This is a genomic window from Allobosea sp. (genome assembly GCF_051860145.1).
In the GTDB taxonomy this organism is placed as follows: domain Bacteria; phylum Pseudomonadota; class Alphaproteobacteria; order Rhizobiales; family Beijerinckiaceae; genus Allobosea.
In genome coordinates this window covers 80267-135520 of the sequence record NZ_JBHYEM010000012.1, presented here as the reverse complement: position 1 = coordinate 135520, position 55254 = coordinate 80267, and the positions used below count along the sequence as shown (strand labels likewise).

Below are 55254 nucleotides of genomic sequence, written 5' to 3'. Positions count from 1 at the left end.
AGCCGGTCGGCAATACGCCGGCGGAACTGGGCGCCTTCCTGCAGGCCGAGATGAAGAAATGGGGCGACCTGATCAAGGAGGTCGGCGTCAAGGTGGAGTAGGCCGCCCCGGAATTGGCGCCGCCGCCTCAGGGGAACCGCCTGCACCGCCGCGACGTTCTCTCCCCACATCCGGCCGCTCGCGGCAGCGCGATGCGGATCAGAAAAAGGGGCGTCCCATGTCCACACTTGTGATTGTGCTGCTGGTGATCCTGCTGCTCGGCGGCGGCGGGTATTACGGCCATCGCAGCTATGGCAATGCCGGGCTCGGCGGCGCGGTCGGCGTGGTGCTGGTGGTCGTGCTCATACTCTGGCTGCTGGGCGCAATCGGTGGCGCACCGGTGAGGGTCTGATCCCTCACGCAGGCAAGCTGTTCTCCCAGACCGCGGTCGCGGCGGCAAGGTCCTCGATCGAGACGCCGACCGACTTGAACAGGGTGATCCCGCCATCCTCGGCGGGGCCGGGAATGGCGCCACGGCAAAGATCGCTCAGGGTGCCGGCGATCCTGTCGGCGCTGTAGTCGCCGTCCCGGATCGCGACGGCGACATCGCCGCCCTCCTCGATCGCCTTTTCGCTGTCGATCACGACGCGGGCCCGGTTCAGGGCATCGGCATCGGCCTCGCGCATCTCCATGGTGAAGGCGCCGATGAGGTCGAGATGGGCGCTGCGCTTAAGCCAGTGCCCGTGGATCAGCGGCTCGGTGGCGTTGGTGGCGCAGGAGATGATGTCGGCCGTGCGCGCCTCGCCCTCGAGATCGGTCGCGGCGCGCGCTTCGATCCCCTCGCGGGCCAATGCTTCGACGACCGCCTCGGCGGCCTCGGGACGGCGCGCCCAGATCGCGATATCGGTCAATGGCCTGACGCTGCGATGCGCCTTGACCAGGAAGGGCGCGAGCGCGCCGGCGCCGACCATCAGCATTTTCGAGGCCGTCTCGCTCGCCATGTAGCGGGCGGCGAGCGCCGAGGCGGCCGCCGTGCGCCAGACCGTGAGGCGATTGCCGTCGAAGACGGCCAGCGGCTCGCCGGTATCGCCGTCCATCAGCAGATAGGCGCCCATGACGCCGGGCAGGTTGCGCTTGCCGTTGCCGAAGAAGACCGAGACGACCTTGGTGCCGATATAGCCCTTCTCGACCGAGGGCGCGCTCCAGGCCGGCATCACCAGCAGGACCCCCTTATCGCCGGGACGCTCGATCGCGTAGTGGTTGCGCGGTGGCATCACGCCGTCGCTGCGGAAGGCCTCGGCCAGGGTATCGATGAGAGCCGGAAAACTGAGAGCCGCGTCGATCTCGTCGGCGCTGAACAACCGCATCAATTATTCCCGCGCGTCAAAGCCGGGAGGGCCGAATCCGGCACAGCGGCGCGCAGCGATTGCGCTTCGCCGCGCAGCACCTCAGCCTCGCGGCGGTTGCGCCGCGCCGCCTTGCGATGCTTGCCCTGCGCCAGCCAGGACGCGAGGCCGCCGATCAGGACGCCGACGGCAATCGCCGCCAGGACGACGGCGAAGAGCGGCAAGTCGAAGGCCAGCACCGGCGCGTCGCGGCTGATCGGATCGAAGGAGACACGCACGGGCGCGCGGTTCGCGACCGAGAAGAGCACGATCACGAGCGCGACCGGCACGAGAATCAGCGCCTTGAAGAAGGCTTTCATCGGTTTCTCCCTGCCGGCCGGGTCAAACGTCCATCACGGTGAACGTCAGTGCTTCCCGTTCAGCCGCATGCGCAGCTCCTTGCCGGTCTTGAAGACTGGAACGAATTTCTCTTCGACCTCGACCGCGTCGCCGGTGCGCGGGTTGCGGCCGACGCGTGCCGCGCGGGCCTTTCGAGAGAAAGCGCCGAAACCGCGCAGCTCGACCCGGTCCCCGCGCCCCAACGCCTTGACGACCTCGTCGAGGATCGCCGTGACGATGTTCTCAATATCGCGCTGGTAAAGATGAGTGTTACGCTCGGCGATGCGTTGAACGAGTTCGGATTTTATCATTTTTCCAGTATAACCGCTTGTATCAAAATCACTTTTCGCCGACAGGCTGCCAGAGCGCCAGAGGCGCGTCAAGCCGCAAACCGACGGGCTGATCAGCCGCGCGGGCGATAAGGACCGCAACCGTTTCCAGACCGGCCGCGCGCGCCAGCGCTTCGCCTGCGCTCCACAGACCGTAAGCGGAGGATTCGTTGCGGCGGCGCCAGTCGCGCACCGGCAAGTCCTTGGCGACATTCTTCTCGCGTTCGAGCCAGGCGATCGCCTCCGGCTCGCCGCCGATCTCGTCGATCAGCTTGAGGCTCACCGCCTGCCGGCCCGAATGGACGCGGCCATCGGAAACCACGGCGATCTCGGCGTCGCCCAGCTTGCGACGGTCGCCGACGAGGCGTTTGAACCAGTCGTAATTGTCGTCGACGACCCGCTGCAAAGCGGCGCGCGCCTCCGGAGAGGTCGGCTCGAAGCCGTTCGGCGCGGCCTTCAGCGGGCTCGACTTGATCTCCTCGACCTTGACGCCGACGGTGTCGAGCAGATGGGCGACATTCGGAATCTGGAAGAGCACGCCGATCGAGCCGACGAGCGAGGTCTGGCGCGCCACGATCCGGTCCGAGCCCATCGCGGCGATATAGCCGCCCGAGGCCGCCAGACCGTCGACGACGGCGACCATCGGCTTCTTCGCCGCGAGCTGGCGCAGCGCCACGTGAAGGGCCTCCGAGCCCGTGGTGGTGCCGCCAGGGCTGTCGATCTTGATCAGGACCGCGGCGGCCCGGCTGTCCTCGAGCGACTTGATCAGGTCGAGCGTGCGGCGGTCACCCGAAATGAAGCCCGAGATGGTCACCCGCGCGATATGCGAGCGCGCGGTCGAGCCCGGCCCACGACCGCTCCAGGCCAGGCCGGCGACGCCAATGGCGGCGATGACGCCGACAACGGCGAGCAGCCGCCAAAGCGTGAGTTTGCGCCTCAGGCTGCGGCGGTCGGCAAGCAGGTCGGCATCGGACGACATGGGGTAAGGCTCCTGAGGTCATGGACGCTGGCTGCGCCCGTGATGTAGACCCGCCGCCGCGACGGGGCAAGGCGGCAGCGTGGCTCAGGCATCCAGAGCGGCGCGCTGGCGGTCGAGCGCCAGCAGGGCAAGCCCGCTCGCGACCGAGCGGAACGCGTCGCCGACATGAACGCGGTCGGCGCCGAAGCGGCGGTCGAACAGGGCGCGGACTGCCGGCACATGCGAGGTGCCGCCGGTCATGAAGACGGCTTCGATCGCCCCCGCGCCGACACCGGCGTCAGCGAGCGCACGGTCGAGCGCGGCTTCGATGGAGGCGATATCGTGGGCGATCCAGCGCTCGAATTCGGAGCGACGGATCGTCGCTTCCAGCACGATGTCGAGCTGGCGGAAGCTCAGCACCGTCTCGTCCTGCGCGGACAGCGCGACCTTGGCGGCCGAGACGGCGCGATAAAGCTCGTAGCCGAGATCATACTCGATCACGGTGAGCAGGTTCTCGAGCTTGCCCGGCTCGACCGCGTCGCGGATCAGCGCCCTGAGCTCGGCCGTGGTCTCGCGGCTCTTCATCAGCGAGAGCCGGTGCCATTGCGCGAAGGCGGCATGATAATGCGCCGGGATCGGCAGCAGCTTCTCGAAGGAGCGGTATTGCGTGCCCTTGCCGAGCCTGGGCGAGACGGCGTGCTCGATGATGCGGTAGTCGAAGGTGTCGCCGGCGACGCCGACGCCGGCATGGGAGAGCGGGATCGCCTCCAGCCGCCCTGCCCCGCCGGGCTCGAAGCGCATCACCGAGAAGTCGCTGGTGCCGCCGCCGAAATCGGCGACGAGCATGGTCTGCGGCGTCTTCAGATCGCGCGCATACCAATAGGCGGCGCCGAGCGGCTCATAGGCGAAATCGACCTTCGGCATGCCGGCTTTGGCATAGGAGGCGGTAAGCCGCTTGACCGCCAGCTCCTCGTCCGGCCGCTCGCCGGCGAAAACGACGGGCCGGCCCGAGACCAGCGGCATATCCGACAGGTCGTCGAGCCCGGTGGTCAGGTCTGTCAGGAAGACGCCGATCAGGTCTTCCAAGTGAAAGAGCTTGCCGAAGAGCCGGGTCTCCTGGAAGGCGCGACTGGACAGATGCGTCTTCAGCGATTGCAGGAAGCGGTGCTCGGTCGTCATGCCGAGGGCCATATCGAGCGCGTCAGGGCCGCTGACATGGACGATCCGGGCCTGCGGCGGCCGACCCTCGCGCCAGAACATCAGGGCCGAGCGATAGGCGTCGACCGCACCCTGCTTCGTCGCGAAGCTGCGGGTCGTGACCGAGCCGTCGGCGCGCGCCAACGCCACCACGCTGTTGGTGGTGCCGAAATCGATGCCGATCGCCGCGGTGGACATGGTCGATGCTCCTGGACTTCGTCGTCATGGTCGGGCTTGACCCGACCATCTCGGAAACCAGCGCCCTCTGGTCCTGAGATTCTCGGGTCTGCGCCAAGTCTATTCTTTGGGCCGGCCAAAGGCCGGACCCGGGGGCTCCGCCCGAGAATGACGGGAGGAGCCGAAACAAAAGCCCGCGCGGATTTCTCCGCGCGGGCTGATGGTCTTGCCGGGCCGCAGGACGCGGCCCGGGGGATCACTTCTTCTCGGTGTTGGCCTTCTTGAGGGCCGCGCCGAGGATGTCGCCGAGCGAGGCGCCGGAATCGGCGGAGCCGTACTGGGCCATCGCTTCCTTCTCCTCGGCCATCTCGAGCGCCTTGATCGACACCTGGATCTTGCGAGCCTTCTTGTCGAACAGGATGACGCGGGCATCGACCTTCTCGCCGGCCGCGAAGCGCTCGGGGCGCTGCTCGGAGCGTTCGCGCGCGATCTCGGCGCGCTTGATGAAGGTGGTCATGTCGGTGCCGGCGATCTTGACGTCGAGACCGGCTTCCTTGACCTCGATCACCTCACAGGTGACGACCTGGCCCTTCTTGAACTCGCCGGCATCCACGAAGGGATCGCCGCCGAGCTGCTTCAGGCCGAGCGAGATACGCTCCTTCTCGACGTCCACATCGAGAACGACCGCCTGAAGCATGTCGCCCTTCTTGTATTCCTCGATGACCTGCTCGCCCGGACGGTTCCAGTCGAGATCGGAGAGATGGATCATGCCGTCGATATCGCCTTCGAGGCCCAGGAACAGGCCGAACTCGGTCTTGTTCTTGACCTCGCCCTCGACCACCGAACCGCTCGGATGGGTCTCGGCGAAGACTTCCCACGGATTGCGGAGCGTCTGCTTGAGGCCGAGCGAGATGCGGCGCTTGACCTGGTCGACCTCGAGGATCGCGACGTCGACTTCCTGCGAGGTCGAGACGATCTTGCCGGGGTGGACGTTTTTCTTGGTCCAGGACATCTCGGAGACGTGGATGAGGCCTTCGATGCCCGGCTCCACTTCGACGAACGCGCCGTAGTCCGTGATGTTGGTGACGCGGCCCTTGAGGCGCGCACCGACAGGATAACGGGCGGCGATGCCATCCCACGGATCGGCCAGCAGCTGCTTGATGCCAAGCGAGATGCGGTGCGTCTCCTGGTTGATCTTGATGATCTTGACCTTGACCGTCTGGCCGATGGTCACGACGCCGTCGATGACCTGACCCTCTTCGAGGCTGGCGACCAGCTCGGAACGGGCCTCGGCGCGGGTCTCTTCGAGAACCGTGCGGCGCGAGACGACGATGTTGCCACGACGGCGATCCATCTTGAGGATCTCGAAGGGCTGCGGCTGGCCCATCAGCGGGCCGACGTCGCGGATCGGACGGATATCGACCTGCGAACGCGGCAGGAAGGCGACGGCGCCGTCGAGGTCGACGGTGTAGCCGCCCTTGACGGTGTTGAAGATCATGCCGGAGACCTTCTCGCGGGCCTCGAACGCCTTCTCGAGCTTGACCCAGCTCTCCTCGCGGCGGGCCTTGTCGCGCGAGATGACGGCTTCGCCCAGCGCGTTCTCGATCCGGTCGAGATAGACTTCGACCTCGTCCCCGACCTTGATCTCCTGGTCGCGGCCGGGGCCGGTGAATTCCTTGAGGGCGACGCGGCCTTCGGTCTTCAGGCCGACATCGATGATCGCCATGTCTTTTTCGATGGCGACGACGATGCCCTTGATGACGGAACCTTCAAGCGCATCGTTGCTGGCGAAGGATTCCTCGAGCAGGGCGGCGAAATCCTCGCGACCCGCGTGATAGCTTTCTACGGCTGACATTCATGCTCCTGACGCCGGCCGCGTATCCCGCGAGAGCCGGCAAGCGCCGATTGGGTTGGTGTTGCGATCCGGACCGTTTCCGTCGGCGCCTCGTCAGAGGCTTGCCCGGTTTCGCGGCGCTTAAGCGCGGGCGAAACGGGCGGCGCTGGGCCGCCGGAGATGATCCGTATCCTGAGGTCCGCCCCAAACACCAAACGGGAGCCGGTCGAAAGGACCGCCCCCGGCTGTGATCGATCACGGCCCTTCGGACAGGGCGGATGTAGTCCACCATGGCCCGCGAGGCAAGGGTATTCGGACCGGTGCGGCTGCGGTCGCGTTCACTTCGGCGGGCCGGCTTCCCCAAGATCGACCTTCATGCAACTCTGCGGTGGTTTTCGTCCGGAGGAGCACGCTATGGGCTGGATCGTTTTCGGGCTGCTCGCAGCCGCCGCCATCTACCTGGTCATGACCTATAACGGCCTGGTCTCGATGCGGCAGCGCGTCAACCAGGCCTTCGCCGATATCGACGTCCAGCTCAAGCAGCGCCACGACCTGATCCCGAACCTGGTCGAGACGGTCAAGGGCTACGCCTCGCATGAGCGCGAGACCTTCGACGCCGTGGTCCAGGCCCGCAACCAGGCGCTGGCAGCGCAGGGCCCGCAGGCACAGGCCGCGGCCGAGCAACAGCTCTCCGGCGCGCTCGGGCGGCTGCTCGCGCTCTCGGAGGCCTATCCCGACCTCAAGGCCAGCGCCAATTTCCAGCAGCTCCAGAGCGAGCTCAGCAACGTCGAGGACAAGCTCGCGGCCGCGCGGCGCTTCTTCAACAATGCGGTCAGCGAGTTCAACGCCGCGATCCAGGCCTTCCCGGCCGTGTTCTTCGCGCCGCAAATGGGTTTCACGCCGCGCGAGTTCTTCGATGTCGGCGAAGAGAAGCGCGCCCAGCTCGACGTCGCGCCGAACGTGAAATTCTGATCGGCCGCGGCAGAGCAGGATGCGAAAAAGTGGGAACCGGTTTTTCGCATTGATCCTGCTCTAACTCTTTGATGAGAGACGGATTCAGATTTCAGGGGAATCACGAGTGATGCCACCTGAAATCATCCGGCTCTAGCGGTAGCGGAGCGGCGGCGATGCCGGGGCAGGCCTTCGGGCTCTACAGCCATATGCGCAACAACCGGATCAGGTCGGGCTTCCTGATCGCCGGCCTGTTCCTGCTGGTCTATCTCACCAGCTATGGCCTGATCCTGATGGGCTACGGCTTTGCCGGAGTGTCGCGCGGCTCCAGCGTCTATTCCGAGACCGGCCGGCTGTTCTGGTCCTGGTTCCCGTTCACGACGCTGATCGCCGCCGCCTGGGTCTTCATCGGCTTCCGCGTCAATGTCGGGCTGATCGGCTCCGTCACGGGCGCCAAAGGCGTGACGCGCGAGGACAATCCCAAGCTCTACCGGATGCTGGAGAATCTCTGCATCTCGCGCGGGCTGAGCGTGCCGAAGCTCGCCATCGTCGAGAGCGACGCGCTCAACGCCTTCGCCAGCGGCGTCAACGACAAGCAGTTCACGGTGACCGTGACGACCGGCCTGATCCAGCAGCTCAACGATGACGAGATCGAGGCCGTGCTCGCCCATGAGCTCACCCATATCCGCAATGGCGACGTCCGGCTGATGATCATCGCCGTGGTGATCGCCGGCGTGATCTCGCTGGCGGGCGAGATCATCTTCCGCAGCATCGGGCGCGTGCGCGTTTCCTCGGACGATTCCAAGAAAGGCAGCGGCGTCGCCATCCTGATCGGCTTCGCGATCGTCGCCCTGTCCTGGCTGCTCGCCGTGCTGATCCGGCTTTCGCTCTCGCGGTCGCGCGAATATCTCGCCGATGCCGGCGCGGTCGAGCTGACCAAGAACCCGGACGCGATGATCTCGGCGCTGCTCAAGATCGCCGGCCGCGCCGATATCGAGGGCGTGCCGTCCGGCGTGATGGACATGTGCTTCGAGAACGATCCCGACGATTTCGCCGACCTGTTCTCGACCCATCCCTCGATCACCAAGCGGGTGCAGGCGCTGGTCGAGACCGCCGGCGGGCGCATGCCGGCGATGCCGCCGCATCCGCCGAAAATGGCCGCGCGCCAGGATCTGCCCACAATGGTCGAGACGCGCGGGCCCTGGGGCACCAGGCCGCCGACGAGCTAGAGCATGCTGCGTTTAGACGGGATCGCGGTGTCTTTCCGTCGCAAAACAGCAAGCTCTAAAGGAACAACCGCAGGGCGCTAGACGCGAGCCCGGCAACCGACATACCTTACCTAAGGTTATTGGGGGACTGTCCATGCCGCGCGTGAGCCTTGCTGCCGTTCTGGCGGCGATCGTCCTTATGCCGATGTCCGCGCAAGCGCAGGAGGGCTGCCGGGCGTCGACGTCCTCGTGTTCGCAGATGAACCAGACATGCGAGCGCAATTGCACATCCAGCAGCAACAACCCATCCGCCTGCATCGCGCGCTCGTGCTCGACCGCTCTCTCTGCTTGCAAGACGACGGGCGTCTGGAAGGTCGCTCGAAGCCCCGCCTGCTGGCAGACGAACAACCGCTCCTGAGCGCGGCCGGGACGCCCGTCAGCGGCCGTCCCGCGCCCAGCCGAGCGCTTCCTCGAGCCTGTCATCGCCCCAGAACAGCTCGCCATCGTCGGTGACGAAGGTCGGCGCGCCGAAGATGCCGAGCGATTTCGCGAGCTCGGTCTCGGCCTTGAGCCGGCCCTTGACCTCCTCGCTGCGCGAGAGCGGGAAAGCCTGGCCCGGATCGGCGCGCGCCTCGCGCAGGGCGGCGCTCAGCACGGCCTCCTCCGCGATGTTGCGGCCCTCGCAGAATTCGGCCCTGAACAACGCCTTGGAGAAGCCCGGCAACCAGCCGGCCTCGCGCCCGGCAAGCGCGAGCCTGGCCGCGATCAGCGAATTCTGCGGAAAGGTCTCGGGCCTGACGATGGCGAGGCCGTTGCGGCCGGCGCGGCGCGCAAGGTCGCGCCACATGTAGCGGCCCTTGTTCGGATAGAGGTTGAAGGGCGAGGTGCTCCAGCCCTGGGCCGCGAAGATCGGTCCCAGCAGGAACGGCCGCCAGCGTATCGAGACGCCCGCCTCCTCGGCGAGGGCTTCGATGCGCAAGGCGCTGAGGCAGGAATAGGTTGAGGCGAACTCGTACCAGAAGTCGAGGACGGGACGATTCGGCATTCAGCCTCCAGGTCAGTCGTCGGGTTTGAGTCGCGCCCCGGAAGCTTCGGCCCGTCGAGGCGCGACCGCAAGCGCAGAGGATGCGCCCGCCCCTTCTCCGATCGACGCCAGCGGCGCCAATCCATCACGGGAAGACGCGAGATCGATCAGAAGGTTCCGATTGCGTCGCCCCAAGCGCTGCGATAGTGCGCCATTGAGCCCAAAAAACGGCCGTCCACAGCCGAAACGTCCCACGGCATGAATCATGCCGCCGCAGCAGGAAGATCCTCGATGTCCGACAAGCGCGTGAAGAAGGTCGTGCTCGCCTATTCCGGCGGCCTCGACACCTCGATCATCCTGAAATGGCTGCAGACGACCTATCAGTGCGAGGTCGTGACCTTCACCGCCGATCTCGGCCAGGGCGAGGAGCTCGAGCCCGCGCGCCAGAAGGCGCTGCTGCTCGGCATCAAGCCCGAGAACATCCATATCGAGGATCTGCGCGAGGAGTTCGTGCGCGACTACGTCTTCCCGATGTTCCGGGCCAATGCCGCCTATGAGGGCGTCTATCTGCTCGGCACCTCGATCGCCCGGCCGCTGATCGGCAAGAAGCTGATCGAGATCGCCGAGCGCGTCGGCGCCGACGCAATCTCCCATGGCGCGACCGGCAAGGGCAACGACCAGGTCCGTTTCGAGCTCACCGCCTATGCGCTCAAGCCCGACGTCGTCGTGATCGCGCCATGGCGCGAATGGGACCTGCGCTCGCGCGAGCAGCTCATCGCCTTCGCCGAGCAGCACCAGATCCCGATCGCCAAGGACAAGCGCGGCGAGGCGCCGTTCTCGGTCGACGCCAACCTGCTGCACGCCTCCTCGGAAGGGAAGGTGCTGGAGGACCCGGCGCAGGAAGTGCCGGACTATGTCTATTCACGCACGATCTCGCCCGAGGATGCGCCCGACAAGCCGACCTATATCACCATCGACTTCGCCAAGGGCGACGCGGTCGCGATCGACGGCCAGCAGCTCTCGCCTGCCACGCTTCTGGCGAAGCTGAACGACCTCGGCCGCGACAACGGCATCGGCCGGCTCGACCTCGTCGAGAACCGCTTCGTCGGCATGAAGTCGCGCGGCATGTACGAGACGCCCGGCGGCACGATCCTGCATGCGGCGCATCGCGCGATCGAATCGATCACGCTCGACCGCGGCGCGGCGCATCTCAAGGACCAGCTCATGCCGCAATATGCCGAGCTGATCTATAACGGCTTCTGGTTCTCGCCCGAGCGCGAGATGCTGCAGGCGCTGATCGACAAGAGCCAGGAATTCGTCGCCGGCCAGGTCCGGCTCAAGCTCTACAAGGGCGGCGTGCATGTGGTCGGCCGGTCGAGCCCCTATTCGCTCTACGACCAGGACCTGGTGACCTTCGAGGAAGGCGCCGTCGCCTATGACCATCGCGACGCGGCCGGCTTCATCCGCCTGAACGCGCTGCGGCTGCGCACGCTCGGCCAGCGCAAGAAGAAGCTCGGGCTCTAATCAGGAGAAGCCGCGCCGCGCCAGGAGCGCGGCGCGGCGAATTGAACCCCGGCGCAAGTCACGCGTTACCATCGACCTCAACAGAGTGCCGATGATGATCCGTACGACCCTTTCCGCGATCCTGTTCTCGAGCCTGCTGGCCGCATCCGCCGCCGCCCAGAGCGGCTCGGCTTCGACGACACCGGCCGAGAAGCCGTCATCGCCGGAGATCGCAGCCTGCAAGACGACCGCGCTGCACACGATCTCGGCCAAGGAGCCGGAGATCAAGGATATCTATATCGATGAGGACGGCGCGACGAACGCCGTCGCCGAGACCAAGGTCGAGGATATACCGGTCACGCGCATCATCATGGGCGAGGCCTATTTGCGCACCGACAGGTCCGACAAGCCGCGGCGCTTCCTCTGCCTGATCGGCGAGAAGGGCAAGGTGCTGCTGACCTTCTTCACCCAGCGCTGAAGCGGAAAGGCGGCTTACGGCTCGTCGACGATCCGGGTGCTCGGCCGGTCGCTGCCTTGCGCCAGTTCCTCATGCCACTGGCCTGCGGCGTCCTGATAGACGATGCCGTCGGTGACCCCCGGCCGCTTCTGGCGGGCTGCCGCCTTGTTGGCGGCCTTGAGCGCGGCATCATGCGAGGGGAAGGTTTCAGACAGGGCGCCGCCGGCCTTGTAGGCCCAGCCGCCATCATGCTCGACAATCTCGTATTTCACCGTGACCATGACCGTCCTCCGAGGCTCACAGGCGGAACCTCCGGATGGCGGGTCAGGTTCCATCTGCCGCGCCGCCATGGTCGGCCGCGAGTTTGGCGAAAGGCTGACGGCTGACGCCGGGCCTATTCGCCGTTGCCGGCATCGGCGGCGCGCAGGCCCTCGAGCACGGGCATCGAGGTGATGTGATAGCCGGCATCGACATGATGGATGTCGCCGGTGACGCCGCCCGAGAGGTCGGACAGGTAGTACAGCGCCGACCCGCCGATCTCCTCGAGGCTGACCGACTTGCGCAGCGGCGAGTTGGCGCGCTGCCAGGAATACATGGCGCGCGCGTCCGAGATGCCGGCGCCGGCAAGCGTGCGCACCGGCCCGGGCGAGAGCGCGTTGACGCGGATGCCGCGCGGACCGTAATCGGCGGCGAGATAGCGCATGCTCGCCTCCAGCGCCGCTTTGGCGACACCCATGACATTATAGTTCGGCATCACCCGAATGGAGCCGCCATAGGTCAGCGTGATCATGCTGCCGCCCTTGGGCATGCGATCGGCTGCCCGTTTGGCGGCCTCGGTGAAGGAAAAGCAGGAGATCACCATGGTTCGCGAAAAGTTCTCGCGGGTGGTGTCGGCATAGAGGCCCTTGAGCTCGTTCTTGTCCGAGAAGCCGATGGCGTGGACGATGAAGTCGAGCGTGTTGCGCTCCGGGTCGCCGCCCCAGGCCTCGTCGATCGCCGCGAAGGCGGCATCGACCGTGGCGATGTCCTCGACATCGCAGGGCAGGACCAGCTTCGAGCCGATGCTCTCGGCCAGCGGCTTGACCCGCTTGCCGAGCGCCTCGCCCTGATAGGTGAAGGCCATCTCGGCGCCATGGGCATGAAGCGTGCGCGCGATGCCCCAGGCGATCGAGTGCTGATTGGCGACACCCATCACGAGGCCGCGCTTGTTATGCATGAGGGGGGGCATGGGCTGACTCTGCGACGGGCTTTTTCGGGTGTTCGGGCGGGATTATTCGACGAGGCGGATCGGAGGCGGGCTTCCGGCTAGAGATGCTTTCCAACGGCGGCGGCGGTCGCCTTGGACGGCGCCAGCGGCACGATCTCGAAACGCGCGAGATCGCTCCATTCCAGCACCCATTCCTGAAGGACCGCGACGTCGTCGCATTCCATGACCTGGAAGCAGCGGGCCAGGTCGGCCTGGATCCAGCTGTCCACATAGCGCAGGCCCTCGGGCATCATGCGACCGCGCTCGTTGAAGCGACGGTAGATGTCCTTCACCCGCGCCTGGTCGAAATGCTCGATCACCATGAACAGCATGGCAGGCTCACGCCTCCAGCCGCTTCATCACGATGGTGGCGTTGGTGCCGCCGAAACCGAAGGAATTGGAGAGCACGCAGCCCAGGCCGGCATTGTCGATGCGCTTGCGCACGATCGGCATGTCGGCGAAAGCCGGATCGAGCTCCTCGATATGGGCGCTCTCGGCAATAAAGTCGTTGTTGAGCATGAGGAGCGAGTAGATCGCCTCCTGCACACCGGTGGCGCCGAGCGAATGGCCGGTCAGAGACTTGGTCGCCGAGATCGGCGGGCTCTTCTCGCCCGAGCCGAAGACCTCGCGGATCGCCTCGATCTCCTTGGCGTCTCCGACCGGGGTCGAGGTGCCGTGGGGATTGATGTAGTCGACCTTCGCCTTCACGGTCTCGAGCGCCATCTTCATGCAGCGCACCGCGCCCTCGCCCGAGGGCGCGACCATGTCGTAGCCGTCCGAGGTCGCACCGTAGCCGACGATCTCGCCATAGATGCGGGCGCCGCGGGCCTTGGCGTGCTCCAGCTCCTCCAGCACGACGACGCCGGCGCCGCCGGCGATGACGAAGCCGTCGCGCTTCACGTCATAGGCGCGCGAGGCCACGGCCGGCGTCTCGTTGAAATCGGTCGACATCGCGCCCATGGCGTCGAACAGGACGGAAAGCGTCCAGTCGAGCTCCTCGCAGCCGCCGGCGAAGATGATGTCCTGCTTGCCCCACTGGATCAGCTCGTAGGCGTTGCCGATGCAATGGTTCGAGGTCGCGCAGGCCGAGGAGATCGAATAGTTCACGCCCTTGATCTTGAACCAGGTCGCGAGCGTCGCCGAGGCGGTCGAGGACATGCCCTTGGGCACGGCGAAGGGACCGACCTTCTTCGACGAGCCGCTCTCGCGCGCCTTGTCATAGGCGTCGATCAGCGCCCGCGTCGACGGGCCGCCCGAGCCCATGACGATGCCGGTGCGCTCATGGCTGATCTCGCCGGCCTCGAGCCCGGAATCAGTGATGGCCTGCTCCATCGCGACATGGTTCCAGGCGGAGCCGCCGCCATGGAAGCGCATGGCGCGGCGGTCGACCACGCCGGCAGCGTCGAGCGTCGGCACGCCGCCAACGCGACTGCGGAAGCCGTGCTCCGCGAATTCGGGCACGAAGGAGATGCCGGATTTGGCCTCGTGCAGCGAGGACAGCACTTCCTGCGTATTGTTGCCGATGGACGAGACGATGCCCATCCCGGTGACCACAACGCGTCTCATGCTCGCTTCTCCGGCTCTCTCATCACGAACCGGGGCCACGCGGGGCCCGGCTTATCACTGGTCTCGCGCAGATGGACTGCGCAAACGGCGAGCGCAAGCCCGAAGCGCGGTTTTGCTCAGGCACCTTCCGGCTTGAACAGCCCGACCCGCATATCCGCGACGGTATAGATTCGCTTGCCGTCCGCTTCCAGCCAGCCATCGGCGATGCCGAGCACCAGCTTCGACTTGAAGACGCGCTTGAATTCGACGCCGTAGACGACCTGCTTGACGCTGGGCAGGACCTGGTCGGCGAACTTGACCTCGCCGACGCCGAGCGCCCTGCCCCGGCCGGGCAAGCCGAGCCAGCCGAGGAAGAAGCCGGTCAGCTGCCACAAGGCATCGAGCCCGAGGCAGCCCGGCATCACCGGATCGCCCTTGAAATGGCAATCGAAGAACCAGAGGTCCGGCCTGACGTCGAACTCGGCGCGGACGAAGCCCTTGCCGTTCGGCCCGCCCGTCTCGCTGATCTCGCTGATCCGGTCGAACATCAGCATCGGCGGCAACGGCAATTGCGCGTTGCCTGGCCCGAAAAGTTCCCCGCGACCGCAGCTGAGGATCTCCTCGTAGCTGAATGACGACTGACGCTCCATACCGCCCCGCTCCATATCGACCGTGCCGCCATTGCCTTACACGACGATGACGGCGGTCCTGTGCTCTTGGCGGCGTGCGTAACACGGGCTTACGCCGGAACGGAAGGGCGCAGGTCCGGTCTTCTGCCGCAAAGATCGACCGCTGGAGGCTGTGCCGGCCTTCTCGGGCGGTGATGGCGGCGCGCGAAAACAGAGCGCCCGAATTCTGCCAGGATTCCCGGCTTGCACCGGCCGAAGCTTGCGAGCAGGGGCCGGAAGCCTTACATCTCGAAGAGAGTTCGCGGCATCTTCTTGCGCCGCGACCATCGCCAACTCAAAAGGGACCGAGCCGACGCATGACCGATCTGATCTCCCAGGACGAGGGCTACGGATCGAGCGCGCGGCAGGGCTGCCCGTTCCACGACGTGCGCCAGCGGCTGCGGCGGGTCGGGCTGCGGCCGACGCGCCAGCGCGTCTCGCTCGGCTGGCTGCTCTTCGCCAAGGGCGACCGGCATATCAGCGCCGAGATGCTCTATGAGGAGGCGATGAAGGCGCGCGTGCCGGTCTCGCTCGCCACCGTCTACAACACGCTGCACCAGTTCACCCAGGCCGGCCTGCTGCGCGAACTCGCGATCGACGGCGCCAAGACCTATTTCGACACCGACAACAGCGAGCATCACCATTTCGTGGTCGATGGCGAGAACACGGTGATCGACATCCCGGCCTCGGCCGTCGATGTCGCGGAGCTGCCGGAGCCGCCGGCGGGCTACGAGATCGCCCGCGTCGATGTCGTCGTGCGCCTGCGCAAGATCGCCGGCTGAAGCCGCGCGCCTCGCTTTCGCCCATTTCCCTCCCGACGAACCGGTTCCTGCCGCGGCCGCGGCGCGCCGCGAGGAATGGCACCCGATGAGCGACGAGCGGAACAAATTTCTGATCTCCCGGCGCGGCGTCACCGTGCTCTTCGCCCTGATGCTACTGACGCCGGCCGGCAGCGCGCTGGCGGCGCCGATGACCTTGCGCGGCACGGTGCGCTATCGCGAGCGCATCGCGCTCCCGCGCGGGGCGATCCTCGAGGTCCGCCTGCTCGACGTCTCGCTGGCCGATGCGCCGGCCAGGACGATCGCCGAGACACGGGTTCCCGCCCGCCGCAACCCGATGCGCTACACGCTTCGGTTCGACAGCGCCGCGATCGAGCCGCGCCGGACCTACGCCCTGCAGGCGCGCATCACAGACGGCGAGCGGCTGCTCTTCATCAATACGACGCGCCACACGGTCTTCACCGGCGGCCGCAACGAAACCGATATCCGGGTCGAGCATGTCGCGCGCGACGAGGCCCGGCCGGCCTCATCGGCCGCGCTGGTCGGGCGCTGGCTCGCCGAGGATATTCGCGGTGGCGGCGTGATCGACCGGCTGCAATCGGTGCTCGAGCTCGCGGCCGACGGCAAGGTCAGCGGGTCTGGCGGCTGCAACCGCATGAGCGGCTCGGCGACGATCGCCGGTTCGCGCATTGCCTTCAGCCCGATCGCCTCGACGCGCATGGCCTGCGCGCCGGCCGCGATGAACCAGGAGAGCAAGTTCTTCGCGGCGCTGACGGCGGCGCGGAGCTGGCGCGTCGACCAGCGACAGGACAAGCTTTTCCTGCTGGATGCTGGCGGCCAGACGCTGATGCGCCTCGCCAGGATGTGACCGGCTAGGAGGCGGTCAGTCGACCTTCTCGTTGGGATAGACGCCCCAGAGCCGCTCCTGCTTGATATAGCCGTTCATCTTGGCGACCCCGACCCGGCACCAGGAATCGGAGCAGGATGCAACGTTGACGATGACGCCGGGCTCGAGCCGGGCCGTGACCGCCGAGCTTTCATCGGCGCTGGCGCGCAGCATGAAGGTCTCGTCCTTGGCCTTCGACCAGGGCGCGACGAGCGCGGTGCGCCTGCCGGAAAGCAGGCTGTGCAGCACCCATCCTTCCGAGCCGTCGGCATCGCGGACGCGGCGCCAGGTCTCGAACTCGGCCGTGATCTCGACGGGCAGGCCGGCACGCTGGAAGACCCAGCGCGTGCGATGCTCCTTCGAGGGCCCCTCGCGCAGGTTCACACGATCGGATTTCAGGCTGACATAGCGCGGGATCGGCAGGCCGGTGACGGAGCCGGTGCCCATGTCCTGCGCAGAAGCGACCGAGCCGGGGGCCAGGTTCGCGCACATCATCGCAGCCAGCAGCCATCCCCGCATCCCCAGACCGCTCATTGGCTCCATCTCCATCTCGGGCTTGGTTCACAAGCGGCCTTTGGACCCCGGCGAAGGGTCATGTTGTCATCCGCCGCGCCGCCACTTAGACACGAACCAGCGCGCGACGACGACGCCTTCATTCCTGATGCGCCACGGTTAATGGCGGGTTGAGGCGGAATGGCGACATTGTCGCGGAGCTGCGGGAGAGGGAGCCGCCGATGTCGAAGAAGAAGCCGCTGGTCGTGGTGACACGCAAGCTGCCGGCCGTGGTCGAAACGCGCATGCGCGAACTGTTCGACGCCAGGCTCAATATCGACGATACGCCAATGAGCCAGGCCGCGCTGGTCGAGGCGGTCAAGACCGCCGACGTGCTGGTGCCGACCGTGACCGACCGCATCGATGCCGGGATCATCGCGCAGGCCGGCGACCAGCTCCGCCTGATCGCCAATTTCGGCAATGGCGTCGACAATATCGACGTGGCGAGCGCCGTGCAGCGCGGCATCACCGTGACCAATACGCCGGGCGTGCTGACGGACGACACCGCCGACATGACGATCGCGCTGATCCTGGCGGTGGCGCGGCGCATCGCCGAGGGCACGCGCGTCATTCCGGACGACGAATGGGCGGGCTGGTCGCCGACCTGGATGCTCGGCCGGCGCATCACCGGCAAGCGGCTCGGCATCGTCGGCATGGGCCGCATCGGCCAGGCCGTGGCGCGCCGCGCGGCCGCCTTCGGCCTCTCGATCCACTACCATAACCGCCGCCGCGTCGACGCGCGCACCGAGGAGGCGCTGAACGCGACCTATTGGGATTCGCTCGACCAGATGCTGGCGCGGATGGACATCGTCTCGATCAACTGCCCGCACACGCCGGCGACCTATCACCTGCTCTCGGCGCGCCGGCTCAAGCTGATGAAGCCCGACGCCATCCTGGTGAACACGGCGCGCGGCGAGATCGTCGACGAGACGGCGCTGGCGCGGATGCTGGAGGCCGGCGAACTGGCCGGCGCCGGGCTCGACGTCTTCGAGCACGAGCCAGCCGTCAATCCCCGCCTGCTCAAGCTCGCCCGCAGCCACAAGGTGATGGTGCTGCCGCATATGGGCTCGGCCACGCATGAGGGCCGCGCCGACATGGGCGAGAAGGTCATCGTCAACATCAAGACCTTCATGGACGGCCACAAGCCGCCCGACCGCGTGCTGCCGAGCATGCTCTGAGCCCGGCCGGCGGCCGGGCGGCGACACGGCTCAGCCGGCGCGGGCGGTGTCGAACTGGCCGGTCTTGCGGAAACGCCAGAGATAGGACGGCACCACGGCCTCGATCGAGACCGGCGCGATGCCGATACCCTCGAAGCTGCGGCCTTCGCTCCTGGCCGCCTCGGAGACGACGTTGTCGGTCTGCAGCATCGCGACCTGGTCGCGGGTCAGCCGTAGCTCGGCCGGCAGCAGGCCAAGCGTCAGCGCATGGACGATCTCCATCACGCGCGCCTGCAACCGCGCCAGCGGGAAGGGCAGCGGCAGCAACACGCGCTTGCGGCCGGTGATCTCGCAGGTATAGGCCACAAGCTGCTCGAGGCTCTTCACCTCGGGGCCACCGAGCTCGTAGATGCGGCCGCCAGCGACAGAGCCGTCGACGGCACGCGCGATCGCCTCGGCGACATCGCCGACGAAGGCCGGCTGGAATTTCGTTTGGGCGCCGGCCAGCGGCAAGACCGGCAGCATGCGGGCGAGCGCGGCGAAGCGGTTGAAGAAGGTGTCCTCCGGCCCGAACATGATCGAGGGCCGCAGCACCACGGCCTGCGGAACCAGCCCCAGCGCCGCCTCCTCGCCCTCGAGCTTGGTGCGGCCATAGGCCGAGCGCGATTCGCGGGCGGCGCCGAGCGCCGAAATCTGGACGAGGCGCGAGATGCCGTGAGCGGCGCAGGCCTGGGCGACGGCGCGCGCGCCATTGGCCTGGACGCTCGTAAAGCTCTGCCGGCCTCTCTGCTCGAGAATGCCGACGAGGTTGACCACCGCGTCGGCGCCCCTGACCGCCGCCGCGACCGAATCGGGATAGCGCAGATTGGCCTGGACCATGTTGATCTGGCCGACGCTGCCGAGCGGCTGCAGGAAGCCGGCGAGATCGGGCCGGCGCACGGCGACGCGCACGCGATAGCCACGCTTGACCAGCGCCCGCACGACATGGCGGCCGACGAAACCGGAGCCGCCGAAGACGGTGACCAGCTGCGAGGACGGGGTCTGGGTGGCCATTTGCTCAAGCTCCGCCGAGGACCTGCTGCTGTCCTAGAGCATCAAGAAGTTAGAGCAGGATCGGTCCAAAAAAACCGGTTCCCACCGTTTCGCATCCTGCTCTAGTGGATCGCGGCGGCACTGTGAAGGCGGGTATTCGGCGCATGCGGCCATGCCGGCTCGACATCGCCGTTGACAGCGCCTGCCGGCCCCCGTAAACGAACCGCCGTTGCCCAGGTGGCGGAATTGGTAGACGCACCAGCTTCAGGTGCTGGCGCTCGCAAGGGCGTGGAGGTTCGAGTCCTCTCCTGGGCACCACTCATCTACCAGAGTGGTGGTTTGTCAGCGCCTTAGCTGATGTGCGGGCCCCGTCCCGGCCGCAGGCCGTGGTGGCGCGGCGGTTCCGCCGAAGCGGCAGCTCCACATCGGCGCAATCCCCGCCCGCCTCGGCGTCTCACCCCAGCACGCGCCGCAGCTTGGCGAGCGCCGCTGCCTCGTCCTCGTGATAATCGATCATCGTTCTGAAGCGGCCCTCAGCGTCTATGAGATAGACCGAGGCCGTGTGGTCCATGGTGTAGCCGTTCTCGGTCGGGATGCGCTTGGCATAGGCCTTGTACGCCGCGATGGCGGCGTTGATCTGCTCGCGCGTGCCGGAGAGGCCGACGATGCGCGGATCGAAGGATTGCAGGTAGAGCGCGAGCTGCGGCGGCGTGTCGCGCTCGGGATCGACCGTGATGAACAGCACCTGCAGCCTGTCGGCCTCCGGACCGAGCGTCTTCAGCCTCGTGGTGATGTCGAACAGCGTGGTCGGGCAGACCTCGGGGCAATGCGTGAAGCCGAAGAAGACCGCCATCGGCCTGCCCCGGTAATCGGCGTCGGTGACGGGCTTACCGGTATGGTCGACCAGCGCGAAGCTGCCGCCGATCGGCGATCCGCCCGCCTCCGTCGCAACCGTCCGGGTGCGGCCCGGCCCATCGGTTTGCCACCAGCCGAGCAGGATGGCGGCAACGACGAACAGGACGAGACAGACGGCCGCCCAGGCGCCGTAGCGGATCCATCTGAGAACCGGCACGATCTGCTTCACCTTTTCCCGACCCAGCGGCGAACCCTGCGCCGGTAATCGTCATAGGGCGCGCCCAGCGAGACGGCGAGCACGCGTTCCTCGATCCGGACCTGGAGCGCGATCGCGACGAAGAGCGCCAGTGTCAGCGCCGCCTGGATCAGGTTCGGCAGGACGATGAAGAGGCCGGTGAACAACAGCGCCTGACCGACGAAGACCGGGTTGCGCGAGATCGCGAAGGGGCCGCCATCGACGATCGGCCCCTGTTCGCCGACTGCCGCGCCGATACGCCAGGAGGCGCCCATGAAGCGCTGCGAGATGATCGCGATGCAGGCACCGATCACGACGAGCAGATGGCCGAACACATCGAACCAGGGACCGTCGAGCCAGGCCGTGAGCGGATCGGCCCGGGCCGGATTGCCGAAGGCGGCGAGCCCCAGCGGCCAGAGCACGCCACCGGCGAAGGCGAGCTTGAACAGCAGGGCGGGCAAGGCCTGGCGTTCCGCCCCCTTGCCGAAGAGCCAGACCGGCCGGCCAGCCTCCTTCGCCAGGATCGCCGACATGGCGAGGAAGCTGATGACGTAGACCACGACCATCAGATAGCTCGCGATCTCCATCGGCTGCATGCGTCGAACCTTCCTGCGCTCAGCCGGCGCGGCCGGCGTCGAAGCGCAGCAGGCGCAGGGCATTGGCCGTGACGATGACGGTCGCGCCGGTATCGGCCAGGATCGCGACCCAGAGGCCGGTATAGCCGAGCACGCTGGTGACGAGGAAGACCGCCTTCAGGCCGAGCGCGATCGCGATATTGACGCGGATATTGCCCATCGTGGCGCGCGCCAGCCGGATCATCGCCGCGACGTCGCGCACCCGGCTCTTCAGCACCGCGCCGTCGGCGGTCTCGAGCGCGACATCGGTGCCTGAGCCCATCGCGACGCCGATGCTGGCGGCGGCGAGCGCCGGCGCGTCGTTGATGCCGTCGCCGATCATCATGACGGGCGTCGTCGCGGCCAGCGACTTGATCGCCGTTACCTTGCCGTCCGGCATCAGCTCCGCCTGGTGCTCCATGCCGAGCGAGCCCGCGATCGCGGCGCCGGTGCGGGCATTGTCACCGGTCAGCATCAGCGAGCGCACGCCGAGCGCCTTCAACTCGGCGATGCCGGCGGCGGCATCCTCCCGAGGCTCGTCGCGCAGGGCGATCAGCCCGGCGAGCGCGCCATCGGCGATCACGGCAGCGACCGTCTTGCCGGAGGATTCGAGCCGTTCGACGGCGGCATTCGCAGCATCGTCGAAACGGGCACGCGCAACCGCGTGGCGCGGCGCTCCGACGAAGATCGCGACGCCACCGAGCGTGCCGACGACGCCCTGGCCGGCAATGGCCGATCCGTCATCGGCCGGCCGGACCGGAACAGCCTGTGTCCTGGCGCGGTCGAGGATCGCAAGCGCCAGCGGATGGCTCGAGCCCGTCTCGACGGCGGCGGCGAGCTCGACGACCTCGCGCTCCGGACGGCCGAGCGCCACGATTTCGGTGACGCGCGGGCGCCCTTCGGTCAGCGTCCCGGTCTTGTCGAAGGCGGCGACGCCGGTCTTTGCGGCGGCCTCGATCACGACACCGCCTTTCATCAGCAGGCCCTGGCGGGCGCCGGCCGAGAGCGAAGCCGCGATCGCGGCGGGAACGGAGATGACGAGCGCGCAGGGGCAGCCGATCAGCAGCAGCGCGAGGGCGCGATAGATCCAGACCGACCACTCGCCGCCGAAGAAGAGCGGGGGGGCGAGCGCGACCAGCAAAGCGAGCCCGACGATGGCCGGCATGTAGACGCGCGAGAAGCGGTCGATGAAGCGCTCGGTCGGCGCCCTCGCCTCCTGCGCCTCCTCGACCAGCCGAATGATGCGGGCAATGGTGTTGTCCTCGGCCGCCTTGGTGACGCGGATGCGCAAAGCCGCCTCGCTGTTCACCGAGCCGGCGAAGACCGGCTCGCCGACCCCCTTGGTCTTCGGCACGGATTCGCCCGTGACCGGGCTCTCGTCGATGCCGGAGACGCCGCTGGTGATCTCGCCATCGGCGGGGATGCGGTCGCCGGGGCGCACGAGCACGGTCTGGCCGATCATGAGCGCCGCCGCATCGACCTGCCGCGTCTGCCCGTTCTCCTCGACGAGGGCGGTCTTGGGCACGAGATCGCCAAGCGCGCGGATCGAGGCGCGCGCCCGGTCGGCGGCGACGCCTTCGAGCACCTCGCCCACGGCGAAGAGGAAGACGACGAGCGCCGCTTCCTCCGCTGCTCCGATCACCAGCGCGCCGGCGGCGGCGATGGTCATCAGCATCTCGATCGTGAAGGGCATGCCGGCGCGGGCGGCCGCGAAGGCGCGGCGCGCCACCGGCGCGACCCCGATCAGGCAGGCGGCGACGAAGGCCCAATAAGAGGCGGCAGGCCAGAGCAGGCTCGCCGACCAGGCCGCCGCAAGCAGCGCACCGGTCACCAGCACGAGCCGGCCCTTGTTCGTCTGGTACCAGGAGACGCCGTCGGGCGTCGCCTCGTGGACATGGCCGGGCAGGCCGTGACCGTGATCGGCTTTCGCCGCGGCTGCGGCGCTCGCCTTCACCGGCGCATGATCGTGGGAATGGTCATGACCGCCAGCAGCGTGATCGTGGTGACCATGGTCGCCATGTTCGTGGTCGCCATGGTCATGCCCGGCATGGGAATGGTCATGGCCGCAGCCGCACGCGGTCGGCTCGGGCTTCGCGGAAACCGCCTTGGAAGCAATCGGCGCGGTGGTGTAGCCGAGGCCGGCGACGCGCTTCTCGACCGCCTCGCGCCCGGTCCGCGCCTCGTCGAGCGAGAGGGTCAGCAGCTCGGACATCACGGAGACCTTGACGTCGCTGACGCCGGGCAGGCGCTCGACGGCGCCGCGGATCGTCGCGGCGCAGCTCGGGCAATCCATGCCGCCGACCTTCCAGCTCAGAATCTGCGGTTCGGCTCGGGCGTTGGACATCGGTCGTCTCCGCTTTGGGGCGTTGCGAGACCTCTCCTGTACAAGCTGGAGTCACTAGAGGTTCAAGCGGAAAATCACGAATTCAGCAAAAATCCGCGCAGCGGCGCCATGCGCTCCGTTCATGCCGCTGATTGCCCGGCCTCCTGTAGGAGTGCGTGAAAGGCCTGCGCAGCCTTGCCGACATAGCGCTCCTTGTGGCGCAGCGCGAGGAAGCCGCGCCGGGGCACCGCCGCATCGACCAGGACGAGCGTCCCGGCCTGCAGCGCGGCCGCGACGACCAGCCGCGAGATCACCGTGGCCCCTGCCCCGGCCTCGACCGCCGCCCTGACGGCCTCGTTGGAGGGAAGCTCCAGGGCGATATCGAGCGCATCGAGGCTCGATCCGGCGCCTGCCAGCATGTCCTCGAACAGCCGGCGCGTGCCCGAGCCCCGCTCGCGCAGGATCCAGGCTGTCTCGCCGAACCGCGCGGGCGAGATCGCAGCCGATCCCGCCCAGTCGTGTTCGGGCGAGACCACGAGAACCATTTCGTCGATCGCGACGGTTTCGATGGTCAGATGCGGATCGTCGACTTCTCCTTCGACGATGCCGATATCGGCGAGCCCGTCATGAACCGCGGCGGTGACGCTTTGCGTGTTGCCGATCATGAGCGTCGTCGCGATGCCGGGATGGCGCGCGCGATAGGCCTGCAGTAGCGGCGGCAGCCAGTAATTGCCGACCGTCTGGCTGGCGGCGAAGGAGAGCCGACCACGCTTCAGCCCCGCGAGATCCTCGAGCACCGCCTCGGCCGAGGCCGCCCGCGCGAGCACGGCGCGCGCCTCGCCCAGGAAAAGCCGGCCTGCATCGGTGAGCGCGATGCGCCGGCCGATCCGGTCGAACAGCTTCACCGCATGGCGGCTTTCCAGTGCCGCGATCGCCGCGCTCGTCGCCGATTGCGTCAGGTTGAGCTCGCTCGCGGCCCGGGTGACGTGCTCGCGCTCCGCCACCGCCACGAAGATCCTGAGCTGTTCGAGCGTCATCGCGATCCTTCAGGTCGTCAGCTTCACCAGCATCAGACTGAATAGCGCGATGAACAGGAAGGAAGCGAGGCCGAGCAGCAGCGGACGCAGGCCCTTGGCCCTGAGCCTGGCGATGTCGGTTTCCAGCCCCATGGCGGCGAGCGCCATCGAGAGCAGGAAGGTGGTCGCGAGCACGATTGCCGATTTCGCCTCCGCCGGCACCGTGACGAGGCTGTTGAGCCCGACCATGGCGACGAAGCCGAGCACGAACCAGGGCCTGGGCGGCCGGGGCCGCGCATCGTCACGACCCGCGAACCGCGCCCGGCGGGCCGCGACGAGCCCGAGGCCGATCACCATCGGCGCCAGCAGCATCACCCGCGACAGCTTGGCGATGGTGCCGAACTCGCCGGCCTGCTGCCCGCCCTGGAAGGCGGCCGCGACGACCTGCGCGATCTCGTGGATCGAGGCGCCGCTCCACAGGCCGAACGCGTGCGGATCGAGATTCAGCAGGCCGGGCAGCAGGGGATAGAGCACCATCGCGATCGAACCGAAGACCGTGACGCAGGCGACCGCATAGGCGACGTCCTCGTCAGGCGCGTTGGTGACGGTGTTGGTCGCGATCACCGCCGACGCTCCGCAAATCGAGGTTCCAGCCGCGATCAGTTCGGCGAGCTTGCGCTCGACGCCGAGGCGCCGGCCGAGCCAGGTCGTGAACAGGAAGGTCGCGATCAGGGTGAGCGCGATCACCGCGATGCCGTCGGCGCCGACCTGCATCACCTGCGCCACTGTCAGCTGCAGGCCGAGCAGGATGATGGCCAGGCGCAGCAACCGGCGCAGCGCGACCGCGACGCCGGGCCTGGCGCGGGCCGGCGTGCCGACGAGGTTGTGGAAAGCGATCCCGATGACGATCGCAAGGATCATCGGGCTGAACATGCCCGCGCCCGGCACCTGCCTGAGGGCGAAGGCTGCGCCGGCGATCGCGGCGGTCAGCAGGAGACCCGGCACAATGCCGGCCTCCTGCACGCTCCGCCCGTGCTGCGGGCGTGCATCGCGGCCTTTCGGAAGCGATGCCGGGTGCGATCGTTGTGCGGCGACGGACATGCGCTGGCTCCAGATATCCGTGTCCTGATCGCATCGGCTGACCATTCGATCAAACTCGTAATATCTGTAAAAACAATCGATTATATCGATAATTCAGACCACAATGGCTTGGAAATCCAGGTCAACCGCGGTGTTCAGCGCGTTGACAGGTCGCGGCCGAGGCGTATAGTTCCTGTTATCGCAACTTAAGTTCCATTTTATGGAACTAATTGAGCAAGCCCCGGATGTCGATCCTGCTGGCTGCGGCCGACGTGCTTCGCTGCTTCTCCAGCACCCGTCACGACGTGACGGTGACCGACCTCGTGACTCTGCTCGGCATGCCCAAGAGCAACGCCTCGCGCCTGCTGCGGGGGATGCGGGATGCCGGGCTGCTGGAGACCGTCGGAGACAGCAAGCGCTACCGCCCGGGCGTGCTCCTGCACCAGGCCGGACATGTGCACCGTTTCGCGGCCTCGCTGATCGACCGCGCCGACGCGATCGTGACCCGCGTCTCGGAAGAGGTCGGCCATACCGGCTATATCAGCGTCAGGCGCGGCATCGACATCGTCGGCGTCACAGCTCATCCCGGCCGGCATGCGCTACGCGTGGTCACCGCGATCGGCGACCGCCTGCCCGCCTTCGCCTCGAGCACGGGCCGGGCGCTGCTGGCGCGACTGCCCGACGAGGAGGTCAGCCGGCTCTACGTGGACGGCTTCGCGCCGCCCTCCAGCACCGCTCCCCAGCATCTCGACGAATTGCTGGCGCGCCTCGCCTTCACCCGCCGCGAGGGCTACGCCGAATCCCATGACGAGGCCGTGCGCGGCGTGCGCGCCATCTCGGTCGCGGTCGGCGATCCGGCGACCGGCGACGAGGCGGCCTTGTGCATCTCCTTTCCGGCGGCGACGGTCACGCCGGAGGAACGCCTCACCATCATCAGGTCGCTCGGAAAAGGCGCCGCGGAGATCGCGGCGCTGACCCGCGATCCCCTCTTCATCCCCACATCAGACATATTCGAGGAGACTGCTCCATGAGCAATCGCTGGCGCATCGGCTTCGACATCGGCGGCACTTTCACCGATTTCATCCTCTATGACGAAGAGCAACGCTCAGTCCGGCTGCACAAGCGCCTGACGACGCCGCATGACCCCTCCGAAGCCGCGCTGATCGGGCTCGAGGAGCTCGTCGCCATGGCCGGCATCACCTTGGCCGATATCGGCGACATCGTGCATGGCACGACGCTGGTGACCAATGCGGTGATCGAGCGCAAGGGCGCCAAACTCGGCCTGATCACCACGCGCGGCTTCCGCGACGTGCTCGAAATGGGGACCGAGCAGCGCTACGACATCTACGACCTGTTCCTGACCTTCCCCGAGCCCTTGGTCTCGCGCGAGCACCGCCTCGAAGTCGCCGAGCGCATCGACCGCGACGGCGAGGTGGTCCAGGCGCTCGATGCGGCCGCCGTCCGCAGCGCTGCCGGCGAGCTTGCCGCCGCGGGCTGCGAGGCCGTCGCGATCTGCTTCCTGAACAGCTACCGCAACCCGGCGCATGAGCGCGAAGCCGGCCGGATCGTGCGCGAGGCCTTCCCCGATCTCACCGTCTCGCTGTCGAGCGATGTCGTCGCCGAGATCTGGGAGTATCAGCGCTTCGTCACCACCGCCGCGAACGCCTATGTCCAGCCCTTGATGCGGCGCTATCTCGAGCGGCTGGAGCACGAGCTCTCGGCCCGCTCCTTCCATGGCGCGCTCAGGCTGATGCATTCGGCCGGTGGCCTGGTCTCGCCCGAAACGGCGCGCACCTTCCCGATCCGCCTGCTCGAAAGCGGCCCTGCCGGCGGCGGCCTGGCGACCGCCCTGTTCGGCGAGCTCGCCGGCCACAAGGACGTGATCTCCTTCGACATGGGCGGCACCACCGCCAAGGCCTGCATGATCGAGGACGGCCGCGCCGAGATCGCACCGATGCTGGAAGCCGGACGCGTCAACCGCTTCTCGAAGGGTTCGGGCCTGCCGATCAAGGCCCCGGTCATCGACATGATCGAGATCGGCGCCGGCGGCGGCTCGATCGCCGCGATCGACGAGGTCGGCCTGCTCAAGGTCGGCCCGCATTCGGCCGGCTCCGATCCCGGCCCGGCCTGCTACGCCATGGGCGGCACGAAGCCGACCGTCACCGACGCCAATCTCGTGCTCGGCTATTACGACCCGGGCTTCTTCCTCGGCGGGCGCATGGCGCTCGATGCCGACGCCGCCCGCAAGGCGGTCGCGACCATCGCCGAGCCGCTCGGCCTCTCGGTCGAAGAAGCTGCCTGGGGCATCCACAAGGTCGTGACCGAGAGCATGGGCGCGGCCGCCCGCGTCCATCTCGTCGAGAAGGGCAAGGATCCGCGGCACTACGCCATGGTCGGCTTCGGCGGTGCCGGCCCGGCCCATGCGGTCGACGTCGCGCGCGTGCTCGGCGTGACCCAGGTCATCATCCCGCCGGCGTCGGGCGCCGCCTCGGCGCTCGGTTTCCTGGCCGCGCCGCTCTCCTTCGACATGGTGCGCTCGCTGCCGGTCGAATTCTCGGAGGGCTTCGATGCCGCGGGCGTCAACGCCGTGCTCGGGGAGCTGGAGGCGGAAGGCCGCAAGCACCTCACCGAGGCCGGCGTGACGCCGGACGAGATCACGGTCGAGCGCTCGGCCGACATGCGCCTCGTCGGCCAGATGCACGACATCGCCGTGACGCTGCCCTCCGGCACGATCGACGCGTCGAGCCTGGAGGCGATCCGCGCCGCCTTCACCGCCGCCTATTCGGCCCGCTACACCTCGGTCTATGAGGGCGCGCGGCTGGAGGCGATCAATTTCCGGGTCCGCTGCGCCGGCCCGGCGCCGACCCTGTCGCTGTCCGGCGCCACCGGCGGCGGCGAGGCGAGCGACAAGATCAAGGGCACGCGCCGCGCCTGGTTCGAGGGAGGCTGGAGCGAGGCCACCGTCTATGACCGCTACGCGCTGCGGCCGGGCGACAGCATCAAGGGCCCGGCGATCATCGAGGAGCGCGAGGCGACCACCATCGTCCCGCCCGGCGACAGCGTGGCGATCGACGAGGTGCTGAACCTGCTCATCAGCGTCGGCCAGGCGAGCGCAGCCGAGACCACGATCAGCGCCGACATGCCGGTCACCGAGGCCGCGCGCCGCATCGAGGCCGATCCGATCTCGCTCGAGATCATGTGGAGCCGCATGATCAACGTCGTCGAGGAGATGTGGCTGACCGTCTGCCGCACCGCCTTCTCGCTGGTGATCTCGGAAGCGCAGGATTTCGCCTGCGAATTGCTCGACCCCGAAGGCGAGACGCTGGCGCATTCGCCGCGCGCCATGCCCGTCTTCAACCTGACGCTGCCGCGCGCCGTGAAGGCGCTGCTGGAGCGCTACCCGGCGCAGACGCTGAAGCCCGGCGACGTGCTGATCACCAACGATCCCTGGCTCTGCGCCGGCCATCTCTTCGACATCGCCATCGTCACCCCGGTCTTCCTCGGCGACCGGGTCGTCGGGCTGATGGGCACGGTCGGCCATGTCTCCGATATCGGCGGCACCAAGGACAGCCTGCGGGCGCGCGAGATCTACGAGGAAGGTTTCCAGATCCCGCCGATGAAGCTCTACGAGGACGGCCGGATCAACGAGACGCTGGTGCGCCTGCTGGCTGAGAACGTCCGCAATTCCGAGCAGGTGCTCGGCGACCTGCATTCCTTCGTCGCGGCCAATGCGATCGGCGCCGAGCGGCTGCAATCCTTCCTGGCCGATTACGGCATGCAGGACCTGCGCGCGCTCGCCACCGTGGTGCAGAACCGCTCCGAGAAGGCGATGCGCGAGGCTATTCGTGCGCTGCCCGACGGCACCTATCAGGGCACGGTCTCGAACAATCCGCTCGGCACGCCGATGACCTATCCGCTGGCGCTGACAGTGAAGGGCGACACGATCCATCTCGACTTCGCCGGCGCGCCGCCGCAGCTGGCGCAAGGCGGGCTGAACTGTACGCTGAACTACACCACGGCGCATGCGACCTATCCGCTGAAATGCATGCTGACGCCGAATGTCCGCGGCAATGCCGGCTGCTACCGCGCCTTCTCGATCGACGCGCCCGAAGGCTCGATCCTGAACTGCGACAAGCCGCTCGCGGTCAACCTGCGGACCCGGACGGGCTGGTACATCGCGCCGAACATCTTCCGCGCGCTGTCGCAGGCCGCCCCGAAGCAGGTGCAGGCCTTCACCGGGCTGCCCGTAGCGGCGAGCGTCTACGGCCGCGACCGTGCCGGCGACACCTATTCCGACATGCTCTTCACCGGCGGCGGCCAGGGCGGCTCGGCGCATGGCGACGGCAAGTCGGGCCTGCTCTATCCGACCTCGGCGGCCAACACCTCGATCGAGACTTTCGAGGCACGCGTTCCGGTCCTCGTGGTCGAGAAGGCCTATCTCAAGGATTCGGGCGGCGCCGGACAGTATCGCGGCGGCCTCGGCCAGCGCGTCAAGCTGCGCAAGCTCGCCGATGACGGGCTGCCGACGCTGGTCTCGCTCTATCCCGAGGGCGTCAACAACCCGATCCCCGGCCTGTTCGGCGGCAAGGCCGGCGGCAGCGCCTCGGGCCGCGTCCTCGACGACCAGGGCCATGTCATCAGGGATGTCGGCACCGGCGACCTCGTCCAGGTCACTCATCCCCATGAGATCGTCGAGCTCGTGCTGGCCGGCGGCGCCGGCTATGGCCCGGCGGCGGAACGCTCGCGCGAGGCCGTGGCCCGCGACGTCGCGCTCGGCCTCGTCTCGCCCGAGGCGGCCAGGCGCGACTACGGCATGCAGGGCAGCCAGGCCAAGCACGATGTCGGCGAGGCCAAGGCCGGCATTCTTGTTGCTTGAGGAATCCGCGTAGAGCACGCGCCGATCAGGTTGATCCAACCTGATCGGATCCGGCTCTAGCGCGGCAAACCGCCCAAGGGGCCATAAGAGGGGAAGTCAGATGAGCGAACCATCGGAGGCGGGGCCGCAGCGGCACCCGAGCCTGTTCGAGCCGGCGACATTGGCGCTGATCGCGCTGCTCTGCGTCTTCGGCTCGATCATCGGCATGCAACTGCTCGTCTCGCTCGGCGTGACGGCCAATACCTCGCTGATCGGCGCCATGGCGGCGATGGCGCTGGCCCGCGTGCCGATCGGGATCTTCCTCCGTTACCGCTCGATCCATGTGCAGAACCTGGCGCAGAGCGCGATCTCGTCCGCCACCTTCGGCGCGGCCAACAGCCTGCTCCTGCCGATCGGCATTCCCTTCCTGCTCGGGCGGCCCGACCTCGTGCTGCCGATGTTCGCCGGCGCCTTCATGGCGATGCTGCTCGACGCCTATCTGCTCTACCGGATGTTCGATTCGCGCGTCTTCCCGGCGACCGGGGCCTGGCCTCCGGGCGTCGCGGCGGCGGAGGCGATCAAGGCCGGCGACGAGGGCGGCCGCAAGGCCGTGCTGATGGGCATCGGCTTCGTCGCCGGCATCGTCGGCGCCTTCTTCAAGATCCCGATGTCGGCCTTCGGCGTCGCCTTCATCGGCAATATCTGGGCGCTGTCGATGTTCGGCGTCGGCCTGTTGCTGCGCGGCTATTCCGGGCCGATCTTCGACAACGCGACCTTCGCCACGATCATCCCCAAGGGCGACCTGATGGCCGCCTATATCCCGCACGGCTTCATGATCGGCGCCGGCCTCGTGGCGCTGTTCCAGGTGGCGCAGCTCCTGATGCAGCGCAATGAAGCTGCCAAGGAGGCGGAGAAGAGCGCCGGCACGTCGGACGCGGCGGTGAAGCGCGCGCTCGGGCTCGGCACGATCGGCTATCTCGCGATCGCGGTCTTCATCGCGCTGGTCGGCGGGCTGATGACGGACATGTCGATCGGCATGCTGATCCTGTTCGTGCTCTATGCCGCCTTCGCAGCCTATGTCCACGAGCTGATCGTCGGCCTCGCGGCGATGCATTCGGGCTGGTTCCCGGCCTTCGCGGTGGCGCTGATCACGCTGATCATCGGCATGCTGATCGGCTTCCCGATGCCGGCCCTGGCGCTGCTCGTCGGCTTCTCGGCGGCGACCGGACCCGCCTTCGCCGATATGGGCTACGACCTGAAGGCGGGCTATATCCTGCGCGGCAACGGCGTCGATCCCGCCTTCGAGCGCGAGGGGCGCAAGCAGCAGCTTTATGCCGCGATGTTCGCCTTCGTGATCGCCGGCCTCGTCGTGCTGGTCTCCTACCAGAGCTATTTCGCGCAGAATCTGGTGGCGCCGGTCGACAGGGTCTATGCCGCGACGATCCGCGCCGGCGTCGCGCCCGGCGTCGCCTGGTCGCTGTTCGTCTGGGCCATTCCCGGCGCGATCCTGCAGTTCGTCGGCGGGCCGAAGCGCCAGATCGGCGTGCTCTTCGCCACCGGCCTCCTGATCAACTTCCCGATGGCGGGCTGGGCCGTCCTGGCCGGCATCGCCTGCCGGCTGGTCTGGGAGCGGCTGCGCGGCAGTGAGGGCGAAGGCGACATGGAGGTCTTCGCCGCCGGCGCCATCGCCGGCGACGCGATCTTCAGCTTCTTCGATTCGGTGATCAAGGGTTTCAGGCGCTGAGCGCCTGCATCGCCGTGCCGGGGATGTTTCTCCGGCACAGCCAGTATTTCGACGGGAGATCGCGATGTCCAAGTTCGGGACGCTGACCATCGGCCAGGCGCCGCGCGCCGATATCACGCCGATCCTCGACGCCGTGATCGGCGCCGATCTGCCGCGCCGGCATGCCGGCGTGCTCGACGGCCTGACCCCGGACGAGATCGCCCGCGATTTCGCGCCCCGGCCGGGACAGGCGGTCCTGATCACCAAGCTGCTCGACGGAAGCTCGGTGATCATCGACCGCAGCCGCACGGAAGCCGCTGCGCGGAAAAAGCTCGCGATGCTCGAAGCCGAGGGCTGCAGCACGATCCTGATGCTCTGCACCGGGCATTTCGAGACGCTCGCCTGCGACAAGGCGCGGCTCGTCGAACCTGACCGCGTTCTCCCCGGAACGGTCGCCGCCCTGACGCAGGATGCTCGGCTCGGCATCGTCGTGCCGCTGCCCGAGCAGATCGACAGCGAAGCCGGAAAATGGGCCGCGCTGCGTCACGAACCGCTCTACGCCGCCGCCTCCCCCTATGGCGGGCCGGGCCCGACCCTGGCGGAAGCCGCGCGCGACCTCGCGCAACGCGGGGCGCAGATCCTGCTGCTGGACTGCATGGGCTTCGTCGAGAGCCATCGGCAGCAGGCCTCGAAGGCCGCGGGACTGCCGGTGATCCTGTCCAACAGCCTGATCGCCAAGCTGGTTTCCGAGATCGTCTAGACCCGCTTTCACAGCCGCCGAGTTAGTCGCCGAAAGATCGTGGGATTGTATCCCACGCCGATTGCGGCTAGATTGCGGCCATGACGGCGACCCCATCTCCCGGCCCCGACGCCGAGCAGCTCTCCCCGCCGCTCGCGCGCCTGCTGCGCCCGCTCGTGCGGCTGTGCATTCGCGGCGGAATGACCTTTCCGGCGCTCTGCCAGCTGTTGCGCGAGCTTTATGTGAACGTCGCCGAGCATGACTTCGCACTGGCCGGAAAGGAGCAGACGGACAGCCGCGTCAGCCTCCTGACCGGCATCCATCGCAAGGAGGTCAGCCGCCTGCGCGGCGCGGGCGCGCCAGTGAACGAGGTGCCGGCTTCGGTCTCGCGCACCAGCGCCATCATCGCGCGCTGGCTGGCCTCGCCGCAGTTCAGCGATGCGCAGGGCCAGCCCCTCGCCCTGCCGCGGGCCTCGGGCGGACCGGGCGCCTCCTTCGAGACGCTGGTCGCCTCGGTGACGCGGGACGTCAGGCCGCGCTCCGTGCTCGACGAATGGCTCGACCGCCATCTTGTCACAATTGACGAAGATGACAGGGTGGTGCTGGCGGAAGCCGCTTTCATTCCGCAGGGCGAGGACGACGGCAAGTTGTACTATTTCGGGCGCAACCTGCACGATCACATCGCCGCAGCGGTTTCCAACGTGCTGGCGCCGTCCCCCGCCTTCATCGAGCGGGCCGTGCATTATGACGGGCTCTCGGCGGATCTGGCGAAGCGGCTCGAGGCACGGGCGCGCGAACTCGCCCTGGCGGCACTGCAGCAGGCCAATCGCGAGGCTCACGCCGCCTGCGAGACCGACGAAGGCGGCGACCATCGCTGCAATTTCGGCGTCTATGTCTATCGCGAGACGATGGACCGGAGCGAGCGGGCGGAGGATACCGGCTCGTGACCCGTTCGCCATCCTTCACGCGCCGACGGCTGCTCGGCCTGCTCGGCGCGACCGCGGCTCTGCCGCTACCGGCGATCGCGGCGCCGTCGAGCCCGCGCGACCGCGGCATCGGCGGGACGGGCTATGCGCCTGAGACCGCCAGCGGCGATCGCGGCATCGGCGGCACCGGCTTCATCGGCACGATCCAGCGCTTCGGCAGCATCATCGTCAACGATGCCCGCATCGCCTATCCGGCCGGCGTGCCGGTCCGGATCGACGGCCAGGCCAGCAGCAGCCGGCATCTCAGGATCGGCCATGTCGTGCGCGTCGTCGCCCGGCCGGGAGCTACGTCGCTGACGACGACCTCGATCGAGGTCGAGAGCGAGGTCGTCGGCCCGATCCTCGCGATCGCGGACGATTCGCTGAATGTCATGGGGCAGACGGTCGCGATCGACGCGGTGAAGCGGGCCGGCTGGTGGCGCAAGGGCGTCCATGTCGCCGTCAGTGGCCTGCGCCGGACCGATGGCGTCATCGTCGCCAACCTGATCGAGCGCCGCTCCCGCGGTCCGGCGCGCATCGCCGGGCTGCTGGAGCGTGACGAGGACGGCTTCTGGATCAGCAATCTCAAAATGCTGAATGCGGAGGAGAGCCTGCTCGGGCAGCGGGTGATCGCCACTGGGCGCCTGGCGCGGGGCGGTTTCTCGACATCCCGAATGATCGTGGACGGGCCACCAGCCGACGCGGGCACGGTCGATCAACTGTCGCTCGAAACCTATGCCCGCTCCGAAGGCGCGGTCCTGCGCCTCGGCTCCGGCCTCACCGTCCGCAATACGGGTTTCGCCTCCCTCCTGGCCTTCGGGCAGGAGATCCGCGCCGTGCTCGATGCGCGGGTCGAGACCGATGGCCAGCTCACGCTCGAGTCGATCCGCCTCAGCAACGCGGGCGGCGAAGGCGGAGGCGGAGGGGGCTCAGGTGGCGGACCTGGCGGAGGCCCAGGCGGCGCGCCGGGCGGACCTGGCGGCGGGCTGGGCGGACCGGCCGGTGGCCCGGGAGGCCTGGGCGGCGGGCCAGCGGGCGGCCCCGGCGGGCCTGGCGGCGGTCCCGGTGGAGGCCCGGGCGGAGGGCCCGGCGGCGGAGGACCGGGTGGCGGAGGACCGGGCGGCGGAGGCGGTGGCGGCCCCGGTGGCGGTGGTGGCGGTGGTGGCGGACCCGGTCGCTGACGCGACCGGTTTCAACCCGGATTTCACCGCGCCTCGGCGGCGAGTGCCAGCAAGGAACGGCCATAGGCGGTTTTCGCCAGCTCCGCCCCGCGCTCGTGCAACTGGTCGCGCGAAATGAAGCCCTTGGCGAAGGCGATCTCCTCGGGGCTGGCGACGAGTTGCCCCTGACGCTTCTGGATGGTGCGGACGAATTCGCCCGCCTCCAGCAGGCTGTCATGGGTACCGGTGTCGAGCCAGGTATAGCCGCGCGACATGCATTCGACATGGAGTTCGCTGAGCGCGAGATAGGCGTTGTTGACGTCGGTGATCTCAAGCTCGCCCCGCGCCGAGGGCTTCACCGCCGCGGCGATGTCGAGAACCCGGTTGTCGTAGAAATAGAGCCCGGTCACGGCCCAGGGCGATTGCGGCGCCTGCGGCTTCTCGACGATGCGCAGCGGCTTGCCCTCCCCGGTCAGCGAGACGACGCCGTAGCGCTCCGCATCCTCGACGGCATAGGCGAAGATGGTGGCGCCCCGCCTGCGCGCGCTCGCCCTGTCCAGCAGGCTGACGAGGCCGGCGCCGAAGAAGATATTGTCGCCGAGGATGAGGGCGACGTCGTCGCTGCCGACGAAATCGCGGCCGATGACGAAGGCCTGCGCCAGCCCCTCCGGCCGCTCCTGGACGGCATAGCTGAAATCCACGCCGAACTGCGCGCCGGAACCGAGCAGCCGGACATAGTCGTCGAGATGATCCGGCGTCGAGATGATCAGGATGTCGCGTATCCCCGCCAGCATCAGGACCGAGACGGGGTAGTAGATCATCGGCTTGTCGTAGACCGGCAGAAGCTGCTTGTTCATGGCGAGCGTCGCGGGATGAAGCCGCGAGCCGGAGCCGCCGGCGAGGACGATGCCCTTCATGCGCTGTTCCTCAAAGGCAACGCCGCATCGGGCGCCGTCAGGCATGGGCCGATCAGCCGATCGAGCGTCGCCCCGATATCCCGATCGAACGAGCCGAGCGTGATGCCGTGCCGGGCGGCGGCAAGCGAGCAATCGAGCACGGCGTTGAGAGGCCGGCGCGCCTGGCCCGGCCGGTCGACGGTGGCGACCGGCGTGACCGATGCCCAGGCGCCGCCGCGCATGGCCGAAGCCTGGAGGACGGCCCGCGCCTGTTCGGCCCGCGTCAGCACGCTGGCGCCGGCGAGATGCAGCAGGCCCTGCGGAGCGTTCGGACCGCCCGCAGCCATGCGGCGGGCGAGCCCGAGCAGCGCGACGGCGAGGCCCGGCGCGTAGGTCGGCCGACCGCGCTGGTCGCCGGCAATAGTCAGAGCCGCTTGCCGGCTTGCCCAGCCCAGCAGCTTGGCGACGAAATGATTGCCCGTGGGTCCGAAGACCCAGGAGGTGCGCACGACGAGCGCGGAAGGCAGCGCCTCGAGCACGGCATATTCGCCGGCGAGCTTGGACGCGCCATAGACGCCAAGGGGCGCGGGCAGATCCGCCTCCGTGTAAGGCGTCGCCTTGCGTCCGTCGAACACCGCGTCCGTCGAGACGTGGATCAGCGGAACGGCGCAGCGGGCGCAAGCCGCGGCGAGCCGGGCGGGACCGTCCCGGTTGAGCGCGAAGGCGGGCTCCCGATCGCTTTCAGCCGCATCGACCGCCGTATAGGCGGCGGCGTTGATGACCGCGGCCGGCCGCAACTGATCGAGCAGCCATTGCGCCGCGTCGGGCTCGGTCAGATCGAACCCGGGGCGGCCGACGGTGACGACCGTGCCGCCACCCGCCGCAACCAGCGCGCTCGCGAGCTGGCCGGCTCGGCCGATGACGAGGATGCTTTGCGAGGCGTCCACCGCCGCGCCACCAGCCAGGACGCCGCTCATGGCCGGCCCCGCTCGTCGATGTCGCCCCAGGCGAGCGCCCGGCTGCTGTCGGCCATGGCGCGCCGCGGCGAGAAGGTGCGGAAGGGCGACACCAATGCCCGGTCCGGCGGTCCGAGCCGATTGCGCAGCCCGTCCAGCACGCCATTGACGAGGGCGGCCCGGCACTCGCGCGAGAACCGGTTCTGGGCAAGGTAGACGCCGAAACGCAGCGGCAGCGACAGCACGAGCTTGAGCTTGTGGCTGCGCGGCACATGAGCGAGCCGCAGCATCGAGAGCTGGTTGCGGATATAGGTGTAAAGCCGGCGCGGCGGCTGGTCCGTCAGGAGCAGGCCGAACGGCAAGCGGATGATTCCGCGCCCCAGGCAATGCGGCATCAGGACATCCGGCGCGACCCAGATCGAGAAGCCGCGCGCGATCGCCCGCATGCACCACTCGATGTCGATCGCGTCGATGAAGTAGTCCGCCCGGAAATCGCCGATCGCGCCGAGCGCATCGACCCGCAGCAGCGAGCCGGACGAGATCACGAAGCCGACCTGCTGGGCTGCCGCGGGAGCATGCGAGCCCACCTTGCCGCCATCGCTGGCGATCCTCATCGGCCGGCCGGTCAGGTCCACTGGCCTCGGACCGACGACGGCCGCGCGCTCTCCGGCCGCTGCCAGGCTCCGGTGGACGGCGACGAGCTGCGGAATCATGCCCTTGCCCGGCTCGCTGTCCTGGTCGAGCAGCAGCAGGAACTCGGCCTCATGATCGCGCGCCATGGCGTGCAGGGCGTTATAGGCCGCGCCGAGGCCGCGATTGAGACCCGGCCGCAGCACGACGAGCTCGGCCTCGCCAGCCGCGGCCTGCAGGCGCCGCTGCTGCTCCGGCGCGACCGGCGAATTGGCGAAAATTCCGATCACGAGACTATCGGGCGCGACCGAGGCTACGAGCCGGGCCAGCGCGTCGAAATCGGGCTGATAGATCACGATGCCCGCGGCCGAGCGGGCACGCGGGGGGGCAGCTGTCATGGGCATGAGAGGGTCTCTCTGTCGGTTAGTTGCTGGTAGCGGCGCAGCACCGCGTCGAGCGGCCCGTCATCGACGAGCCGTCCCTGGTCGAGGCGCAGCGCCCTGGTGCAGAGGCGGGAGAGGAGCCCGCCGCTATGGGAGGCGAGGACGAGAATGCCGGCGCGCGCGACGAAGCGGCTCAGCCGCGCGTCGGCCTTCGCCATGAAGGCCTCGTCGCCGGCGCCGATGCCCTCGTCGAGCAGCAGGATGTCGGGATCGACGCTGGTGCAGATCGCGAAGGACAGCCGCGCCTGCATGCCGGCCGAATAGGTGCGGATCGGCATGTCGAGAAAGCCGCCGAGCTCGGTGAAATCAGCGATCTCGTCGATGCGGCTCTCGACCTCGCGGCGCGACAGGCCGAGATAGAGGCCGCGCAGCCTGATATTCTCGTAGCCGGTGGCCTCGCCATCCATGCCGAGGCCGATGTCGAAGAGCGGCGCGAGCCTGCCCTGGACGACGACGCGGCCGGCTTGCGGGGTGTAGATGCCGGCGAGCACGCGCAGCAGCGTCGTCTTGCCCGCGCCATTATGGCCCACGAGCGCGACGCGTTCGCCATGCGCGATCGCGACGCTGAGCTGCGACAGGGCCTGCACGCAGGTCCGCGCCCTATCGTCGGAGCCGATGCGGCCGCCGGTGGCGCCGCTGACGAGGCGGTTGCGCAGGGAGCGCGCCGAGCCGCCATAGAGCGGAAACTGCACGCTGATGCGGTCGAGACGGATCGAGCTCACGGCCGCACCGCTCAAAGCCAGTAGGGCACGCGCCAGCGCAGACGTGCATAGAGTGCGAAGGCGAGCGCGAGGTTGAGCGCGGTGAAGCCCAGCGCCCAGCCCCATGTCGCGGCGCTGACCGGAAGCCCGAGCAGCGGCGCCCGGACGAGCTCGATCAGGTGGAAGAACGGGTTGAGCGTCGCGATGACGCCGCGCTCGCCGAGATCGCTCGCGCGCCAGAGCACCGGCGTCACGAAGAGCAGCATCTGCACGACATTGGCGATCAGCGGGATGACGTCGCGAAAGCGGGCGCTCAGCAGGCCGAGCGTGACGCAGAAGCCGACGCCGTTCAGCAGCACGACCGCCAGCCCGGGCAAAGCCAGCAGCCCGTGCAGGCCGGGATTGACGCCGAAGACGACGAGCACGACCGCGACGACGAGGGCGTTGTGCAGGAAGATGATCAGGCTGCGCCAGACGACGCGCATGACATGCACGCTGGCCGGGGCAGGCATCTGCTTGATCGCGGCGGTGGCGCCGGTGAAGGTCGCGCAGCCCTCGATCATCAGGCCGGACAGCATGGTCCAGACGACCATGCCGACCGTGACATAGGGCAGATAGGTCGCCACCGGCACGCGGAAGAGCGCGGCATAGGTGACACCGAGCCCGGCGACGAAGATGGCGAGGCTGAGCACCACCCAGAGCGGGCCCATCACCGAGCGGCTGTAGCGCTGCCGGATGTCGAACCAGCCCAGCGTGAGCCATAGCTCCGCGAGGCGGACGCCCTGAACAAAATCCCGCGCCGCGCTGCCATAGAGCGCGCGGCGGCGCTCACCTGCATCGTGAACGAGAAGGGGGAAGGCGGACACGTTCTTCTCCTTGCGAGGCCGAACCCCGCGCGGGCCGGCCCGTCGCCGACCAGCTCCGGTCAGCGCTTGACAGGGGCTATATGTGGGAATATTACCCACGTCAAGTTTGACGTGTGATTATTTCCCACTTGGCCGATGCGAGCGTCATCCGGCCGGGCAGCTCCCAAGCAGAGAGATCGATGGCAGACGTAAAGAAGGCGGTGATCCTGGCCGGCGGGCTCGGCACCCGGATCCTGGAAGAGTCGGAAAGCCGACCCAAGCCAATGATCGAGATCGGCGGCCGGCCGATCATCTGGCACATCATGAAGCTGTATTCGCGCTACGGCATCAACGACTTCATCATTTGCCTTGGCTACAAAGGCTATAGCGTCAAAGAGTACTTCAGCAACTATCGCCTGCACTCGTCCGACGTCACCTTCGACTTCGCCAGCGACGCGACGACGATCCATGCCGGCCGCGCCGAGCCTTGGAAGGTGACCCTGGTCGAGACCGGGTTGGAGACCATGACCGGCGGGCGCGTCAGGCGCGTGCGGTCCTATCTCGACGACGAGCCCTTCTGCCTGACCTATGGCGACGGCGTCGCGGATATCGCGATCGACCGCCTGATCGCCTTCCACGAAAGCCATGGCCGCGCCGCGACGGTGACGGCAGTCCGTCCGCCCGGGCGCTTTGGCGTCCTCGACCTCGACGGCAACGGCGTCGCCGGCTTCCGCGAGAAGGCGGCCAGCGATTCCGGCTTCATCAATGGCGGCTTCTTCGTGCTGTCGCCGAAAGCCCTCGACTATATCGAGGGCGACGAGAGCGTCTGGGAAGGCGAGCCGATGGAGGGCCTGGCCCGCGACGGCGAGCTGATGGCCTATCCCCATGCCGGCTTCTGGCAGCCGATGGACACGCTGCGCGACAAGCGCCAGCTCGAGGCCCTGTGGAGCGCGGGGAAGGCGCCGTGGCGGGTATGGTGAACCCCGATCGCACCTTCTGGCGGGGCAAGCGCGTCCTCGTCACCGGCCATACCGGCTTCAAGGGCGCCTGGCTCAGCCTCTGGCTCGCCCGCCTCGGCGCGGTGCCGCTCGGCCTGTCGCTCGCTGCGCATGACGAGCCGGCACCGGCCGGCCGGGGCTTCCTCGACGGGATCACGGAGAGCGTCGCCTGCGACATCCGCGACGCCAAGGCGACGGCGATCGCGATCCATGCGCTCGCTCCCGACATCGTCCTGCATCTGGCGGCGCAGGCCCTGGTGCGGCGCTCCTATCTGGAACCGCACGCGACCTTCGAGACGAATGTCATGGGGACGCTGAACGTCCTCGCAGCGATCCGGGCCCAGCCCTCGGTGCGCGCCGCCGTGATCGTCACCTCGGACAAATGCTACGAGAACAGGGAATGGAACTGGCCCTATCGCGAGATCGACACGCTCGGCGGCCACGACCCCTATAGCGCGAGCAAGGCCTGCGCCGAACTGCTGACCGCGTCATGGCGCCGGTCCTTCGCGCAGGACAACGGAACCGGTCCCGCTATCGCGACAGCGCGCGCCGGCAATGTCATCGGCGGCGGCGACTGGGCGCCCGGGCGCCTGATCCCCGACTGCATCCGGGCCTTCGGCAAGCGCGAGCCGGTCATCATCCGCAACCCCGCGGCGACGCGGCCCTGGCAGCACGTGCTCGAGGCGCTCTGCGGCTATCTCCTGCTGGCAGAGCGGCTCTGGACCGAAGGGGACGCTTTCGCGGAGGCCTGGAATTTCGGCCCCGATGCCGGCGACGACCAGCCCGTCTCGGCCGTGCTCGACCAGATCACCAAGCTGTGGGGCGACGGCGCGCATTGGCGCCGGGACGAAGCCAACCAGCCGCATGAGGCCGGGCGGCTCGCCGTCGATGCCTCCAAGGCACGCCACCACCTCGGCTGGCGCGCCCGCCTCGACCTGGACGCGGCCCTCACCCTGACGATCGACTGGTATCGCCGCCAGGCCGAGGGCGCGGACGAAGCGGCCCTGATCGCGGGAGATATCGCAAGCTACGAAGGAGTGCTGCGCCGATGAGCCTCTGCAAATGCCGTTTCTGCAGCGCGCCGCTGACGGTGACCTTCGCCGATCTCGGCATGTCGCCGCTGGCCAATTCCTTCGTCTCGCCCGACGACATGGCCGAACCGGAAGCCTTCTACCCGCTGCACGCCTATGTCTGCGAGACCTGCAAGCTGGTGCAGACCCGGGATGTCGAGACGGCCGAGCACATCTTCGGCGACTATCTCTATTTCTCCGGCTTCTCCGAAAGCTGGCTGAAGCACAGCGAAGCCTACGCGGCGGCGATGATCGGCCGCTTCGGCCTCACCGCCGACAGCAAGGTCGTCGAGGTCGCGAGCAATGACGGTTACCTGCTGCAATTCTTCAAGGCGCGTGGCGTGCCCGTGCTCGGCGTCGAGCCGGCGGCCAATGTCGCCGAGGCGGCGCTCCGCAAGGGCATCCCGACCGAGGTCCGCTTCTTCGGCCGCGCAACCGCGCGGCGCCTCGCCACGGCCGGGCATCAGGCGGACCTGATCGCCGCCAACAATGTCGTCGCACATGTCCCGGACCTCAACGATTTCGTCGCCGGGTTCGAGATCCTGCTGAAGCCGCAAGGCGTGCTGACGCTCGAGTTTCCGCATCTCGCGCGGATGATGGCGGAGAACCAGTTCGACACGATCTATCACGAGCACTTCTCTTATTTCTCGTTCCTCGCGATCGAACGTGTCCTCGCCGCGCATGGGCTGACCGTCTTCGACGTGGAGCATTTGCCGACCCATGGCGGCTCGCTTCGCGTCTTCGCGCGCCATGCCGAAAACGAGGCCCTGGCGGTGCTCGGCACGGTCGCCGCGCTGCGCGAGGACGAGATCGCGATAGGCCTCGACGACCTCGCGACCTACAGGCGCTTCGCGGCCGGGGTGGTGCGCACCAAACTGTCCCTGCTCGCCTTCCTGATCGAGGCGAAGCGGCAGGGCAGAACGGTCGCCGGCTATGGCGCGCCGGCCAAGGGCAACACGCTGCTCAACTACTGCGGCATCGGGCCGGAACTCATCGACTTCACGGTGGATCGCAGCCCGCACAAGCAGAACCGGCTGCTGCCCGGCACGCGCATTCTGGTGATGGCGCCCGAGGCCCTACTGCAGGCCAAGCCCGACTACGTCCTGATCCTACCCTGGAATCTCAAGGACGAGATCATGACGCAAATGGCCGCCATCCGAGACTGGGGCGGCCGGTTCGTGCTGCCGATCCCGAGCGTCGAGGTCGTGCCGTGATCGTGACCCCGACCCGGATCCCGGGTGTGCACGTCGTCGAGATGGCGGCGCATGCCGATACGCGCGGCCATTTCGCCCGGACCTATTGCCGGGAGGTCTTCGCGCAGCACGCCATCGCCTTCGAGCCGATGCAGTGCAATCTCTCGTTCAATCCGCAGCGCGGCACGCTGCGCGGCCTCCACTACCAGGACGCGCCTTATCCGGATGCGAAGCTCGTCCGCTGCACGCGCGGCGCGATCTTCGACGTCGTCCTCGATCTCCGCCACGGCTCGCCGAGCCATGGCGAATGGCTCGGCTTCGACTTGTCGGAGCAGAACGGGCGCGCGCTCTTCGTGCCGGAGGGCTGCGCCCACGGCTTCCAGACGCTCACGCCCGACACCGAGCTCTTCTACATGATGGGCGCCGCCTATCGGCCCGAGCTGGCGCGCGGCGTCCGCTGGGACGATCCGGCCTTCGCGATCGCCTGGCCGATCGCATCGCCCCTGCTGTCCGAGCGCGACGCGACCTATCCAGACCACCGGCCATGACCGGGCCGGATCGTCCCGCGCAGCGCGAGCCATGTCGCCGCGCAGCAATTCCCTTTGACGAGACCACGAGACGGAGCGCAGGCATGGCCGCGAGCAACCCCCTCCCCCCTGCCGCGCTTCAGCGCCTGCCCCGCCTGGCCGAGCAGATGCGGCGCGCGCTGCGGCCGATGCGCCTCGCGACGACGCTTTATCCCGCCGGCGACCTCACGCGGGATTCCGAAGCGGGCATCTGGAGCGCGAATGGGAGCGATCCGCATTTCTATGTGCCGGCGCGGTGCCGCTCGAGCCTCATCCGCGTGCGCTATCGCGCCACGCTTCTCGACGCCGGACAGGAGAACGAAGGGCTCTGGCGGCTCTATTACGACCTTGGCGAGGGCTTTCGCGAACAGGACAGTTTCAGCGTCGCGACATTCGGCCCGGAAATCGAGCTCGATCTCGTGATCGGGCTGCCGGGCCCGGTGAGCGCCTTCCGCCTCGACCCGGTGCCGAGGCAGGGGCGCTTCAGGCTGCACGCTTTCGAGATCGAGTCGCTCTCCGGGGTCAGGACCCGGCTCGGTCTCGCGACGGCGCGGGTCGTCGATCTGCACCGGCGCGGCCTGCTGCGCGCGAAGCTCACCGAGGCCGCAAAGCTTCTCGCGAAAGGAGATGGCCGCCATCTCGGCCGCCGCCTGTTCCGGCTGGATAGCAACGACCCGTGCCTCTACCAGCGCTGGGTCGAAGCGCGCGAGATCACGCCCGAACGGCACGCCCGCTTCGTCGAGAAGGGGCGCGCATTCGCCCTGCGCCCGCGCTTCTCGCTGATCATGCCGACCTATAACTCGCCGCCGGCCTTCCTCGACAAGGCGCTCGAATCGGTCCTGGCCCAGACCTATCCGGACTGGGAGCTGCTCGTCGTCGACAACGGCTCCGTCGGCGAAGAAACGAGATCCGTCCTCGAGCGCTTCGCGGCGCGCGACACGCGGATCAAGGTCCGCTACCTGCCCAGCAATACGGGGATCGCTGCGGCGAGCAACACCGCCCTCGCCGCTGCGAGTGGCGATTATATCGCGCTGATCGACCATGACGATGCGCTCGAGCCGCACGCGCTGCATGCCTTCACGGAAGCGATCAACCGCCGGCCCGCCGCCGACTGGCTCTATTCGGACGAGGACAAGATCGATGTCGACGAACAACGGTCCGGCCCGTTCTTCAAGCCGGACTGGTCGCCGGCCTATTTCCTGTCCTGCATGTATACCTGCCATCTCGGCGTCTACCGCACGAGCCTGGTGCGGCGGCTCGGCGGCTTCCGCACCGAGTTCGACTTCGCCCAGGACTACGATCTGGCGCTGCGCGTCGCGGCGGAGACGACGAACATCGTCCATGTTCCCGATGTGCTCTACCACTGGCGCACGCTGCGGCAGTCGACGGCATCCGGGCCCGGAGCCAAGCCGCAGGCAGAGGAAGCCGCCCGGCGCGCCCTGCAGGATTTCCTCGATCGTGGGCGCTACCCCGGCGAGGTCGAAGATGGGCCGGTTCGCGGAACGCATCGGGTGCGCTTCGACATCGCCGGCGCGCCGCTGGTCTCGATCGCGATTCCATCAGCCGGCTACAAGACCTGCGCGACCGGCGCGGAAAGCTGGTTCGTGCTCGATCTCGTCCGCTCGATCCGGGCCCGGACGAGCTATCCCAATATCGAGATCGTCATTGCCGATAACGGCGATTTCGATCCTCGCCTGACGCAGCAGCTCATCGAGCTCGGGGCCCGGATCGTCCATTATGCGGGCGCGCCGTTCAATCTGTCCGACAAGATGAACCTCGTCGTCGAGGCGACGCGGGGCGACTATGTCATCCTGCTCAACGACGACATGAGCGTCATCACCGGGGACTGGGTCGGCGAAATGCTGATGTGGTGCCAGCAGGACGGCGTGTCCGGCGTCGGCGCCAAGCTGATCTTCCCCGACCAGAGGCTCCAGCATGTCGGCGTGCTGCTGCTGGGGCAAGGCCCGTCGCATCCCTATTACCTGCATGACAGATCGGAGATCGGGCAGGTCTGTTCGGCGATCGTGCCGCGCGACTACAGCGCCGTGACGGGCGCCTGCATGATGGTGAGGCGCAGCGATTTCCTGGCCGTCGACGGCTTCGATCCCGCCTTCCGCATCAATTACAACGACATCGATTTCTGCCTGAAGCTGAACCGGCATACGGGCGGACATTTCGTCTTCACGCCCTATGCCTGCCTGCACCACTACGAATCCGTCAGCCGCCCCGAGGCCGCGGCGTCGGACCTGCAGCAGTTCAACGCCAAATGGGCAGCCGCGGTGGGGCACGACCCCTACTACAACCCTCACCTCTCGCAGCGATCCGCCCGCTTCGAGCTCAGCACGAACGTGACCTCGCTCGAAGAGAGCTATGGGCTCGGCGGCGGGCCGCTGGCCGAAGCTGCACCGCCGGCTCAGAAATAGCCGCCCTTCTCGGTGATCGACTGGACGCTTTCGCCATCGGCGACCCAGGTGAAGATCTGCTTCTCGTTGCGCAGGATCTCCTCGGCGCGCAGTAGCACCTCGACGGCGAGCTTGCGCGGCACGACGATGACGCCGTCGATATCGCCAATGACGACATCGCCCGGCCTGATCCAGGCCGTGCCGATGCGGATCGGCGTCTGGTAATGCGAGATCAGGCAGCGCCCGAGCGAGCCATTGGGGCTGCGATAGCGATAATAGAGCGGAAAATCCTTCTCCAGGATCTGGTGCGTGTCGCGAATGCCGCCATCGATGACGGCTGCGCGAATGCCCTTGGCCAGCGCGGTCGCGGTCATGACGCCGCCCCAGGCCGTCGCCTCCATGTCGCCGGAGGTGTCCCAGACGACGAAGCTGCCGGCATGCATCGCATCGAGCATTTCGGTGCGGAAGGTCAGTTCGCCGGTGACCTTGGTGTTGGGCGCGCTCTTCACCGTGAAGGCGAAGCCGGCCACGGTCTTTTGCGGGCGCAGCGGCGTCAGCGCATTGGGCAATGTCTGCTCGGTCAGGCAATGCTCGCGCAGCACGTCGCTGATCGCTCCGGTATAGAGCCGCTCATATCGCGCCAGCAGCTCATCGTCGGGGATCGACAGCGCGACCTGCTCCATCGTCTCGCGTTCGGCGATGAAGCGCTCGAGGTTCATCATCGCGGCTTCGCGCTGCAGCGCGCCGGTATCGGCCTTCGCCGTCTGGTTCGTCATGGCGGCACTCCCTTGCCTTGCGATCACTGGCCGCCCACGACCGGATACCAGTCCGGCCGATAGGGGTCCTGATGGAAGCGGGCGTAATAGTCGCCCTTCTCGTCGTAGAGCGCGCCGTAATGGCGCATCTTGTCCTCGTCGAGCGCGACGCCGAGGCCGGGCCCGGTCGGCACGCGGATGGCGCCACCCTCGTATTTCATCAGCCCGCCCTCGATGATGTCGTCGGTGAGGTAGTGGTAATGCGCGTCGCCGGCGAAGCTCATCTCGGGAATGGTCGCCGCGGTGTGCAGCATCGCCGCGAGCTCGATCCCGAACTCGGCGCCCGAATGCATCGCGACGCCGAGGCCGAAGGTGCGGCAGACGGCCGACAGGTCCTTCACGCCGCGCGGACCCTCCCAGTAATGGATGTCGGTCAGCACGATATCGACGGCACCCATCCTGATCGCCGGGCCGAGATCGTCGAACTTCGCCGGATACATGTTGGTGGCGATCGGGACGCGGACCGCCTTGCGCACGGCCGCGTTGCCCTCGAGCCCCCAGGCGGGATCCTCGAAATACTCCATGCCCACGGCTTCGAGCCGATGGCCGATGCGGATCGCGGTGGGCACCGACCAGACGCCGTTGGGGTCGATCCGCAGGCCGAAATCAGGGCCCATCCGGTCGCGGCAGAGCTCGACGGCGCGTGCCTCGATCTCGGGCGCGAAGACGCCGGCCTTGAGCTTCATCGCGGTGACGCCGAGCGTCTCATGCAATTCCTGGCAGAGATCGGCCATGTCCTGCGGATGCTCGTCATGGCCGCCGCCCGGCCGGTCATAGCGCCAGAACAGATAGGCGATCATCGGGATGCGATCGCGCACCGGCCCGCCGATCAGGTCGCAGAGCGGGCGGCCGAGCGCTTTGCCCTGGATGTCGAGGCAGGCCATCTCGATCGCCGCGTAAAGCCGCGCGTTCGAGAGGTAATAGATCGCCCGCAGCGTCTTCAGCTTGATCAGCTCGAGATGGAACGGGTCCATGCCGAGGATCCGGGGCTTCAGCTTCATCAAGGCGCCGCGCTGGTCGCCACCGCCGACCTCGCCCAGCCCGATAATGCCCTCGTCGGTGAGCAGCTCGAGAATGGTGCGCAGGAAATAGCCGGGATGGACGCCGGTATTGTGCCGAAGCTGCGCATTCAGCGGTATCGCCACGCAGCGCACCTTCATGTCGACGATCTTCATGCGCCTCGATCCTTCACAGATGGATTCCGCCACTGGGGGCGAGCATTGAGCCGGTGATCCGGACCAGGCCGGGCACGGCAGGCCCGGCTGCGGCGGGCTCACTCATCCCGCCCGCCCAGTCGCGTATCGAGCGCGTCGCGGACGGCATCACCGAGGAAGTTGAAGGCCAGCACCGTGAGGAAGATGGCGAGGCCCGGAAAGAAGCTCATCCACCAGGACTGGTAGAACTGGATGCCGGTGGCGACCATGTAGCCCCAGCTCGGCGTCGGCGGCTGGACGCCGAGGCCGAGGAAGGAGAGTGCGCTCTCGGTGATCAAGGCCTGCGAGGCGGAGAGCGAACCGTAGACGACGACATTGCCGGAGACATTGGGCCAGACATGGCGGGCCAGGATGCGCAGATCGCCGGCCCCGGCGGCGCGCGAGGCCTTGATGTAGTCGACCTGGCGCAGCGCCAGCACCTCGCTGCGCACCAGACGGGCGAAACCCGGCGTCTTGGTGATCGCGATCGCCAGCATCGCGTTCATCAGGTCGGGACCCAGTACCGCGACGATGGCGAGCGCCAGAACGAGCAGGGGGAACGCCAGGAAGGCATCCATCACGCGCATGATCAGCGCATCCCAGGCGCCGCCGAGCCAGCCCGAGATCAGCCCGAGCACGGAACCCGCGACCAAGGCGAGGCCGATCGCGAGGCCTACCACCTGCAGCGAGATGGTGGCGCCGTGGAGCACCCGGGACAGGACGTCCCGGCCGATCTCGTCGGTGCCGAACCAGTGTGCCTGGCTCGGCGGACCCATGAAATTGTCGGGATCGATATCGATCGGCGAATAGGGCGCGAGCAACGGCGCGAGCAAGCCGAGCGTGACGATCACCAGCAAGACCACGACCCCGAACAGGCCCTGCCAGGAGGTCAGGACGCGCCGGACGAAGATGGCGCCGGGCGAGCGTGGCGCAGGCTCGATGTCGCGGGCGATCTCGGCAGCGCTCATGGCGTCAGACCTTCACCCGCGGATCGAAGACCCGGTAGATGAAATCCGTCAGCAGGTTGACCGTGAAGACGGCGATGACGATGAACAGGATCGCCCCCTGGATCACCGGGAAATCGCGCTGGAAGATGCCGTCGACGAGCATCCGCCCGAGGCCGGGCAAGGCGAAGACCGTCTCCGTCACGACCGCCCCGCCAAGCAGCGCGCCGATCTGCAGGCCGATCACCGTCACGACCGGGATCAGCGCATTGCGCAAGGCGTGCTTCAGCACGACGACGATCTCGTTCAGGCCCTTGGCGCGCGCCGTGCGGATATAGTCGAGCGACAAAACCTGCAGCATGGAAGCCCTGGTCTGGCGCATCACCAGCGCGGCGAAGGCCGTGCCGATCGTGAGCGAGGGCAGAATCATCAGCCGCAGGTTCTGGGCCGGGTCATCGAAGAAGCGGACATGGCCGGAGGGCGGCAGCCAGCCGAGCTTCAGCGAGAACAGCATGATGAGCAGGATGCCCATCCAGAAATAGGGAACCGCGACGGAGGACATCGCGACGAAGCTCGCGACCACGTCGATCACCGTTCCGCGGAAACGCGCCGCCAGGATGCCGGCCGGGACGCCGATCGCCACCGCGATCAGGATCGACAGGAAGCTGAGTTGCAGCGTCACCGGCACGCGCGCGCTCAGCATCTCGGAGACATGCTCGCGCGTGCGCAGCGAACGACCGAAATCGCCCTGCGCGACGCGGCCGATCCAGGTGAGGTAGCGCAGCGGCGCCGGCTGATCGAGCCCGTACTCGACGCGCACCGCGGCGCGCTGCTCGGCGCTGGCCTGTTCGCCGAGGATGGTCACGGTGGGATCGCCCGGCAGGAGATTGGTCAGCGCGAAGACGATCACCGTGACGAAGAAGGCCACGGGCAGCATCTGGGCGAGCTTCCGAACGACATAGCGCAGCATCGCGTCAGAACCGCTCGAGACGGCGACGATCGCGCGCGATCTCGTTGATGACCGCGTCGGAGACGGCGAAATGCACCGTCATCGCGATGCGGGCGGCGGCCGGATCATGCGCCTTCAGCGCATCGACGATGGCCTGGTGGCGCGCCACCGTCGCCAGCGGGTCGCGCAGGTCGCGCTGCACGCCGAGCGCGCGCTGGGTGAACTTGATCGTGTCGGCGAGAGCGCTGACGAGATGCTCCAGCAGCGAATTGCCCGAGCAGCGCGCAAGCGCGACGTGGAAGGCAAAATCACCCTGGAGCCAGCGCTCGAAATTGCCGTCGACATTCTGCCGCATCTTCTCGACGGCAGCCTCGACCGGCTCGATCTGCAGGAGGCTGGCGCGCTCCGCCGCGAGGGCGGCGACCTCGACCTCGATGGCGCGGCGCAGCTCGACCGCCTCGCGCAGGCCGTTATCGGTCGCGCGTACCGCCAGGCGCAGGAACTGGTCGAGCGGCGCAACCGAAAGCCCCTGGATCGTCGTCGGCTTGCCCTGCTGGATCTGGACGATGCCGAGCGCCGCGAGCCGCCCGAGCGCCTCGCGGACCACCGGCTTGGATACATTCAGCTGACGCGCGAGGTCGGACTCGGACGGGAGCGAATCCCCGGGCCGGAACACCCGCTCACCGACCCGGTCGATGACGAATTGCGTCACCGTCTCGGTCAGCCGCTGCTTGTCGCTCGTTGTCTGTGATGCTTCAGCCATTCTCATCAGATATCTTATGAGTTTTGGGTCGTCAAGGATCGGTATCACGGCAGTGCGGCGGGTTGAGATCGTCAAAATTGACGCAAAAATTGGCCAATTTGCACCGGGATATTTCACGATTCTTCATGCTGCCCGCCCTGGCCGTTGAAAAAATCAGCAGCCAGAGGGGTTGCTCATCTGACAACTCATCTGATAGGTAAGCCGCCATAGGCGCCGAAAAGACAAATGAGCGCCCCATAGGAGGAGACGCTGTCATGACGATGTTCTCACGTCGCAACCTGTTGCTCGGCGCCTCGGGCCTGGGCATCGCGGCCGCCCTTCCCGGTGGCCCGGCCCTGGCGCAGGGCGCCCCGGTGCGCGGCGGCACCATCATCGCCTCGATGGACCTGCAGCCGAAGAGCCTCGACCCGATCATGGGCGACGCTCCGACCTCCGATCGATACGCCCTGATCCAGATGTTCGAGGGGCTGCTGAAATTCGACGTCCAGGGCAATCTGGAGCCGTCGCTCGCGACGAGCTGGGAATGGTCCGCCGACAAGAAGTCGATCCTGTTCAAGCTGCGCCCCGGCGTCGTGTTCCATGATGGCGAGCCCTTCGATGCGGCGGCCGTGGTCGCCAACATCTCCCGCGTGATCGCGCCGGGCTCGACCGCGCCGCGCACGCCCGACCTCGCCGATATCGCCGGCGCCGAGGCCGTCGATCCGATGACGGTGCGGATATCGCTGAAACAGCCTTCCGGCGCGGCGCTGGCCTCGCTCGCGGTCGAGGCCGGGATGATGTGCTCGCCGGCCGCCCTTAAGAAGCTGGGGCAGGATTTCGGCCGCCAGCCGGTCGGAACCGGACCCTACAAATTCGCCGAATGGGTCGGCGGCAGCCAGATCCGCATGGTCCGCAACGAGCGCTACTGGCGTGACGGCGCCGACGGCAAGAAGCTGCCCTATGCCGACAGCGTCGTCCTGCGCATCATTCCGACGACGGCGGTCAAGATGGTCGAGGTCAAGTCCGGCGGCGTGCACCTGGTCGACGGGGTGACGCCGCGCGACTTCGAGGAGGTGCAGGCCAATCCGGCGCTGAAGCTCGTCTCGGTGCCGCCCGGCATCGCGCAATGGATGACCTTCAACGTCACCAAGGGCGTCTTCACCAACCCGTCGCTGCGCGCCGCGGTGAACCATGGCATCGATCGCAACGTGCTGATGCGCGGCATCACGCGCGGCTTCGGTGCGGTGACGCCGACCTGGGTGCCGCCGACGGACTGGGCCTTCGACGCCGGCGTTGCCGCGCCGAAGCTCGATGCAGCGAAAGTCCAGGCACTGCTCAAGGAGGGCGGCCAGCCGAACGGCTTTTCCTGCAAGGTCTCGATCATCCAGCGCGATCCCGACACCCAGGTGGCGCAGATCGTCCAGGCCCAGCTCAAGCAGCACCGGATCAACCTCGAGATCGAGATCCTCGAGCGGCAGGCCTGGGTACCGAAGGTGCTCGGCCTCCAGCACGAGCTCGCCATCGGCCGCGTCAACGTCCCGCGAGCCGACCCGGACCATGTCTTCGGCCCGTTCTTCGGCCGCACCGCCTCCCAGAACTGGTCCGGCATCAAGGATGAAGAGGTTTTCCGCCTGGTCGACCAGGGCCGCGAGGAGACCGAGCAGGCCAAGCGCAAGGCGATCTACAAGGAGCTCCAGACCGCGCTCAACAAGAACGACTACTATTCCTGGCTGTTCTTCCGCGAGGCGCGGCATGTCGCGCGCAAGGAGCTGCAGAACATCGTGCTCGATTCCGGCGGCGCCTGGCAGCTCGCCGAATCCTGGCTGGCGAAAGCCTGACCCGCCCCGACGCGCCCTTTCACCCACGCCCAATCCCGAGAGATTTCATGACCTTCAACGTGCTGCCGGGCGAACCGGACATGCTCGACGTGATCGAGCGCTACAAGCGGCTCTATACCGGCCTCGTCTACGACATCATGGACGAGATGGGCCTGCCCTATCAGTCCCTGGCGACCGACCTGCGGCCACTGCGCGACGACATGGTCATCGCCGGCCCGGCCTTCACCGTGCAGGGCATTTCCGATCCCGTCGGCGATCCGGGGCTGCGCGAGCGGCGGATCAAGATGTTCGGCGACATGCGCCATCCCTGCATCGACGTGCGTGACTGCGCCTTCGACACGCGGGTCGCGCATTATGGCGAGATGAACGCGGTGCTCGGCGCCGCCAAGGGCGTGGTCGGCGCGGTCATCGACGGCGGCATCCGCGACAGCGGGTTGATCCTCAAGATGAACTTCCCGTGTTTCCGGCGCTATCATTCCCCGGTCGAGGCCGTGGCCCGCTGGAGCTATTTCCGCTGGCAGAGCCCGATCACATTGCGCGGCAGCATGAGCGCCACCGTGACCGTCCGGCCGGGCGACTTCATGTTCGGCGATATCGACGGTGTGCTGGTCATTCCGCAGGAGCGCGCCATCGAGGTGCTGCGGCTGGCCGAGGAACACGCCGCGACCGAAACCCGGGCGCGAGCCGAATTCGCCGACCCGGCGAACGATGCGGAGGAAGTCTATGGCCGGTACAAGAAACTCTGAGGCGTGATGCGGGCCGACGCGATCCTCGAAATCGACCGGCTTGCCGTCACCTTCAGCGGGCGCCGGCCGGTCCATGCGCTGTCCGAGGTCTCCCTGAGCGTCGGGCGCGGCGAGGTCGTGGCCATTGTCGGGGAGTCCGGTTCAGGCAAGTCGGTCACCAGCCTGAGCGTGCTCGGCCTGCTGCCCGGCAACGCCCGGATCGGCGGATCGATCGGCTTTCGCCGGCGCAACGGCGCGGTGATCGACCTGGCCGCGCCTGGCGCCACGCGCGGCGTGCGCGGCTCGGAGATCGCGATGATCTTCCAGGAGCCGATGACCTCGCTCAACCCGGTCCTACAGGTCGGCGAGCAGATCGCAGAAGGGCTGCGGCTGCATGAAGGCCTGAGCCGCGCGGCGGCCCGCGAGCGCGCGCGCGAACTGCTGCAGCTGGTCGGAATTTCAGATCCGGAACGGCGGCTCAGCGCCTATCCGCACGAGATGTCCGGCGGCATGCGCCAGCGCGTCATGATCGCGATCGCGCTTGCCTGCCGGCCGAGCCTGCTGATCGCCGACGAACCGACCACGGCGCTGGACGTCACCATCCAGGCGCAGATACTCGATCTGCTGCGCCGGCTGCAGCGGGAATTCGGGATGTCGGTGCTGTTCGTCACGCATGACCTCGGCGTCGTCGCCGAATTCGCGGCGCGCACGGTGGTGATGTATGCCGGGCGCGTGGTCGAGGAAGGCGCGACCGCGGACGTCCTCACCCATCCGCGCCATCCCTACACCGCCGGGCTCCTGGCCTCGCTGCCCCGCCTGACCGCGCCGGGCGAAGCCAGGCAGCGGGTGCGCCCGATCAACGGGCAGCCGCCCGATCTGCGCCGCCCGCCCGCCGGCTGCGCCTTCCACCCCCGCTGCCCCCACGCCGTACCCGGCCTTTGCGACGACGCTCCGCCACCACTCGACATCGAGCAGGGGCGCTCGGTCCGCTGCCTGCGCTGGCGCGAGCTGGCGCGGCTTCGCGAGCAGGTGCCGGCATGAGCGACACGGCATTGCTCTCCGTTTCGAAGCTGTCGAAGAGTTTTCCGCTCGAATCCGGCCTGTTCGGCAAGGCGAAGGCGGTCGTGCACGCGGTCGATCAGGTCTCGTTCGAGATCGCGCGCGGCGAGGTGCTCGGCCTCGTCGGCGAATCCGGGTCGGGCAAGACGACCATCGGCCAGGCCTTGCTGCGCCTGACCGAGCCGAGCGGCGGGCAGGTGCTGTTCGACGGCACCGACGTGACGGCGGCGAAGGGAGAGACGCTGCGCCGCCTGCGCCGGCGCATGCAGATCGTCTTCCAGGACCCTTTCGCCTCGCTCGATCCCCGCATGCGCGTGGGCGACGCCATCGCCGAGCCGCTGGAGGTGCACCGCATCGGCGCAAGCCGCACCGAGCGCGAGGAGCGGGTACGCGAGCTGCTCGAGCTGGTCGGCCTGCGCGCCGATTTCGCGCGGCGCTATCCGCACGAGTTCTCCGGCGGCCAGCGCCAGCGCATCGGCATTGCACGCGCGCTCGCCACCAATCCCGATTTCATTGTCGCCGACGAGCTGGTCTCGGCGCTGGACGTCTCGATCCAGGCGCAGGTGCTCAGCCTGATCGAGGACCTGCAGAGCCGGCTCGGCCTCGCCATGCTCCTGGTCGCCCATGATCTCGCCGTGGTGCAATATCTCGCGAGCCGCGTCGCCATCATGTATCTCGGGCGGATCGTCGAGATCGGACCGACTGCCGAGGTCTATGCCCGGCCGCGCCACCCCTATACGCGCGCGCTGCTCTCGGCGATCCCGTCGCCGCGGCCCGGCCACAGGCACGAGCGCATCATCCTGCAGGGCGAGATCCCGAGCCCGCTTGACCCGCCCTCGGGCTGTCGTTTCCGGACCCGCTGCCCGCATGCCCTGCCGGCCTGCGCCGAGAGCCTGCCGGAGCTGCGCAAGGTTTCGACCGATCATGCGAAGGCCTGCATCCGTGACGACATCTAGCGCCTCCGGAAGGAATGACATCTGCGTGCTGGTCCTCTCGCCTGGCGTGCCGGCCGCGACGGTCTCGGAACTGGCGCGGAGCTTCGATGTGGTGCGGCCGGAGATACCGGCCGACCTTCCCGATCTGCTGGCGAAGCATGGTCCGCGTATCCGCGGCATTGCCACCACCGGCAAGGCCGTCCTCGACCGCAATCTCCTGGCCAAACTGCCCGGGCTCGAGATCGTCGCCAGCTACAGCGCCGGGCTGGACAAGATCGACACCGCCGCCCTGGCCGAACGCGGCATCGCGCTGACCAACAGCTCGGCTGCCCTCGCCGACGAGGTCGCCGATCTCGCGATCGCCCTGATGATCATGGCGCGGCGCCGGCTGGTCGCGGCCGACCGGCATGTGCGCGACGGAGGTTGGCGGGACGGCGCCTTCCCGCTCGGCCAGGGCTGCGCCGGCAAGCGCATCGGCCTGCTCGGGCTCGGCCATATCGGCAGCGGCATCGCCCGCCGGGCGCTCGCGATGGGGATGAGCCCGCGCTACTGCACGCGCCGGCCGGTCGCCGCCAGCGACTAT

The 55254-nt window shown here is 67.8% G+C and carries 54 protein-coding genes and 1 tRNA gene (1 of these 55 running past the window's edge); 26 read left to right on the top strand and 29 right to left on the bottom strand.

The window, feature by feature from the left end:
• Both ACTIF2_RS19125 and ACTIF2_RS19120 read left to right on the top strand, forming a co-directional pair.
• Nucleotides 1-101, top strand: the 3' end of a protein-coding gene (locus ACTIF2_RS19125; RefSeq protein WP_439498692.1) for a Bug family tripartite tricarboxylate transporter substrate binding protein. Its footprint begins 979 nt before the window's first position; the window shows 101 of its 1080 coding nt (coding positions 980-1080); the start codon falls outside the window, past its left edge; its stop codon occupies nt 99-101.
• A gap of 116 nt (nt 102-217) precedes the next feature.
• Complete coding sequence (locus ACTIF2_RS19120) at nt 218-391, top strand: DUF3309 family protein (RefSeq protein ID WP_439498691.1); 174 nt, start codon at nt 218-220, stop codon at nt 389-391.
• Between the two features lie 4 nt (nt 392-395).
• Here the strand turns inward: ACTIF2_RS19120 and lhpI are convergent, their stop codons facing one another.
• The 6 genes from lhpI to ACTIF2_RS19090 form a co-directional block, all read right to left on the bottom strand.
• Nucleotides 396-1346 (bottom strand): bifunctional Delta(1)-pyrroline-2-carboxylate/Delta(1)-piperideine-2-carboxylate reductase, encoded by a 951-nt coding sequence (lhpI, locus tag ACTIF2_RS19115; RefSeq protein ID WP_439498690.1) that lies wholly within the window; start codon nt 1344-1346, stop codon nt 396-398.
• Nucleotides 1346-1684: a LapA family protein gene (locus tag ACTIF2_RS19110; RefSeq protein ID WP_439498689.1), complete on the bottom strand. Its 339-nt coding sequence runs from the start codon at nt 1682-1684 to the stop codon at nt 1346-1348. The genes lhpI and ACTIF2_RS19110 overlap by 1 nt, the downstream gene beginning before the upstream one ends.
• A 45-nt stretch (nt 1685-1729) precedes the next feature.
• Nucleotides 1730-2014 carry an integration host factor subunit beta gene (gene ihfB / locus ACTIF2_RS19105; protein ID WP_439498714.1) on the bottom strand — a complete coding sequence of 95 codons (285 nt, stop codon included), beginning with the start codon at nt 2012-2014 and terminating at the stop codon, nt 1730-1732.
• 28 nt (nt 2015-2042) lie between these two features.
• Nucleotides 2043-3011, bottom strand: a complete 969-nt coding sequence (gene sppA, locus ACTIF2_RS19100) for a signal peptide peptidase SppA (protein WP_439498688.1) — start codon at nt 3009-3011, stop codon at nt 2043-2045.
• 84 nt (nt 3012-3095) lie between these two features.
• The gene (locus tag ACTIF2_RS19095; protein WP_439498687.1) at nt 3096-4385 is read right to left on the bottom strand and encodes an Hsp70 family protein; all 1290 of its coding nucleotides are present in this window, start codon (nt 4383-4385) and stop codon (nt 3096-3098) included.
• 235 nt (nt 4386-4620) lie between these two features.
• On the bottom strand, nt 4621-6219 hold the full coding sequence (locus ACTIF2_RS19090) for a 30S ribosomal protein S1 (RefSeq protein ID WP_439498686.1): 1599 nt from the start codon (nt 6217-6219) through the stop codon (nt 4621-4623).
• A 393-nt stretch (nt 6220-6612) separates the two neighbouring features.
• Here ACTIF2_RS19090 and ACTIF2_RS19085 point away from each other — a divergent pair, with 393 nt between their 5' ends.
• Both ACTIF2_RS19085 and ACTIF2_RS19080 read left to right on the top strand, forming a co-directional pair.
• Nucleotides 6613-7170 carry a LemA family protein gene (locus tag ACTIF2_RS19085; RefSeq protein WP_439498685.1) on the top strand — a complete coding sequence of 186 codons (558 nt, stop codon included), beginning with the start codon at nt 6613-6615 and terminating at the stop codon, nt 7168-7170.
• Between the two features lie 155 nt (nt 7171-7325).
• Nucleotides 7326-8378: a M48 family metallopeptidase gene (locus tag ACTIF2_RS19080; protein ID WP_439498684.1), complete on the top strand. Its 1053-nt coding sequence runs from the start codon at nt 7326-7328 to the stop codon at nt 8376-8378.
• Nucleotides 8379-8793: 415 nt separating this feature from the next.
• On the opposite strand, the gene ACTIF2_RS19075 is transcribed toward ACTIF2_RS19080, so the two are convergent.
• A complete protein-coding gene (locus ACTIF2_RS19075; RefSeq protein WP_439498683.1) occupies nt 8794-9402 on the bottom strand; it encodes a 2-hydroxychromene-2-carboxylate isomerase in 609 nt (202 codons plus the stop codon).
• A 270-nt stretch (nt 9403-9672) separates the two neighbouring features.
• On the opposite strand from ACTIF2_RS19075, the gene ACTIF2_RS19070 reads away from it, so the two are divergent.
• The gene (locus ACTIF2_RS19070; protein ID WP_439498682.1) at nt 9673-10905 is read left to right on the top strand and encodes an argininosuccinate synthase; all 1233 of its coding nucleotides are present in this window, start codon (nt 9673-9675) and stop codon (nt 10903-10905) included.
• A 94-nt stretch (nt 10906-10999) separates the two neighbouring features.
• Nucleotides 11000-11362, top strand: coding sequence for a hypothetical protein (locus ACTIF2_RS19065; RefSeq protein ID WP_439498681.1), 363 nt, complete (start codon nt 11000-11002; stop codon nt 11360-11362).
• A gap of 14 nt (nt 11363-11376) precedes the next feature.
• Here ACTIF2_RS19065 and ACTIF2_RS19060 read toward each other — a convergent pair whose 3' ends face one another.
• From ACTIF2_RS19060 to fabA, 5 genes are all read right to left on the bottom strand, one after another.
• Entirely contained in the window at nt 11377-11622 is a 246-nt protein-coding gene (locus ACTIF2_RS19060; protein WP_439498680.1) for a DUF2188 domain-containing protein, read from the bottom strand.
• Nucleotides 11623-11735: 113 nt separating this feature from the next.
• A complete protein-coding gene (fabI, locus tag ACTIF2_RS19055) occupies nt 11736-12569 on the bottom strand; it encodes an enoyl-ACP reductase FabI (protein WP_439498679.1) in 834 nt (277 codons plus the stop codon).
• Between the two features lie 77 nt (nt 12570-12646).
• Entirely contained in the window at nt 12647-12919 is a 273-nt protein-coding gene (locus tag ACTIF2_RS19050; RefSeq protein WP_439498678.1) for a DUF3303 domain-containing protein, read from the bottom strand.
• 7 nt (nt 12920-12926) lie between these two features.
• Nucleotides 12927-14153 (bottom strand): beta-ketoacyl-ACP synthase I, encoded by a 1227-nt coding sequence (gene fabB, locus ACTIF2_RS19045; RefSeq protein WP_439498677.1) that lies wholly within the window; start codon nt 14151-14153, stop codon nt 12927-12929.
• Nucleotides 14154-14269: 116 nt separating this feature from the next.
• Nucleotides 14270-14782 carry a 3-hydroxyacyl-[acyl-carrier-protein] dehydratase FabA gene (fabA, locus tag ACTIF2_RS19040; RefSeq protein WP_439498676.1) on the bottom strand — a complete coding sequence of 171 codons (513 nt, stop codon included), beginning with the start codon at nt 14780-14782 and terminating at the stop codon, nt 14270-14272.
• Nucleotides 14783-15117: 335 nt separating this feature from the next.
• On the opposite strand from fabA, the gene irrA reads away from it, so the two are divergent.
• Nucleotides 15118-15582, top strand: a complete 465-nt coding sequence (irrA, locus tag ACTIF2_RS19035; RefSeq protein ID WP_439498675.1) for an iron response transcriptional regulator IrrA — start codon at nt 15118-15120, stop codon at nt 15580-15582.
• Nucleotides 15583-15667: 85 nt separating this feature from the next.
• A complete protein-coding gene (locus ACTIF2_RS19030; protein WP_439498674.1) occupies nt 15668-16447 on the top strand; it encodes a YbaY family lipoprotein in 780 nt (259 codons plus the stop codon).
• A gap of 15 nt (nt 16448-16462) precedes the next feature.
• Here ACTIF2_RS19030 and ACTIF2_RS19025 read toward each other — a convergent pair whose 3' ends face one another.
• The gene (locus ACTIF2_RS19025) at nt 16463-16999 is read right to left on the bottom strand and encodes an SH3 domain-containing protein (protein ID WP_439498673.1); all 537 of its coding nucleotides are present in this window, start codon (nt 16997-16999) and stop codon (nt 16463-16465) included.
• 200 nt (nt 17000-17199) lie between these two features.
• Between ACTIF2_RS19025 and ACTIF2_RS19020 the strand changes: the two genes are divergently transcribed.
• Nucleotides 17200-18195, top strand: coding sequence for a 2-hydroxyacid dehydrogenase (locus tag ACTIF2_RS19020; protein ID WP_439498672.1), 996 nt, complete (start codon nt 17200-17202; stop codon nt 18193-18195).
• Between the two features lie 30 nt (nt 18196-18225).
• On the opposite strand, the gene ACTIF2_RS19015 is transcribed toward ACTIF2_RS19020, so the two are convergent.
• Nucleotides 18226-19227 (bottom strand): complex I NDUFA9 subunit family protein, encoded by a 1002-nt coding sequence (locus tag ACTIF2_RS19015; protein WP_439498671.1) that lies wholly within the window; start codon nt 19225-19227, stop codon nt 18226-18228.
• Between the two features lie 210 nt (nt 19228-19437).
• On the opposite strand from ACTIF2_RS19015, the gene ACTIF2_RS19010 reads away from it, so the two are divergent.
• Nucleotides 19438-19524: transfer RNA gene (locus ACTIF2_RS19010), tRNA-Leu, on the top strand.
• Between the two features lie 136 nt (nt 19525-19660).
• On the opposite strand, the gene ACTIF2_RS19005 is transcribed toward ACTIF2_RS19010, so the two are convergent.
• The 5 genes from ACTIF2_RS19005 to ACTIF2_RS18985 form a co-directional block, all read right to left on the bottom strand.
• Nucleotides 19661-20278, bottom strand: coding sequence for an SCO family protein (locus ACTIF2_RS19005; RefSeq protein ID WP_439498670.1), 618 nt, complete (start codon nt 20276-20278; stop codon nt 19661-19663).
• An 8-nt stretch (nt 20279-20286) separates the two neighbouring features.
• On the bottom strand, nt 20287-20892 hold the full coding sequence (locus ACTIF2_RS19000; protein WP_439498669.1) for a methyltransferase family protein: 606 nt from the start codon (nt 20890-20892) through the stop codon (nt 20287-20289).
• Nucleotides 20893-20911: 19 nt separating this feature from the next.
• Complete coding sequence (locus tag ACTIF2_RS18995; protein ID WP_439498668.1) at nt 20912-23254, bottom strand: heavy metal translocating P-type ATPase; 2343 nt, start codon at nt 23252-23254, stop codon at nt 20912-20914.
• 119 nt (nt 23255-23373) lie between these two features.
• On the bottom strand, nt 23374-24270 hold the full coding sequence (locus tag ACTIF2_RS18990) for a LysR family transcriptional regulator (protein ID WP_439498667.1): 897 nt from the start codon (nt 24268-24270) through the stop codon (nt 23374-23376).
• A gap of 9 nt (nt 24271-24279) precedes the next feature.
• On the bottom strand, nt 24280-25254 hold the full coding sequence (locus ACTIF2_RS18985) for a YeiH family protein (protein WP_439498666.1): 975 nt from the start codon (nt 25252-25254) through the stop codon (nt 24280-24282).
• Between the two features lie 305 nt (nt 25255-25559).
• On the opposite strand from ACTIF2_RS18985, the gene ACTIF2_RS18980 reads away from it, so the two are divergent.
• The 6 genes from ACTIF2_RS18980 to ACTIF2_RS18955 all read left to right on the top strand — a co-directional run bounded on the left by ACTIF2_RS18980 (nt 25560) and on the right by ACTIF2_RS18955 (nt 34792).
• The gene (locus ACTIF2_RS18980) at nt 25560-26360 is read left to right on the top strand and encodes an IclR family transcriptional regulator (protein WP_439498665.1); all 801 of its coding nucleotides are present in this window, start codon (nt 25560-25562) and stop codon (nt 26358-26360) included.
• Nucleotides 26357-30205, top strand: coding sequence for a hydantoinase B/oxoprolinase family protein (locus tag ACTIF2_RS18975; protein WP_439498664.1), 3849 nt, complete (start codon nt 26357-26359; stop codon nt 30203-30205). Before ACTIF2_RS18980 ends, ACTIF2_RS18975 begins: the two co-directional genes overlap by 4 nt.
• Nucleotides 30206-30305: 100 nt before the next feature.
• A complete protein-coding gene (locus ACTIF2_RS18970; RefSeq protein WP_439498663.1) occupies nt 30306-31928 on the top strand; it encodes an OPT/YSL family transporter in 1623 nt (540 codons plus the stop codon).
• 64 nt (nt 31929-31992) lie between these two features.
• Complete coding sequence (locus ACTIF2_RS18965; RefSeq protein WP_439498662.1) at nt 31993-32667, top strand: AroM family protein; 675 nt, start codon at nt 31993-31995, stop codon at nt 32665-32667.
• 80 nt (nt 32668-32747) lie between these two features.
• The gene (locus tag ACTIF2_RS18960) at nt 32748-33593 is read left to right on the top strand and encodes a DUF6502 family protein (RefSeq protein ID WP_439498661.1); all 846 of its coding nucleotides are present in this window, start codon (nt 32748-32750) and stop codon (nt 33591-33593) included.
• A complete protein-coding gene (locus tag ACTIF2_RS18955; protein WP_439498660.1) occupies nt 33590-34792 on the top strand; it encodes a DUF5666 domain-containing protein in 1203 nt (400 codons plus the stop codon). The genes ACTIF2_RS18960 and ACTIF2_RS18955 overlap by 4 nt, the downstream gene beginning before the upstream one ends.
• 23 nt (nt 34793-34815) lie before the next feature.
• Here ACTIF2_RS18955 and rfbA read toward each other — a convergent pair whose 3' ends face one another.
• Genes rfbA through ACTIF2_RS18930 form a run of 5 tightly spaced genes read right to left on the bottom strand, consistent with a single transcriptional unit; the run spans nt 34816 to nt 39263 of the window.
• A complete protein-coding gene (gene rfbA / locus ACTIF2_RS18950; protein ID WP_439498659.1) occupies nt 34816-35688 on the bottom strand; it encodes a glucose-1-phosphate thymidylyltransferase RfbA in 873 nt (290 codons plus the stop codon).
• Nucleotides 35685-36644, bottom strand: coding sequence for a dTDP-4-dehydrorhamnose reductase (gene rfbD / locus ACTIF2_RS18945; protein WP_439498658.1), 960 nt, complete (start codon nt 36642-36644; stop codon nt 35685-35687). The genes rfbA and rfbD overlap by 4 nt, the downstream gene beginning before the upstream one ends.
• The gene (locus ACTIF2_RS18940) at nt 36641-37651 is read right to left on the bottom strand and encodes a glycosyltransferase family protein (protein WP_439498657.1); all 1011 of its coding nucleotides are present in this window, start codon (nt 37649-37651) and stop codon (nt 36641-36643) included. Before ACTIF2_RS18940 ends, rfbD begins: the two co-directional genes overlap by 4 nt.
• Entirely contained in the window at nt 37648-38418 is a 771-nt protein-coding gene (locus tag ACTIF2_RS18935) for an ABC transporter ATP-binding protein (RefSeq protein ID WP_439498656.1), read from the bottom strand. Before ACTIF2_RS18935 ends, ACTIF2_RS18940 begins: the two co-directional genes overlap by 4 nt.
• Before the next feature lie 11 nt (nt 38419-38429).
• A complete protein-coding gene (locus ACTIF2_RS18930) occupies nt 38430-39263 on the bottom strand; it encodes an ABC transporter permease (protein ID WP_439498655.1) in 834 nt (277 codons plus the stop codon).
• Between the two features lie 179 nt (nt 39264-39442).
• Between ACTIF2_RS18930 and rfbF the strand changes: the two genes are divergently transcribed.
• The 5 genes from rfbF to ACTIF2_RS18905 all read left to right on the top strand — a co-directional run bounded on the left by rfbF (nt 39443) and on the right by ACTIF2_RS18905 (nt 45492).
• Nucleotides 39443-40222 carry a glucose-1-phosphate cytidylyltransferase gene (rfbF, locus tag ACTIF2_RS18925; RefSeq protein ID WP_439498654.1) on the top strand — a complete coding sequence of 260 codons (780 nt, stop codon included), beginning with the start codon at nt 39443-39445 and terminating at the stop codon, nt 40220-40222.
• Entirely contained in the window at nt 40216-41292 is a 1077-nt protein-coding gene (gene rfbG / locus ACTIF2_RS18920; RefSeq protein WP_439498713.1) for a CDP-glucose 4,6-dehydratase, read from the top strand. Before rfbF ends, rfbG begins: the two co-directional genes overlap by 7 nt.
• Nucleotides 41289-42524, top strand: a complete 1236-nt coding sequence (locus tag ACTIF2_RS18915; RefSeq protein WP_439498653.1) for a methyltransferase domain-containing protein — start codon at nt 41289-41291, stop codon at nt 42522-42524. The genes rfbG and ACTIF2_RS18915 overlap by 4 nt, the downstream gene beginning before the upstream one ends.
• The gene (gene rfbC / locus ACTIF2_RS18910) at nt 42521-43051 is read left to right on the top strand and encodes a dTDP-4-dehydrorhamnose 3,5-epimerase (RefSeq protein WP_439498652.1); all 531 of its coding nucleotides are present in this window, start codon (nt 42521-42523) and stop codon (nt 43049-43051) included. The genes ACTIF2_RS18915 and rfbC overlap by 4 nt, the downstream gene beginning before the upstream one ends.
• Nucleotides 43052-43134: 83 nt before the next feature.
• On the top strand, nt 43135-45492 hold the full coding sequence (locus ACTIF2_RS18905) for a glycosyltransferase family 2 protein (protein WP_439498651.1): 2358 nt from the start codon (nt 43135-43137) through the stop codon (nt 45490-45492).
• Here the strand turns inward: ACTIF2_RS18905 and ACTIF2_RS18900 are convergent.
• From ACTIF2_RS18900 to ACTIF2_RS18880, 5 genes are all read right to left on the bottom strand, one after another.
• Nucleotides 45483-46247: an RraA family protein gene (locus tag ACTIF2_RS18900; RefSeq protein ID WP_439498650.1), complete on the bottom strand. Its 765-nt coding sequence runs from the start codon at nt 46245-46247 to the stop codon at nt 45483-45485. The two genes, ACTIF2_RS18905 and ACTIF2_RS18900, sit on opposite strands and share 10 nt — an antisense overlap.
• A gap of 23 nt (nt 46248-46270) precedes the next feature.
• On the bottom strand, nt 46271-47461 hold the full coding sequence (locus ACTIF2_RS18895; RefSeq protein ID WP_439498649.1) for an enolase C-terminal domain-like protein: 1191 nt from the start codon (nt 47459-47461) through the stop codon (nt 46271-46273).
• 98 nt (nt 47462-47559) lie between these two features.
• Nucleotides 47560-48447: an ABC transporter permease gene (locus tag ACTIF2_RS18890; RefSeq protein ID WP_439498648.1), complete on the bottom strand. Its 888-nt coding sequence runs from the start codon at nt 48445-48447 to the stop codon at nt 47560-47562.
• Nucleotides 48448-48451: 4 nt separating this feature from the next.
• Nucleotides 48452-49393: an ABC transporter permease gene (locus ACTIF2_RS18885; RefSeq protein WP_439498647.1), complete on the bottom strand. Its 942-nt coding sequence runs from the start codon at nt 49391-49393 to the stop codon at nt 48452-48454.
• A gap of 4 nt (nt 49394-49397) precedes the next feature.
• Nucleotides 49398-50135, bottom strand: a complete 738-nt coding sequence (locus ACTIF2_RS18880) for a FadR/GntR family transcriptional regulator (RefSeq protein WP_439498646.1) — start codon at nt 50133-50135, stop codon at nt 49398-49400.
• Between the two features lie 254 nt (nt 50136-50389).
• On the opposite strand from ACTIF2_RS18880, the gene ACTIF2_RS18875 reads away from it, so the two are divergent.
• From ACTIF2_RS18875 to ACTIF2_RS18855, 5 genes are all read left to right on the top strand, one after another.
• Nucleotides 50390-51952: an ABC transporter substrate-binding protein gene (locus tag ACTIF2_RS18875; RefSeq protein ID WP_439498645.1), complete on the top strand. Its 1563-nt coding sequence runs from the start codon at nt 50390-50392 to the stop codon at nt 51950-51952.
• Between the two features lie 47 nt (nt 51953-51999).
• Nucleotides 52000-52698, top strand: coding sequence for an RraA family protein (locus ACTIF2_RS18870; protein ID WP_439498644.1), 699 nt, complete (start codon nt 52000-52002; stop codon nt 52696-52698).
• Nucleotides 52699-52704: 6 nt separating this feature from the next.
• Nucleotides 52705-53718 carry an ABC transporter ATP-binding protein gene (locus ACTIF2_RS18865; protein WP_439498712.1) on the top strand — a complete coding sequence of 338 codons (1014 nt, stop codon included), beginning with the start codon at nt 52705-52707 and terminating at the stop codon, nt 53716-53718.
• Nucleotides 53715-54692, top strand: a complete 978-nt coding sequence (locus ACTIF2_RS18860; RefSeq protein ID WP_439498643.1) for an ABC transporter ATP-binding protein — start codon at nt 53715-53717, stop codon at nt 54690-54692. Before ACTIF2_RS18865 ends, ACTIF2_RS18860 begins: the two co-directional genes overlap by 4 nt.
• A 25-nt stretch (nt 54693-54717) precedes the next feature.
• On the top strand, nt 54718-55254 hold a 537-nt coding region (locus ACTIF2_RS18855; protein ID WP_439498642.1), incomplete at its 3' end, for an NAD(P)-dependent oxidoreductase.

What these genes read in the sequence shown, in the direction of transcription:
- ACTIF2_RS19120 (WP_439498691.1), top strand. Translation starts at nt 218, where the DNA reads ATGTCCACACTTGTGATTGTGCTGCTGGTGATCCTGCTGCTCGGCGGC.
- lhpI (WP_439498690.1), bottom strand. Translation starts at nt 1,346, where the DNA reads ATGCGGTTGTTCAGCGCCGACGAGATCGACGCGGCTCTCAGTTTTCCG.
- ACTIF2_RS19110 (WP_439498689.1), bottom strand. Translation starts at nt 1,684, where the DNA reads ATGAAAGCCTTCTTCAAGGCGCTGATTCTCGTGCCGGTCGCGCTCGTG.
- ihfB (WP_439498714.1), bottom strand. Translation starts at nt 2,014, where the DNA reads ATGATAAAATCCGAACTCGTTCAACGCATCGCCGAGCGTAACACTCAT.
- sppA (WP_439498688.1), bottom strand. Translation starts at nt 3,011, where the DNA reads ATGTCGTCCGATGCCGACCTGCTTGCCGACCGCCGCAGCCTGAGGCGC.
- ACTIF2_RS19095 (WP_439498687.1), bottom strand. Translation starts at nt 4,385, where the DNA reads ATGTCCACCGCGGCGATCGGCATCGATTTCGGCACCACCAACAGCGTG.
- ACTIF2_RS19090 (WP_439498686.1), bottom strand. Translation starts at nt 6,219, where the DNA reads ATGTCAGCCGTAGAAAGCTATCACGCGGGTCGCGAGGATTTCGCCGCC.
- ACTIF2_RS19085 (WP_439498685.1), top strand. Translation starts at nt 6,613, where the DNA reads ATGGGCTGGATCGTTTTCGGGCTGCTCGCAGCCGCCGCCATCTACCTG.
- ACTIF2_RS19080 (WP_439498684.1), top strand. Translation starts at nt 7,326, where the DNA reads ATGCCGGGGCAGGCCTTCGGGCTCTACAGCCATATGCGCAACAACCGG.
- ACTIF2_RS19075 (WP_439498683.1), bottom strand. Translation starts at nt 9,402, where the DNA reads ATGCCGAATCGTCCCGTCCTCGACTTCTGGTACGAGTTCGCCTCAACC.
- ACTIF2_RS19070 (WP_439498682.1), top strand. Translation starts at nt 9,673, where the DNA reads ATGTCCGACAAGCGCGTGAAGAAGGTCGTGCTCGCCTATTCCGGCGGC.
- ACTIF2_RS19065 (WP_439498681.1), top strand. Translation starts at nt 11,000, where the DNA reads ATGATCCGTACGACCCTTTCCGCGATCCTGTTCTCGAGCCTGCTGGCC.
- ACTIF2_RS19060 (WP_439498680.1), bottom strand. Translation starts at nt 11,622, where the DNA reads ATGGTCACGGTGAAATACGAGATTGTCGAGCATGATGGCGGCTGGGCC.
- fabI (WP_439498679.1), bottom strand. Translation starts at nt 12,569, where the DNA reads ATGCCCCCCCTCATGCATAACAAGCGCGGCCTCGTGATGGGTGTCGCC.
- ACTIF2_RS19050 (WP_439498678.1), bottom strand. Translation starts at nt 12,919, where the DNA reads ATGCTGTTCATGGTGATCGAGCATTTCGACCAGGCGCGGGTGAAGGAC.
- fabB (WP_439498677.1), bottom strand. Translation starts at nt 14,153, where the DNA reads ATGAGACGCGTTGTGGTCACCGGGATGGGCATCGTCTCGTCCATCGGC.
- fabA (WP_439498676.1), bottom strand. Translation starts at nt 14,782, where the DNA reads ATGGAGCGTCAGTCGTCATTCAGCTACGAGGAGATCCTCAGCTGCGGT.
- irrA (WP_439498675.1), top strand. Translation starts at nt 15,118, where the DNA reads ATGACCGATCTGATCTCCCAGGACGAGGGCTACGGATCGAGCGCGCGG.
- ACTIF2_RS19030 (WP_439498674.1), top strand. Translation starts at nt 15,668, where the DNA reads ATGAGCGACGAGCGGAACAAATTTCTGATCTCCCGGCGCGGCGTCACC.
- ACTIF2_RS19025 (WP_439498673.1), bottom strand. Translation starts at nt 16,999, where the DNA reads ATGAGCGGTCTGGGGATGCGGGGATGGCTGCTGGCTGCGATGATGTGC.
- ACTIF2_RS19020 (WP_439498672.1), top strand. Translation starts at nt 17,200, where the DNA reads ATGTCGAAGAAGAAGCCGCTGGTCGTGGTGACACGCAAGCTGCCGGCC.
- ACTIF2_RS19015 (WP_439498671.1), bottom strand. Translation starts at nt 19,227, where the DNA reads ATGGCCACCCAGACCCCGTCCTCGCAGCTGGTCACCGTCTTCGGCGGC.
- ACTIF2_RS19000 (WP_439498669.1), bottom strand. Translation starts at nt 20,892, where the DNA reads ATGCAGCCGATGGAGATCGCGAGCTATCTGATGGTCGTGGTCTACGTC.
- ACTIF2_RS18995 (WP_439498668.1), bottom strand. Translation starts at nt 23,254, where the DNA reads ATGTCCAACGCCCGAGCCGAACCGCAGATTCTGAGCTGGAAGGTCGGC.
- ACTIF2_RS18990 (WP_439498667.1), bottom strand. Translation starts at nt 24,270, where the DNA reads ATGACGCTCGAACAGCTCAGGATCTTCGTGGCGGTGGCGGAGCGCGAG.
- ACTIF2_RS18975 (WP_439498664.1), top strand. Translation starts at nt 26,357, where the DNA reads ATGAGCAATCGCTGGCGCATCGGCTTCGACATCGGCGGCACTTTCACC.
- ACTIF2_RS18970 (WP_439498663.1), top strand. Translation starts at nt 30,306, where the DNA reads ATGAGCGAACCATCGGAGGCGGGGCCGCAGCGGCACCCGAGCCTGTTC.
- ACTIF2_RS18965 (WP_439498662.1), top strand. Translation starts at nt 31,993, where the DNA reads ATGTCCAAGTTCGGGACGCTGACCATCGGCCAGGCGCCGCGCGCCGAT.
- ACTIF2_RS18960 (WP_439498661.1), top strand. Translation starts at nt 32,748, where the DNA reads ATGACGGCGACCCCATCTCCCGGCCCCGACGCCGAGCAGCTCTCCCCG.
- rfbA (WP_439498659.1), bottom strand. Translation starts at nt 35,688, where the DNA reads ATGAAGGGCATCGTCCTCGCCGGCGGCTCCGGCTCGCGGCTTCATCCC.
- rfbD (WP_439498658.1), bottom strand. Translation starts at nt 36,644, where the DNA reads ATGAGCGGCGTCCTGGCTGGTGGCGCGGCGGTGGACGCCTCGCAAAGC.
- ACTIF2_RS18940 (WP_439498657.1), bottom strand. Translation starts at nt 37,651, where the DNA reads ATGACAGCTGCCCCCCCGCGTGCCCGCTCGGCCGCGGGCATCGTGATC.
- rfbF (WP_439498654.1), top strand. Translation starts at nt 39,443, where the DNA reads ATGGCAGACGTAAAGAAGGCGGTGATCCTGGCCGGCGGGCTCGGCACC.
- rfbG (WP_439498713.1), top strand. Translation starts at nt 40,216, where the DNA reads ATGGTGAACCCCGATCGCACCTTCTGGCGGGGCAAGCGCGTCCTCGTC.
- ACTIF2_RS18915 (WP_439498653.1), top strand. Translation starts at nt 41,289, where the DNA reads ATGAGCCTCTGCAAATGCCGTTTCTGCAGCGCGCCGCTGACGGTGACC.
- ACTIF2_RS18905 (WP_439498651.1), top strand. Translation starts at nt 43,135, where the DNA reads ATGGCCGCGAGCAACCCCCTCCCCCCTGCCGCGCTTCAGCGCCTGCCC.
- ACTIF2_RS18900 (WP_439498650.1), bottom strand. Translation starts at nt 46,247, where the DNA reads ATGACGAACCAGACGGCGAAGGCCGATACCGGCGCGCTGCAGCGCGAA.
- ACTIF2_RS18895 (WP_439498649.1), bottom strand. Translation starts at nt 47,461, where the DNA reads ATGAAGATCGTCGACATGAAGGTGCGCTGCGTGGCGATACCGCTGAAT.
- ACTIF2_RS18890 (WP_439498648.1), bottom strand. Translation starts at nt 48,447, where the DNA reads ATGAGCGCTGCCGAGATCGCCCGCGACATCGAGCCTGCGCCACGCTCG.
- ACTIF2_RS18885 (WP_439498647.1), bottom strand. Translation starts at nt 49,393, where the DNA reads ATGCTGCGCTATGTCGTTCGGAAGCTCGCCCAGATGCTGCCCGTGGCC.
- ACTIF2_RS18880 (WP_439498646.1), bottom strand. Translation starts at nt 50,135, where the DNA reads ATGGCTGAAGCATCACAGACAACGAGCGACAAGCAGCGGCTGACCGAG.
- ACTIF2_RS18875 (WP_439498645.1), top strand. Translation starts at nt 50,390, where the DNA reads ATGACGATGTTCTCACGTCGCAACCTGTTGCTCGGCGCCTCGGGCCTG.
- ACTIF2_RS18870 (WP_439498644.1), top strand. Translation starts at nt 52,000, where the DNA reads ATGACCTTCAACGTGCTGCCGGGCGAACCGGACATGCTCGACGTGATC.
- ACTIF2_RS18865 (WP_439498712.1), top strand. Translation starts at nt 52,705, where the DNA reads ATGCGGGCCGACGCGATCCTCGAAATCGACCGGCTTGCCGTCACCTTC.
- ACTIF2_RS18860 (WP_439498643.1), top strand. Translation starts at nt 53,715, where the DNA reads ATGAGCGACACGGCATTGCTCTCCGTTTCGAAGCTGTCGAAGAGTTTT.